We start from the raw sequence: 57,671 nt of genomic DNA on the forward strand, positions 1-57,671 counted from the left end.
GGCGACGATGCTGTCATCGTTGCCCGTATACAGCACGATTTCATCCTTTCGGCTCGACATGCATACGGCACGAACCACATCGAGGGTCTGATACCTGTTGAACGGAGCCATCTTGATGGCTTTAACGCCCGGGATCTCCGCAAACTCTTTCCAGAAGGAGTAACTGAGCTGCTTGCCTCCTACAGCGGGCTGAAGATAGAATCCGAATACCGGAATAATCTCCGTAATCGCCTCAGCACGCTTTAACAGCTGGGACTCCGTCCAGTCACCCAGACCTCCAGCACTTACCAATCCGAGATCATAGCCGTATTTGACAGCGAGCTCAGCCTCCCGAAGTGCCTGATCGGTTGGCCCGCATATGCCTGCTACCTTGATCAGCGGGCGGTCAAGTCCCGCGGCCTCCACCTCTTCCGCCGCAAGACGCAGGACTGGTTCCAGCAGGCCGATATCCGGGTCACGAATTTCAAACTGCGTGCTGTGCACAGCAGCTGCGATCCCGCCTGCACCGGAAGCGATATAATAGCGTGTCAACGCCCGCTGCCTGCGCTCATCCAGCTTGCGGTCTTGGTTCAGCGCCAAGGGATGCGCGGGAATCACCGTACCTCTCTCCAGCAGGCTTTGGACTGAAGGGCTTAGCTCACGAGATTCCCCCATTTAGAACGCACCTGTCCTTTCTTGGAAATGTGTAGGTTTGCCCAGAGTCTCCCCGCCTCTCGCCACCCACTGCAGTGTCCAGTCGATCATTTCCCGTAGCGATACGCGTGGATAGCCGAACAGCTGGTGCGATTTGGAGGCATTGCTCAGAAGAGCTGTATCCCGCTCTTCGCCTGTAAAGATCGGCTGCTTGCCAAGACCATCCCCGAATCGTTCTGCCAGCCACCGAATGGAAACGGTTTCAGGTCCAGTTACATTAAGCGTCACAGCTGGGGAATCACTGATCAATAGAGAACGGATTGCCATCTCATTGGCATCCCCCTGCCAGATGACGTTCACTTGGCCCATCCCCAGATCAATGGGACGTCCCTCGTTCACGGCGCTGGCTACCTCAAGCAGGATTCCATATCGTAAATCTATGGCATAATTCAGGCGAAAATTCACAACCGGGGTACCATTCTCACGGGAGAAATATTCAAATACACGCTCCCGGCCCAGACATGACTGGGCATATTCGCCGATCGGACCAGCCGGATGCTCCTCTGAAGCTCCTCCAAGGGAAATGGGAGTCAGCGGATAAATATTGCCGGAGGAGAAGGATACGATCCGGGAATTGCGGTACTTCTCGGCAACACGTCCGGGAAGATAGGCATTCATGGCCCAGGTGAAATACTCCCTTCCGGTTGTGCCGAACTTGTGCCCGGCCATATAGATGACATTGGGAACATCCGGCAGTGCACGCAGCGCCTGATCACTCAGCAGATCTGCACTAATAGTCTCAATCCCGAATTCCTCAAGCTCCTTCTGCAGAGTACCTGAAGAGAACCTGGATACTCCGATGATCTTCTTCTTCACCCCGGCAGCCTCGGCTCCCCGCTTTGCCAATTTGGCCAGACTCGGCCCCATCTTTCCGCCGACGCCAAGAATCAGGATATCGCCATCCAGCTGAGCCAGATCAGCGGCCAACGCAGCAGACGGCTCACTTAGACACTGCTCCAATTCGGATACTGTTTTCACTACCCATCACCTCATCTGTTCATTTAATCGCCTGCTCTGGTCTTTCTACCCCCATAGTAGGACCCCCTATATTAAAAGACAACGACTTTAAATAGACCCTTAATTCCCAATAAAAAAAACGCCTCCAAACTGGGAGTTTGGCAGACGTTCATCTTCAATCTAAATGCACAGGGTCAGAAAGAGATCATTGCCCCGCTCTCATCAAATAAGGCGGAAGGGTTCCAGACCACTTCCCAGACATGATTCTCCGGGTCGGCGAAGTATGCAGTGTGACCGCCCCAAAATGCTTCGTGAGGCTCACGGAGAATGGTTCCCCCTGCTGATCTGACCTGCACTATAATGTCATCCACTTCCTCTGGTTCCTCGACATGAATAGCAAGAGTAATTCCTCTAAATGCAGGGTCTACAGGCGGACCAGCCAACTGCTGGAGTCCGGCATCCTTTAGCAGCTCTTCATAGGGAAATAGGGACAACAACACGCCTGCAGTGGTGAACACACTGTATTGATCATTGCTGGCAGGTGTTTCTTCCCAGCCAATTCCCCGGTAAAAGGCTCTCATCTTCGGCATAGAGAATGTTCCAAGCGTTACAAGGGTGACGCGCTGCGGTACCATTTACATCCCTCCATAATATGACTTAAGCCGATTGGTTCTCGATTTGCTCCACCCAAATTTGCTTAACCCAAAGGCTGTAACTTCTATTTTATCTCGCCTATCTTAAAAATAATATAAATCTGGTGTCTAATTTTGACATGCAGACTAGTTATTTATTTACCTCTGGTAAATATTTGAGCAGACGATCCCGGTTCTTCCTATCCTCCTCAAGAGTGCTTATGTACTAAAATACAGGCTGAGCATGAAACCTCACCCCTAGTCCGGTCTATAAGACTATCGAATGACTATTTGTTAAATCTGGAAGTCACCAGTTACTTTTGTATCTAAATTCCATTGATGATTTCATTCATCCTCTCTCTTTCGACTGCATCTGAGCAAAGCCGCAGACCTGCAACCGATTCTACTTCCACAGATAACATAGTTAAACAGTAGGATATGTTTTCTGTCAAAAATATGTAAACTCTTAGTAGCTTCACTCTATCCTATGTAACTAGTAGCCAAGGATCTAAATCGAGAAGGAGGAAACCATTTGAAGTCTATTTCACGTCAGCAATGGTTGGTCGGAGTTCTTAGTGTCTCCCTAGTTCTTGCCGCAGCTTCTCCAGGTATTGCATCCGCTGCTTCTACGGTAGATGCACAGACTGCATCCAAATTAAAGGTCCAATCCAGATTGAGTTCCAATCTGAATATTCCCCGCAGCGGTGAGCTGACTCCAAGTGTAGCACCTCTTCTGAAACCTTCATCTTCACCGGACTCACCTCAGAATTTTGTTCCAGAAAGCGATAGCAGCAATCTGACTACCGTCATCATCCAATTGAAGAATGATCCTATTAAAGTGTTCGAAAAACAGTCGGCTGGTGCCAGTCTTACAGATCATACGAGCAAAGTCCGTATTGAGCATAATACCTTTAAATCCGCTGCACAGGCGCTGCGCGGTCTGACTTTTAAGAGAGAATACTCCAAAGTGTTCAACGGCTTCTCCGCCCAGCTTCCCGCGAACCAGGTTAAAGACCTGCTCAAGCTGCCTGGCGTGAAGGCTGTCTTTCCTAACCTCACCTACCATGCTACCCCGATTGTATCCAAGAGCGAAGTCGGTCCGTCCCAGGATAACAGCATTCCGTACATTGGAGCTCCGAAGTGGTGGAATCAAGGCTATAAAGGTAAAGGTGTTAAAGTCGCTGTAATTGATACCGGAGTCGATTATAACCATCCAAGTCTCAAAGGCGCTTATAAAGGCGGCTACGATTTCGTAGATAATGACAAGGATCCGTTCGAGACGAAGCCGGATCCAACTAAGCCTCCTGTTGACGGCCGACCTTACGATACCGAGCATGGTACACATGTATCCGGAACTATTGTGGGACGTGGTAATCCGGACGATCCACAGGGCAAGGAAGGCTGGGCGCGGGGCGTTGCACCGGAAGCTGATCTGTACGTCTACCGGGTCCTTGGTCCCTACGGTAATGGCTCTACAGAGAATGTCGTGGCCGGCATTGAAGAAGCCGTTGCCGATGGGAATGACGTGATCAATCTGTCACTCGGCTCTGACTTCAACAATCAATACACAGCGGACAGTGTAGCCGTGGATAACGCAGTGAAGGCCGGAGTTGAAGTGGCCGTATCCGCCGGGAATGAAGGTCCTGGAGATGAGACACTTGGCAGCCCGGGCGGCTCCCAGCTCGCGATCTCTGTAGGTGCTTCCACCCCTCCGGGTGAGACCCCTATTTTCAAATCGGCTGAGCTTGGTGACCTGTATGCCTATCTGACCACCTACTCCCCTGAGCTCAAGGATAACAAGGATGGCTGGGAAGTGGCTGCTGCAGGTCTTGGCAAGCCTGGCGACTTTGCGGGGGTCGATGTTAAAGGCAAAATCGCCCTGATCTCACGCGGCGAAATCTCCTTCCATGACAAGGCTATCAATGCCAAAGCGGCCGGCGCGGCCGGCGTCATCATTTACAACAATGTGCCGGGTGAAATTCAAGCGACCCTCGGCAGTGAAGGCGATTACGTGCCAACGTATACCATCACTCAGGAAGATGGGCTCAAGCTGAAAGCTAAAGCTTCAGCATCGAGCTATAAGATTCATATTGGAGCTGTTCAGGAACAGGACCTCCTGGCGGACTTCAGTTCCCGCGGTCCGGCTCTTCCGGACTACTCCATCAAGCCGGATATTACAGCTCCAGGCGTAGCCATTACTTCTTCAATACCTTCCTGGACTGGGGATTACAGCAGCGCTTATGAATCCTTGCAAGGGACAAGCATGGCGGCCCCTCATGTGGCAGGTGCAGCGGCCCTTCTGATTGAGCGTTCCAAGTCTGAACGCAAGGAGAATCACCTGAATCCTGAACAGATCAAGGCTCTGCTTACCAACAATGCAGTCGAGATTCACGATCGTTCCGGAACGCCTTATTCCGTTCAGCTTCAAGGTGCGGGACGGATTGATCTGGGCAATGCTTTGACAGCGGAAGCGGTCGCTTCGGTCAAAGAGAATCTTCCAATTCAGCTTCAGGGCTCTTCGAACAGCGAGTACCAGACAGGAAGCCTGTCCTTTGGGCAGCAGGCTGGCGGTACCACGATTACGAAGGAGATTACTCTGAAGAACATTGCAAATACCAAGCAAACTTATGATGTACAGGTGAACTGGAGCGCAGAAGGCAAGAAGGTTCCTTCACTCATCTCTTCCACTCAGCAGGTCACTTTGGAGCCTGGACAGAAGCAGAACACCTTTACGGTGAAGCTTACTGTCCCTAAAGGAACGCCGGAAGGCAAATTTGAGGGACAGGTTCTCCTGGTCAAACAGGGAGACGGTCATACGCTTCGTCTGCCGGCAAGTGTATATGTTGGGGAAGCATACAAGATCGGCGAGATTAACAATATTGCCTTCTCCAATGATATTTTCTCACCTAACCAGGATTACCTGGCTGACACGACTGACGTATCCTTCAATGTGAATTATCCGGTCAAGGACTTCGATCTGGTCGTTAACAGCGACACTGAAGGGGACCAAGGAATTCTGTACAATGGACTTAGCCATTCCCCGGTTCATAATCCTGACACTTATACGATTCCAGACTGGAATGCCACCGTCTCCGATCATGGCCAAGCCAAGTCGTTAAAGGATGGACTTTACTGGCTGACACCCGTTATCCATGATACCAACTCGCGTCTGGATCAGGAACGGGCACCTTTTGTTGTCGATCGCGAAGCTCCAAAAGCTGAGATCGACCCACCAGGGCTTGTCATTAATGAAGCCGATGGAACTAAAGGAACCATCTCCGGACAGGTACTGGGAGACACACTCCTTAATGTGCTTCCAAATGTAAAATACTCCGATGTTATCGGGGTTGCTGTATTGACCACGGACCCTAGCGGTACTTATACGCAAGCGGATGGTGTGGTCGATGACAAGGGACACTTCAGCGTAAATGTTCCTGTCTATCCGGATATCGACAACAGCTATGAAGTCTATGTATACGATGCTGCCTCCAATGGTCTCCTGACTCCTCTTGCTACCCTGAAGAAGAACCAGGAACAGGCTAAGATCTTCGCGGATCCTGCCACACAGGAAGCCAAGACGAACACGGACTTTCAAGTTGGAATTAAATTTGCTACTACGGCAAAAGCGAGCTCAGCCTCCTTCAGCCTACTTTATCCTAAGAACTTCAAGCTGAATGCCGTGAAGCTGGACCCTACTGTTGTTCCCGACGTTCAGAATGCGGTGGTTACGCAGGATATCGTGGATGCACCTAACGGAGACAAGCAGCTGAACTATTCGGTAAGCTTGAAGAGCGGTACCTTCACAGGTTCAGGTCAGCTTGCCAGTGTAAGCTTCCAATCCGCTGCTGCGGGCGAATATGCCCTTACGCTCACATCCGCTGGTGTGAAAGCTGGCGCAGTTCAGGTACCGGTAACGGGTCTTAACACCGTTCAAGTGGTTGTTAAATCCGGCGGAACAGATCCGGGTACGCCTGAACCGGGCGTGTTCAACCTCGATTCTGATGATTATTCCCTGCTCGTGGGAGAACAATTTGAGACCGTAGCTCTGTTCACGGATCAGAATGGCAAGGTCACGAATGTCTCTTCCGATGCCGTGTATACTTCCAAGAATCCTAAAGTGGTTACAATTGACAAGTACGGCGTCCTTACAGGCGTGAGCAAAGGCGTTACACAAATTACGGCGACTTATAAAGGACATACCGTTACAGCTGGTGTTCTGGTTGTTGTTCCATATGTGAAACCGTCCAGCAATTAATTGACTCTCCCGTAAATGATTGAGGGGGCTGCCCGGCAAAGTCCAATGTGACTTGCCGGGCAGCCCCCTTTTATAGCTAAAGACTATGGATGTACTTACAAGTGCACCACACTAGATTACATCCGAGTACAGTCTGTTCATTGTCTGTTCATCATGCTGCTGACTGCGCAGCTTCTGTCTTGCCCGGTACAGCAGGATCTTGAACCTTGACAGCCCAATCCCCATCCGGTCAGCGGATTCTTGATAGGAGAAGCCCTTGAAATCATACAAAAGTACGGTCTGCCTCTGGACCTCGTTCAACGTATCCAGCATTTCGGAGACTGCCTGCTGCTTCTCCTTAATCATGAAGAGAGACTCCGGCGTATCCGTCTCTGGAAGCTCATTGAAGTAATCGGTATCATAGGTCTGCATCCGGTTTTCTTTGCGCATTTTATCAATGAATACACGATAAGCCACTCTCAGCAGCCATGGTCTCACCCGGTCTAGATGTTCAGGCTTCAGATGAACCAATGCGCGTGAGAAGGTCTCCTGCATCAAGTCCTCTGCCAGATGGTGATTCTTCCCCAGATACAGCAAATATCGATATACATCTTTTTTGTAGTCTCTATATATTTTCTCTAGTTGAGCACAGTCCATTTGACTCTCCCCCTGATTCATTGTTCTTCATATCATCACAGTTACTTCTTCTGCTCGAACCCATATTCCAGCAGCCTGCTTGAATCCGTCCACACACCCTCTGCCGTGGAGTGGAGAACCACGCTAATCAGATTTCTGCCCGACCTGCTTGCGGAAGCAACCAGGCAGTATCCTGCCTCATCGGTGAAACCGGTCTTAATCCCGTCAGCTCCTTGAAAATAATACTGGCTCCCACTCTGGATCAGCTTATTTCGATTGGAGAAGGTAACCTCGGACAGCGCAGCTGTGTGCTTCTGCTCAGCAGCAATCGTTCGAAAATCCTTATTTCTCATGGCAGCCCGCGCGATGATCGCCATATCTTTTGCCGTGGAATAATGATTCGGGTCATGCAGACCGTGTGGATTAACAAAATTAGAAGATTTCGCTCCCAGCTGCTTAGCCCTTATATTCATCAGACTGGCAAAATAGACTTCCGACGCTTCCGGGGACATGCTGTGTCCCGAATCCAGTCTTGCGATATACCTGGCTGCGGTTCGTGCCGCATCATTTCCTGAAGGCAGCAGCATCGCTGCGGCAAGATCCTTAAGCCGTAACTTCTGGCCCTGCTTAAGCCCGGCAGAACTCTCGCCCGGTGTTCGAAGACTTACTTCCTGCCCTACGGTAATCAGGTCATTCGGATCTCCCTTTTCCAGCGTGATCAGTGCGGTCAGAATCTTGGTTGTGCTTGCCGGATACAGCCGCTCAGTATCATTAATGGAGAACAGGATATCGCCTGTATCTTCATCCATAAGCAGGATTCCCTCCCCCTTCAGGCCAGGCAGGGAAGGGTAGTTCAGATGCCTCCACTGCATCTTGATCTCTTGACTCAGGGCAGACGCATGCCTCTTCACATTCCCGGAGCTTACTTCAACGAGCAAGAGTATTATGATAAGGAACCCCGCTATAAATACCATCTTTCGCTTAATCACCTTGCAATTCTCCTCTTCTTCCCTCAATGATTCCATTATCCCGTGCATAACTTTCGCTGCGCCTAAGAAAACATTAAGAATATATTAAGATTTCCTATAAGTTGGTAGATTAGGGAACTAGACTAGAGAATCTTATGAACAAATAGCGACAAAAAAAGCATGTTCCTTCCTGTGTAGGAAGAAACATGCGTAGTCGATCTTAATGGTTCGTTCCCGGTGCATTCTGACTGATCCGCACGGTGAATACCGTCCGTTCCTCATCACTCGTAACCCGAATCGAGCCATGGTGTAGGTCTACAATATGTTTTGCTATGGCAAGTCCGATACCCGAGCCGCCCGTATTCTTATCCCTTGACTTCTCCACTCTATAGAAACGTTCGAACAAGCGCGGAATATCCGAGTCGGGGATCGGTTCGCCATAATTGATCACATCAATTACCGCTTCATTTCCTTCCATCCTTCCCTGGATATCCAGGAACCGTCCCTCATTGCCGTAACGGATCGCGTTGGAAATGAGATTCTCATACACTCTTCTAAGCTTGTCGCCATCCGCAATTACGATCATTTGGTTCTGCTCAAAAAACAGCCTCGACTCCATCCCACTTTCGCCTAGCTGCCACTGGAACTGGGCTGTAATCTGATGGAGCATCTCCACCAGGTTAATTCTCGACTTATTCAGCGTCATTTCGCGGTTCCGAAGCCGAGTGTACTCGAATAAATCCTCCAGGAGCTGCTTCAGTCTAAGCGATTCCTCATAAGCCATATTGTTATAATATCTGAGCTCCACTTCATCCCGGTACCGGTCCTGGTCAATAAGACCAAGATATCCGGTAATCGTGGTTAGCGGTGTCCTAAGGTCATGGGATACATTCGTAATGAGCTCATTCTTGGTCTGCTCTGCCCGCCGCTCTTCCTCCAGCGAGATTCTAAGCCTCTCCATCATCCGGTTAATATCGGCAGCGAGCTGACCCAGCTTGCCTACCGAACGAACCGTAACTTTGCGGTCAAGCTGTCCCTCTTCGAGATTGTGCACCTCTTCAATAAGCAGGGCCAGGTAATTCTGCTCTTGTCTTCGGCTCTCTCTTCGGTACAGATAGATCCCTGTCAACACGATTACCGGAATGGAGGCGACGTAATAAACCTCTGGACGACCTATCCCAAAATAAAAGAATTGGACAACACGGATGATATTCATGTTACCGTAATTGTAATACAGGTAATTAATCAGAATATAGAGCAAGGAGCACAGAATAGCCGAGACCACCACGGTCCAGAAGAACCATTTGAAGAATCTTAAACTAGATCTCAATTTTGTAGCCAACCCCCCATACGGTGCGAATCAGCTTCTCCCCGTGCATTTCCTTCTCCAGCTTGTCTCGCAGGCGGCTGATATGAACCGTAACGGAGTTGTTGTTCTCAAAGTACTTATCCTTCCAGATCAGCTCAAAAATATCCTCCGAGCTGAACACCCGCCCAGGCTGGCTGGCCAGCAGGAAGAGGATGCTGAATTCGATCGGGGTAAGCTTAACCGGACGATCGTCCACTTTGACCGAGTGGGTCTCCTTGTCGATCTGTAGAGAGCCGAGCTCAATCAGATGGTCTCTGGCCGTCAGCGCTGGCTGCGCACTGTAGAAGGCGCGTCTCAATAATGACTTAACCCGGGCTACAAGCTCCAGCGGATTGAATGGCTTGACCATATAGTCGTCCGCCCCGGTCATCAGGCCCGTTATTTTATCCATATCGCCGTCCTTGGCGCTCAGCATCAGAATGGGGGTCATATTCGTCTCCCTGATCTTGAGACATACCGTAATCCCGTCCATGCCCGGCATCATGATATCGAGAACCACCAGATGGATCACTTCATTCTGCATAATCTCCAGTGCTTTGAAGCCGTTCTCGGCTTTGAACACGACATAACCTTCATTGAGAAGATAAATTTCGATCAGCTTCGCAATTTTGTCATCGTCATCCACGATCAGTATGTGTCTTTCCATACTCTTCATCCTTTGTCATTGATTTGTGCTTGAATCATCATATCATGATTCGGAATTTTGTTTTCAAACAAAAGGTTAAGAAAGAGTTAAGAAGTTCTTAATATTTTGAAGAGGTCGGCAATGGGTTAATACGTTACAATGGGAATCAGTCAGGAGGAGTGGAACCTTGATTCTATTTATTCATCGAAAAGATTTGCGCACGCATGACCTTGCTGCGCTTGAGCATATCGCCCGCAGACAGCAGCGGAGCCTGCATCTATTCATTGCCGATCCCGCCCTGCTTACCTCTGTACGTAGAAAAGAGCATAGCGGGGTTCACTTTCTCAGTCAGGTTAGGAGATTACAGGAATTATATATACAGGCAGGACGGAACCTTCATATTCTGTATGGGGACCCCGGAGAGATTGTAGATTCCATCCTTGGTCAGTATCCGGTTAGCGAAATGGTGGTTGGACGTGATTATACGCCCTACTCGCTCGCACGGGATCATAAGCTTGAGGAGACGGCCGAACAGCATGGCGTTCCATTCACCTCGCTTCCGGATCAGACCTTGATCGATCTCGAGGATTTCCATGCTTTTGCCGGGCGTAAGGAGCCTTATAAGGTATTTACGCCCTTCTACCGCAAATGGAAAGAATATGTGGAGCTGTTCTTTCGGCCGCCAGGATCTGTCTCGGTGTCTGACCTGCATACCGCAGAGCTGGAACCGAAGCTCCTGGAACGCTTCCGGCTTCCATTTCTTCTGGAGGACTACCCCATTGCTGAGGAGCCGAGTATTCGGCTCGCTGACTTTATTGAGGACGATCTGTATAATTACGAGCATGGACGCGATCAATACGGATTGGACGGGACAAGCCGAATCAGTGGGGCACTGAATATCGGCGCGCTGTCGATACGAACCGTCTACCAGCAGGTGATGGGTATTCCGGAAGGAGAATCCTGGCGCAGACAGCTCGCCTGGCGGGACTTCTATCTCTATCAATCCGTCTTTGATCCAGACTTCTATCACTATGAGCAGCGCTATGATCTATCCCTGCTGGACGACAAGCTGTTCAGCGCCTGGGCCCAGGCCGAGACCGGAATTCCGGTCATCGACGCCGCCATGACCCAGCTGAACGAGACCGGACAGCTGCCTAACCGGCTGCGGATGGTGACAGCCATGTTCCTGACTAAGAACCTGCTCTGTCCCTTCCCTCTGGGAGAAGCCTACTTCCGGCTGAAGCTGGCTGACTACGATAACGCCCCGAACCGCGGAGGCTGGCTGTGGAGCTCCTCCCTCGGCTTCGATGCAGCCCCTTACTTCCGGATCATGAATCCGGTGAATCAGTCAGAGAAGTTTGAACCTCTGGGCAGCTATATCCGCAGGTGGCTTCCGCAGCTTGCGGATATAGAGGGACGGGAGATCCACCGTCCACGGCCCCATGCCATAGTGGACCTGAAGGCTTCCCGGGAACGAGCGATCGGGGTCTATAAGGAGATACTGAGGAGTCGGACGGCGGGTGGACCGCAAGAGGAGAGCTAACATACGCGATAAAACTTGTGGGTTTTACGAAGATCAACCTAATAAAAAAGAACCGGCCTATGCCGGTTCTAGTCACATATCGGCTTAAAATCAAAATAAGCCATGCTTATAAGCAAGATTAAAAAGCTCAACCCAGGTAATTATTGTACCAAAGGTAAAAATAACTATAAGAAACAAGAAAGTTCTAGTCTTTCTTTTAGTGAAATAAACTAAGATTGTCATAATTAGCGCTACGACAGCTAAAATATTAGAAATGAAAGTTTCTAACAAGACATCAACCCTTACTCTACTGAATTATGATAACAATAATCAGGTATATCAAGTGCATAGACCACAGTTACACCATAGCCATCATTTAACCTCCTATAATTTGTTTAATATATAACTAATTACCATTATAAATTGTTAAAGATCAATAATCTACTCAATGAAAAGGATTCATATAAACCGTACTTCCTTACGAGGCCGAAGAGATTTTGCTTAGTTACTTCTTTCAGAAGTTATAATATCCAATTCCTCAGAATAAGCCTGGCTGTTCATCAGCCAGGCTTCATTTTACTATTTGATTTGCTTGATTCTTGTCCAGTTCATTTCCCAATACTGTGACGCTATTATAAATCGAACCAACATGACCGTATCCTCTCTAATGGAATACAGGTAATAACTGCTTATATCCCAGCAGCAAGTTTCTTGAACATACTGAGATATGGCTTGATTTCTTTGCTTATACTCTGAACGAACTTACCAAACTCTGCCGAATCATATTCGTCTCCTACACCGACCATCCGGTGAACCTTACCTTTCTGGTATTCGAATGAAAAGAAATATCCATCCTTCAATGGTTCAATGTAATCTTTATCTCCAAGTATACGGAGCAAAAACTTACTGTCCTTATACTCAAATGAATAAGGTGGATCGGCGGCATATGCGTGTCTTACCGTGAACCCGGACACTAATACCTCGCCTTTAAACTTACCCTGCTGAATGGAATTCTCAGGAAACCGGGCATCTGCAATGCTCTTCGTCACCAGTTTTCCTTCCCCATACTTTTTATCCATATACCAGTTACCTATGTACTCTTCCTTCCTTGGGTTATCCCCGTCTTGAATCACTGTTGTAAACTTGCCGTAACCGGATCTCAGCCCATTCGCCCAGCTCCCTGCATACACTTTATTCTTGCTCCAAGTCATTGTACCGAACCCGTTCGGCTTGCCGTTCTTCACTTCTCCGTAATAGATAGCGCCATTTTGGTACTTCAGGGTAACCTTCTTAGATGCCGTTGCGGCAATTGCACCTGAGTTCACTAAGGCTAAATTCAGCAGCGTCATTGCTCCGATCAGGAGGATGAGGATAGGTCTCCATCTTCTAGTCATGTCTGGGTACACTCCTTTATTGTTCTATTGTACTTCACTAATATCGGCTATCGGCCAGTTTTATTTCAAAATCAAGAGTGTTAATCTCCTATTGGGATAGTGATCAAAATATCTAATTTGACATCAAACATGTTATCCTTGAACTACGACAGCCTACGAACTAGGAGATTTGACAATTATGATACAGAAGCTAACAAGATGGGCCAAACAGTTGAAAAGAAAAGTTTTTGTACTGTATTTCGCATATAAAGATGAACGGACACCTTGGACTGCAAAACTACTTGCTCTTTGTGTGGTTGCCTATGCGTTTAGTCCGATTGATCTGATTCCAGATTTCATCCCTGTGCTTGGTTATTTGGATGATGTAATTCTGGTTCCTCTCGGTGTTGCAATTACTCTAAAAATGATCCCCAAGCCAGTAATTGAAGACTGCACGGTCCGAGCGGAGCAGCAGATGAAAGAGAAGAAACCCGCAAATTGGATTGCGGGCAGTTTGATCATTTTGGTGTGGATCGCGGCGTTAATATGGATAACTACACTTGCTTTACGTTATTTCGGGTAATTTAATTCTTAACATGGTTAAAAGAAGCCTTGCTCACAACTAGTTGAGCAAGGCTTCTTCAATAGCGAGGTGACTCCTCGTTCACGTTCAAACCGCTATCCTAATACAAAAGCCTGGCTGATCACCAGCCAGGCTCCCGCCCACTCTATTTACTTTGCTTGATTCCATCCCTCACCGGAACTCCGAAATTCGGGGTTCCATCCTCGTTCCAGCCAAATACCTGTGCCCGGGTATGCCGGTTCGGATCATACAGCGGATCTCCGGTGATCTCCTTATAATTGCGGGCATGATAGATAAGGACATCCTGTCCATCCTCAGACACGGTGAAGCTGTTATGCCCGGGACCGTACTGGCCTGTCTCTTCATTCGTCTGGAACACCGGTTCAGGCGATTTGGTCCAGGACTGTGGATCAAGCAGATCGGATGATTCGTCAGCACTTAGCAGCCCCATACAGTAATTATGATCTGTTGCACTTGCCGAGTAACTGATAAAGATCCGGCCATTGCGCCTCAGCACCGCCGCTCCTTCATTGACCTTAAATCCGATCACTTCCCACGGATACTCCGGTGTGGAGATCATGACCTGCTCTCCGCTCAGCGTCCAGGGATTGCTCATGGCCGAGATATACAGGTTGGAATTTCCTTCAATCTCGGGATCCTTCTGTGCCCACACATAATAGAGACTGCCTTGATGTTCAAAGGTCGTCGCGTCCAGCGCGAAGGTCTCCCAAGCTGTCCGCATCTGTCCCTTCTCCACCCATTCCCCTTCCAGCGGATTGGCAGATTCATTCTCCAGCACATACATCCGATGATCGAACAGACCTTCCTTAGTCTCTGTTGTTCTGGCTGCTGCGAAATAGATATACCATTTCCCTTGAATGAAATGAATCTCCGGCGCCCAGATGTTCGCACTGAGCATGCCTGTCTCGTATTTGCGCCATGCCACAATAGGCTGGGCATCACGTAATCCCTCCAATGTGGCCGAACGCCGTATTTCAATCCGGTCGTATTCGGGAACCGAGGCGGTGAAGTAATAGTATCCATCAATATGCTTATACACCCAGGGATCAGCTCGCTGCTCCACTAATGGATTGTTATATTCTCTGGTTGCGTCCATTGTTCTCGTCTCCTTTAAATTAAGCGAATGCCGCTCTATATCTCTATGATTCATTAGCTTCAGCCCACCTGGACTGTCCCGGATAAGGACATTCGGAATCCAGCAGCTTGGCTCTTACCGCCACAAGACAGCCGCAGTGCCTGCATGTGGTTCCATATTGAAGAGACGGACAGCCCAGGCAGCGGTCAAGACGCCGCTCATACTCTTCGCCATCTACCACCGACCGGTTCTGTGTCGCCATTTCAATCAGCCTCGTTAGCTTCTCCGTGGATATCCGGACACTTTCCGAACAGCCCTTGCAGCCTTGGACACCCTGCATAACCCGGCTCATCTCTAGTTAAGGGACAGCACGAGAACAGAAGCCGGCGGCAGTTCAAATTCAAGAACTCCGTCCTTTAGAACCGCTTCCTCAAAAGCAACTGGAGCTACCCGATCCGGCTGCTCGAACGTATTGTGTGCGTTCAGGGAAGTGTGGGTCAGAATGCGGCCTGACACTTGTCTGCTATCCGCGCCTTCCATATGGCAGCTGAACTTGGCACTTTGCTCGTGGTGCAGATTACAAGCCGTCAAGTAGATCGCTCCCTCGGAATCCTGGGATGCCGAGACACTGATCTGAGGAATCGATACATCCCCATAGGTGTATTCCGGGCTGTCGAACTGAAGCTCGAGCAGCTGATTATCCATATGAACCTGATACATATCGAACACATGGTAAGTCGGCGTCAGCAGCATTTTGTCACCTTCGGTAAGAATCAATGCCTGAAGTACATTCACCAGCTGGGCGATGTTGGCCATCTTCACCCGGTCACAGTACTTGTGGAAAATATTCAAGTTGATCCCCGCAACCAGCGCATCCCGCAGCGTGTTCTGCTGGTACAGGAAGCCAGGGTTCGTTCCCGGCTCTACATCGCACCAAGTTCCCCATTCGTCGATGATCAGACCGACTCTCTTCTCGGGATCATACTTATCCATGATTGCGGAATGCTTCACAATCAGCTCTTCCATGTAGAGCGTATTCTTCAATGTGGCGAACCACTCGTCTGTGCCAAATTCTGTAGCCGAACCTTTGCTTCCGAACCAGTTGCCGGAGGGAATCGTGTAATAATGAAGACTGAGTCCGTCCATCAGCCTGGCCGCTTCGCGCATCAACACCTCGGTCCAGTGGAAATCGTCTGTATTTGCGCCGCATGCGATTTTATATACCTTATTCCCGCCGTAGTTCCGAACATAAGTGGAATAATGCCGGTACAGATCCGCATAATATTCCGGCCGCATATTGCCCCCACATCCCCAGTTCTCATTCCCCACGCCAAAAAATTGCAGGGACCATGGCTCATCACGGCCGTTCTCACGGCGCAGATTCCCCATTGGGGATTCCCCGTCAAAGGTCATATATTCCACCCACTGCTGCATTTCGCGAACTGTACCACTGCCTACATTTCCACTGATATAAGGTTCCGTATTCAGAAGCTCGCACAGGCGCAGGAATTCATGGGTGCCAAAATGATTGTTCTCTTCCACCCCGCCCCAGTTGTTGTTGATCATCCGGGCCCGCTCGGAATTGGGTCCAATTCCATCCATCCAATGGTATTCATCAGCGAAGCACCCGCCCGGCCAGCGCAGAACCGGAATATTCAGACGCTTCAGAGCGCCCAGTACATCATTACGGATACCCTCCGTATTGGGAACAGGCGAATCTTCTCCTACCCAAAGCCCTTCATATACACATCTGCCCAGATGCTCCGCGAAATGTCCGTACAAGTGACGGCTAATTTGGCCTTTCTTCTCCCCTGCGTTCAGCTTCATGTTTATCATTATGACTCGTCCTCTCCACTCCAGATTTATTGTCCCGATGCGGCTTGCTTGCCCCAGACCGAGATCCCTTTCTCATCCATTCCGGTAAAAACGAGCGTCTGCCGATTCTGCTCCCAGTCCCAGGAAGGCAGCAGCTGTACTTGGTCCACCTTCCCCTTGCCAGCTTCAGGGTTATCCCACGTCAGAGATAGCGTATATTTACCGTCAAAGGACCATGTTCCTTGAACCGAAGGGCCATTAATGGACCCATCGTTCTTAAGCTGCACACGGTTTGACTCCACTTGACCATCGACAGACGGGTCCATAATCAGGTAATCCCATTCCCCCGCTATTAGAGATTTAGGAATATCCTGCTGGGTCTCTCCCGCATAACGCTCCGGTGACACGACAGGCCAGCCGTCCTTGGTCCAGAGGATCTTGCGGACATGAAGATATGACCAGTTCTTATCCTCTTCACCTCTAGCATGATGGACAATGAAGTAATTTTCTCCATCCTTCAGTACGGAATTATGCCCGGGAGCAATCCATCCCGGATCCTCACCAAGCCGGTAACCGCCCAGAACTTTATTTCCCACCTCATATTGGGGCTCGTAGGACGTATCCGTCATCTCACGGCCGTTATAATCCACATACGGACCCGTAATCGAATCCGAACGGGCAACTCTTACGTTATAATCTTCAAATAAAGAGTCATAAGAGACGAACAAATAATACTTCTTGAATTTCTCGTTATATACAATATAGGGTCCTTCAACCGCCCCGTCCTCGGTGACCCGATCACGTGCGGCAATCAAGGTGCCGAAACCGGATTCTGCAGGCTTGCCCGTCTCGGGACTCAGCTGAATAATATGAATTCCTCCGAAGAAGGAGCCATATACCATCCACATCCTGCCTTCAGCATCCGTAATTACGTTCGGATCAATGGCGTTAAGTGGGTCCTCATTTCTTGTCTTGATGACTGCGCCCTCATCGGTCCAAGGCCCCTCGATAGATTGGGATGTAGCCATTCCGATCATGGATTGTCTGCTTCCAAAGGTCGAAGCTGAATAATACAGACGATAGGAATCTTTGTATTTCACAACATCAGGCGCCCACAATCCGAGCGCTCCAGACCAGGCTTTGGCTTCAGCAGGTACACCCGGCAGGGCGTACTGCACCCATTTCCAATGAATGAGATCGTCCGATCTGCGGACCATGACACCCGGCTTTGGTTCCCCGCCAACCTTAACATCGGTCGAGAACACATAGTATCCCTGATCCGTCTTGATGATGCCCGGGTCATGGGCATTGTTGATAGTCCAGGAAGCCTCATTGTCAATCACAGAAGTATCATACATGGTGAATTCGCCGGGAGAGGATGGAAAGACGGGCTTTGCCGTATTGTCACCTGTACATCCGCCTGCCCCGAATAACAGAAGCATTGGAATAACCATAATCGCCCTCCATTTTGTCCGTGGGATCATCCCTTAACTCCGGAAATGGCCACCGACTCAATAATTTGTTTTTGGAATACCAAGAATGTAATCAGGACCGGCAGCAGGGCAATGATGGAAGCTGCCATGATTAACGGGTAGTCCGTCTGAATCGCATAAGTTGCATTATAGTTGGCAATAACGAGCTGCAGCGTCTGATTCTCCGGGGAGTTCAGGTAGATAATGGGTGCCAGATAGTCGTTCCAGATGCCCATGAACCAGAGGATGAGCTGCGCGGCAACCGCAGGCTTGATGAGCGGGAACGTGATGGTCGAGAACAGCCTGAAGTAAGAGCTCCCGTCAATCTTGGCTGCCTCAATAATCTCGTTCGGCACGCTGACGAGATACTGCCGGATGAAGAAGATCATCACGATATTTCCGAATAGACCCGGCACAATCAAGGGCAGCAGCGTATCAACCCAACCCAGCTCCGAGAACATGATGAACTGCGGGATCATGACTGCCGGATAAGGAATCATAATGGCGGACAGCAGCAGCAGGAAGATCTTGTTCTTATGCGGGAACTTCAGCTTGGCGAACGAGAACGCGGCAAGGCTTGAAGTAAATGTACCGACAATGGTTACACTCACAGCTACAATCAAGCTGTTCATAATCCCCGTAAGCAGCGGACCTTTCTCCCATATTTCCGCGTATTTATCCCAGTGGAATACATCCGGAATCCACTTCGGCGGGAGTGCAAATACATCCTGCTGGTCCTTGACGGATGTGGTAAGCATCCATAACAGTGGAGCAATCATGAAGATCGCGCCTATGGCCAGCAGGATAAAAATAAAGAAGTTGGCCGTACGTCTTTTTTGTGAATGGGACATGTTCATATTCGCTCCTTTCTCCTTGTGCTCAGTCGGCCTCGTAGGATGATTTCTCGTTCATTTTGAATTGGATTAGAGTAATTACAAAGATGAACAGTCCGAGTACGACGGCCATGGCTGAGGCGTATCCCATTTGCAGGTTGCCGAAGGCCTTCTGCCAGATGTAGAACACCACGGATGCGGAGGAGTACTCTGTGCCACCGGTCGAGGTCATGATGTTAATTTCAGTGAAAATTTGTGATCCCCCAATAATGCTGGTCACGACGATGAAGAACGTTACCGGCTTTACCATCGGCCAAGTAATATGTCTGAAGGACTTGAAGCCGGTGGCTCCATCGAGCTCTGCCGCTTCATAGTAAGTTCTTGGGATGCTCTGAAGTGCAGCCAGGTAGAGAAGCATCGTATATCCAAGACCTTTCCATACCGTCATAATAATGATTGCCGGCTTCACGGTATATTTGTTGGCAAGCCAGTTCGGTCCTTTGATGCCTAATAGCTCAAGGAATTGATTGACAAGTCCATAATCCCCGTTGTAAGCCCAGTTCCAGAGAATGGAGATAGCAGCCAGGGACGAGATCACCGGGACGTAATAGATAACTCGGAACGCAGTTGTTCCTGGGATTCTTCGGTTAAGCCCAAGGGCCAGCAGCAGAGCCAGGAACAGCCCGATCGGAATACCAATCATCAAGTAGATCGTGTTAAAAGCAGCCTTATAGAACAAATCATCCGAGAATAGATCCTTAAAGTTGCTTAGGCCGACAAAGCTCATCTGTCCAAGTCCATCCCAGTCTGTCAGAGACCCGTAGAAGGAATAGATGACAGGGAACAATGTGAAAATCAGCAGTCCCAGCACGGGCGGAAGTATGAACAAGTACCCGTAAATTCTCTCTTTTCGATAGAGATTTGATTTGGTTTCCATCGGTTTCACCTCAGCTTCAGATACCGGAATGGCAAATGATGTTAGCCATCAGGCAGCTAACATCATATGTTCCGGTTCGTGGTTACTTCTTGGATTTATTCTCCTGCTCAATAGCCTTGTCGAGAAGCTTCTGCATTTTTGGCTGCTCCTGCTTCACGTAATCTGCCGCAGACATCTTGCCGTCAAGAACCGGCTGGATATCTGTGAAGAACAAGTCGTACCATTCTGAATTGTAAGTGAAGTTAGCTGGAAGCGGTCTTCCATAATCCTGTACGATTTGAATAAATTCTTCTTTGTTAGCAGGCTTTGTGGTAGTATCCGCAGCCCATGTTTTTGCCATATCAACCATGTTCGGAATTTGCACTTTCGCTTTAACCAGCGCGTCCATACCTTCCTTGGAGGAAGTCAAATAGTTCACCAGCTCTACGGCTTCATCCGGATATTTTGTTTTCTTCGATACCCCGATACCAAGGGAGCCCGTCCAGGTTGCTGATTTGCCTGTAGATCCCGCTGGGTAAGGAATCAGATCATAATCGAACGGCAGCTTCTCATAGGTTGACATATCCCATGGCCCGACCGGGAAGAAGGCGAGCTGTCCTTTCATCCAGCGCTGATACGTATCAAGCGTCTGGGAGTCTGCAATGGATGGGGTTACTTTTGCCACATTCTGCAGATCGGCCAGGTATTGAAGGGCTTCAGCGAACTTAGGGTCATCCACAGTGACCTTGGTCTTGGTGGAATCGATGAAATCCGCACCGTTACTCCAGGCGAAGGCCTGAAGTGCCCAAGTAATATTGAACCCTGATCCGAACTGATCGAGCTTTCCGTCCCCATCGGTATCCTTGGTCAGCTTCTTCTGTACATCCAGGAATTCAGCCCATGTCATGGGCTTATCCTTATCCGGCACTGGGATGCCCGCCTTCTCGAACATGGTCTTGTTATATCCAAGAGCGAACGGCCCCACGTCCTTCGGCATACCGTAAATATCACCTTGACCTGCCATATTGCCGTCATAACGATACAGATCCACACCGTATTTCCAGATGTTATTCAAATCTATATTCTTGTTCTTCTCGATATAAGGAGATAGATTCATGAGCACGCCGCCGTTCACATACGCCTTCAGATCACCGGAGCCAAAATAGAACACATCTGGAAGCTTATTCCCGGTAATGGCTGCCTTTAACTTGGTGGCGTATTGATCCCCTGTAGTGATAACCGTCTTCACTTTAATATTCGGATGATCCTTCTCAAATTGCTTGACCACATTCTTGTAAGCCGTCTGCTCATCCGGTCCCCCGCGGAACATGAAGGTAAGCTCCTTGGTTCCTCCTTCCGCACTGCTTGACCCGCTTTTGCCACAGCCTGCCAATACAGCCGAGCATACGAGAATCAAAGATAACAATGTCAACCAACCTTTTTTCTTTGCCACAATAACCCCTCCTATAATCTAATAAAAATATAAGAACTGAGGATGGTTAGCCAGATATGCGGTCGTTCTAGGATGGGCTGGCTGAGAACAATCCAAATCAGCTAATTCAGTTAACTCAAGTTCGCTTTACTTAAGCGGATCACGTTCCATGAGGCTTTAGCCAGTCTGGCTCTTACATAACCGTCACGGTACTCGGCAGTTCCTCCCGAATGTGGTCTTACCTTCTCCTCAGCTGCCGTATTCACGGCTTTCAAATCGTCATGTTCAAGCACGATATGCTCCACTAGGCGATATCCCTCGAACCCTCGCACATCACACTCAAGCTCAAGCGCTTCTTCCAGGTGACGGTTAACTGCAAAGATAGTTACTTCCTCACTTGCTTCATTGAAGACTACAGCACTGTCCAAATAAGGAACATCCGTGTAATCCTGCGCGTCATACTTCGGAGAATTCACAATCGGCATAAGGGAGACGCCCCGGCCATACTGGGAAGCGTGCAGATAAGGATAGAATATCGTCTGCTTCCACACCCTTCCGCCGTTCTCTGTCATAATCGGAGCGATCACATTGACAAGCTGTGCAAGACAAGCCATCTTCACACGGTCCGCATGTCTGAGGAAAGTAATCAGCATGCTTCCGACAAGCAGCGCATCCTCGAAATTATATATATCCTCAAGCTGCGGAGGACCGATACTCCAGGGATCAAGCTTCGTGTCAGAATCATTGGAGTGATACCACACATTCCATTCATCGAAGCTGAGCATCATTGTCTTCTTGCTGCGCTTCTTCGCTTTGATGTAATCACAGGTTGAAGCAACCGTATGAATAAAATGCTCCATATCCATCGTACGGGCCAGGAAATTGGCTGAATCATTATCCCGGTTCCCATAATACTGGTGCAGAGAGACATAGTCCGCTACCTCATAGGTATGATCCAGAGTAACCGCTTCCCATTCCGGAAAGGATGCCATCCCGGTACTCGAGCTGCCGCAGGATACCAGCTCTATCGTGGGATCGATCAGACGCATAGCTTTGGCTGTCTCATAAGCGAGTCTGCCATACTCCTGCGGAGTCTTCTGTCCAATCTGCCACGGCCCATCCATCTCGTTCCCAAGACACCAGGTCTTAATGTTGTGCGGCTGTTCGTAACCGTGCTGGCGACGCAGGTCACTCCAATAACTACCGCCTGGATGATTGCAGTACTCCAGCAGATTCCTTGCAGCGTCCACTCCGCGGGTTCCGAGGTTCACAGCCATCATGACCTCCGAGCCAACTTCCTTGGCCCACTTCATGAACTCGTTCGTTCCAACCTCGTTGGGCTCAACCGTTCTCCATGCCAGCTCCAAGCGCTTTGGACGCTGCTGTACAGGCCCTACTCCGTCTTCCCAGTTGTAACCGGAGACAAAGTTCCCTCCTGGATATCTGATAATAGGTACATTTAATTCTCTTACCAGCTGCTTGACGTCCTCCCGAAACCCTGATGGGTCTGCTGCCGAGTGTGCAGGCTCATAGATACCCCCGTATACGGCTCGCCCTAGATGCTCTATGAAGGAGCCGTAGATACGATTGTCAATTTCAGCGATGCGGAATGCTGGGTCCACGACCATTCTTGCTTTCAGGCTTGATAAAGACATGTGCTCACCATCCATTTTAAAAATAAGTAAAATAGTTTATAATTTCATTAATGAATCCGTTTACATCTATAAATTAACACATATATTTCAGGTTGTAAATGCATTTATTTAAACCTTTTAACACTTTTATAAATTAAATGCACTAAATGGGGCTATTTTGATCGATATCCTTGTTAAATCCATGCTTTTGTTCATGTTTATATAAATACCCTATGTAATTTATTCCAAAAAACAACCGTAGTATTTAACAAAATGACAATAATGGATTCAGATCTTTATTTAATCGAATGATTAGTTTATAATTATTTAAAATAAACTTTTATTAATAATTCACGTGGAAGAAGGTTCATGACCTATGATATACATCAAGGATTTAATGAGCGGGATTGAGATATTCAAAGCTTTAAGTTCAGAAATAAGAATACAAATTCTTGAGCTGCTCGCGAATAACCAGGCTTTGAATTTAAATGAGCTTGCTACGAAGCTGGGTCTGAGCAACGGGGCTATTACCATGCATATTAAAAAGCTGGAAGAGAGCGGACTCATCGAGATCAACTCATCTGTAGGGAAGCACGGAATCCAAAAAATCTGCTATTTGAACAAAGACAAATTAATCGTAGATTTGCGAAGCAAGGACATGGAGAATTTGTATGAAGTAGATATTCAGGTTGGGCATTACAGCGATTATCAGGCCTCTCCCACATGTGGACTTGCCACCAAAGACAGCATTATCGGAGATTTCGACGATCCGAGATATTTTGCCGACCCGCAGCGTATTGATTCCGAGATTATCTGGCTGTCTGAAGGCTACCTGGAATACCGGATACCAAATTACCTCAAGCCTAATCAGACCTTCCGGGAGATCCAATTCTGTATGGAGCTTGGATCAGAAGCACCTGGTTACTGTGACAACTATCCCTCGGACATCTATTTCTACTTAAATGGTGTTGAACTCGGGTTCTGGACAAGTCCAGGCGACTTTGGAGATACCCGCGGAACGTTCAACCCGGAGTGGTGGCCGCCCCACCTCAACCAATATGGAATGCTCAAATTGATTCGGATCAACAATGAGGGCAGCTTTATTGATGGCTGCCGGATTTCGGATGTCACTTTGGATCAAATTCAGCTGAACTATAAGAGCGAGCTGACTTTCCGCATTGCTGTGACAGATAAGCCGGTTAATAAACGCGGCCTGACCATCTATGGCAAACATTTCGGCAACTACGGCCAAGACTTATCCGCACGGGTGCTGTATAACGTGGAAGAACAATAACCATCTGCTGTTATATAATCAACCGTCAGCAGGTAGAAATATTGAAGGATCACGTCTGGCTTAATGGACGTGATCCTTCTATTTGTTATGCTTCGTTCAGGGCACGAAGCAGAGTATGCCGATTACGCAGATGATGAGCCTTGCTGAGGCTTCGTTCAAGCAGCTCGTCATCAATCCCGAGCTCGGTCCTGTCCGTGGGTCCGCCTGCAATCCGCAGGAGATTGCGGATCTCGGATTCTGCTGGAATCTCCGCTATCCATTCCCGTACCACTGCACCATGTGTCCTTAGAGCGTCTGGCTCTGCCCCGGGATATCTCCCCTCATCTACAGCCTCATGATAGACGCGCGAGATCTCCGCGCAGGCTGCCCCAACCTTCGCTCCATGAAGGAGCGCCCTGCGGCCTATACGCAGGTACTCCATCTCCCAATAATGGGAGAGGTGGTGCTCCGCGCCGGAAGCCGGATGCGACTGTCCGAACAGGAGCATGGCCAGGCCTGACTCTATGAGTGCCGTCATCAGGATCCGGATACCTTTCTCCGTGCGGTTCCCAATCGCCTGGGCCTCTTCTACACAGGACAGGAGCGCCCGCTGCGTAATTACAGCAGCCTGTTCGTCGTAAGGCTCCCCTGCAGTAAGATTTGAGAACTTCCAATCGAACAATGAGGTGTATTTGGCGAGCATGTCTCCGAATCCGGCTGCCACTAATGGCTGAGGGGCTTGGGTGAGAATATTAAGATCAGCAAATATGGCAATGGGCGGAACGGCTGCAACCGTCGTCTTCACACCCCGAATAATCAGCGGGGCCCCAGCGGAAGTGAAGCCATCAACAGATGGAGCGGTGGGAACGGAGATAAAGGGCACCTTAGTCTTATGACTCACAAAACGGACGATATCATGAATCGTGCCGGAACCTACGGCAATCAGACAGTCAGTGTGATCGGGATCCATGCTTAGAAGCACCTCAACAATCGATTGTTCATCAGAAACACAATCGCCTTGAGGATTGGGGCTGATCTGCATCTGATTCACCTGGATTCCTTCATGTTCAAGCAGATTCAAGAGCTGCTCCCCTGCAGCCTTATACGTATTCTCGTCAGCAACCAGCAGCACTCTCAGATCATTGCGCTTCTGCAAGAATGAAGCAATCTCCTGAATGGCGCCAGCGCTGAGCACCACTTGCTGGATCGCCTTAATATCATTCATGATACTCATAACAGCAGACAGCCTCCTAACCCGATTTGTCTTTTATTCGGCAGACTTCTTAATGGCCTTCAGACGCTTCATCACGTCATTCTCGCCCCGTCCAAAATAGTCATGGAGCTTACTGTATTCCTGGTACAAGAGTTCATAGATTTCCACATGGGCGGGAATCGGCTTGAAGGTCTCTTCCTTAACTCTGGCCATACGGGCAGCCGCGTCGATTATGGAATCATAACCCCCTGCTTCCGCTCCCGCGGCAACAGCGGCGAACATCGCTGCTCCAAGAGCCGGTGTCTGCTTGGAATCGGCCACATAAATTTCGCGGTTCGTCACATCGGCATAGATCTGCATCAGCAGACGATTCTTCTGCGGCAGGCCGCCACAGGCATACAGTGCGTCCACAGGAACTCCACTGGAATGAAAAGCATCTACAATCTTCCGGGTTCCAAAAGCCGTAGCTTCCAGAAGCGTACGATATACTTCCTGCGGCTTGGTGAGCAGAGTGAGGCCAAGTATCATACCAGTCAGATCGGTATCTACCAGAACAGAGCGATTGCCGTTCCACCAATCGAGCGCGAGTAATCCCGTCTCGCCAGGCTGATATTTGGCTGCTTCTCTCTCCAGCCATTGATGAACCCCCAGGCCTTCTTTGTCGGCCTGATCTTTCACATAGGCTGGGAGCGATTCCTCTACGAACCACTCAAAAATATCACCAACAGCCGACTGCCCCGCTTCATAACCGTATAATCCAGGAATAATTCCATCTTCAACCACACCGCACATTCCTTCTACCTGTTTCTCTTCGTTACCCAGCAGCATATGGCAGATGGAGGTTCCCATAGCCATAACTAGCTTTCCCGGGGTTACCACGCCAACAGCCGGAACCGCAGCATGGGCATCCACATTTCCTACAGCCACCGCAATACCTGGCTTAAGGCCTGTGAGCTCAGCCATCTCGTCAGTTAGAGCGCCAGCAGACGAACCCAGAGCAATAACCTCACCCCGCAGCTTTGTATCCGTAAGGTTCTCGAGTCTAGGGTCAAGTGCCTTGAAGTACTCCCGGCTCGGGAAGCCCTCCTGCTTGTGCCAGATCGCTTTGTATCCGGCTGTACAGCTGTTCCGTACAACCTTTCCCGTCATTTGCGAGATAACCCAGTCCGTAGCTTCCAGAAATAGATCCGCACGGTCATATATCTCCGGAGCTTCATCCAGGATCTGCCAGATCTTTGCGATCATCCATTCTGAGGAGATCTTTCCGCCATAGCGGGGCAGGAAGGCCTCCCCGCGTTCAGCCGCGATCTGGTTAATCTTATCGGCTTCCGGCTGGGCAGCATGGTGCTTCCACAGCTTCACCCAGCTGTGAGGCTCATCTACGTAGTCTTTATGGAAGCATAGAGGCTCTCCGGCTTCATCTACAGGGAGCATCGTACATGCCGTGAAGTCAATGCCGACCCCAATAATATCTTCAGGGTCAACTCCCGATTCCTGGAGGACTGCGGGTATGGATGTTCTAAGCACCTCCAAATAGTCGTCCGGATGCTGCAGAGCCCAGTCATGAGCAAGCTTAATCCCTGAATCTGGCAGATATTCATCTATAACATGATGAGGATACGGCGTTACATGGTCGGCCACCTCATGGCCGCTAGATAAATCTACTAGAACCGCTCGCCCGGACTGGGTACCATAGTCGACCCCAATCGTATACTTTTTTCCCATATTGGCTTCCTCCCGATTCGATTTGAATGATATAAGTGACTATTTCTGTCCGTAATATGCGTTCACACCATGCTTTCGCAGATAATGACGATCAAGCAGAACTTGATCCATAGGTGCGGCTTCTGGATTAAGCGCCAGCATACGCCCTGCGATCTTTGCCACTTCCTCCAGCACGACTGCATTGTGTACGGCATTATGAGCATCCTTGCCCCAGACGAACGGAGCATGGGCGTAGACAAGAACACCTGGAATCTGATTAGGGTCCAGATCCTTGAATCTTTCCACGATGACATTCCCGGTCTCCCATTCATAGTCTCCTTCGATCTCCGCCTTCGTCATTGGCCGGGTTACCGGTATCTCTCCATAGAAATAGTCTGAATGGGTAGTTCCATAAGCCGGAAGCGCACGCCCTGCCTGTGCCCAGCTTGTTCCCCAAGGAGAATGGGTATGCACAATGCCTCCGATATCAGGAAATGAACGATACAAATTGACATGCGTCGGCGTATCCGATGAAGGGCGCAGATCTCCCTCCACTACCCGACCCTCCAGATCAACCACAACCATATGCTCAGCTTTAAGATCCTCATAAGGGACTCCGCTCGGCTTGATGACGATGAGCCCCTTTTCCCGGTCAATCCCGCTGACATTCCCCCATGTGAAGGTGACTAGATTATGTCTGGGCAGATCCAGATTGGCCTCCAGCACCTGTTGTTTGAGTGCTTCAAGCATGTACAGACACTTCCTCTCCAATAGAATGTTGTACGTACAAGTTAGTGCATTAAAGTCCATGAAAGGACTTTATCTATGTTTTATTTCCGTTTAAATACAGATTGACGCTCAATCAATTCCGGCTCGTACACGGTATCCGGGAAAGTGCTTCCTTGTTCAATCATGCTGATTAACTGCCTTGCAGCCATTTCACCCATCGTGGTCTTCGGATGAGTTAATGTAGTTAGACGTGTACCCAGCGACAGACTGGAATCATCGAACCCGATGAAGGAGATATCTTCCGGAATCTGCAGGCCGCAGACCACTGCCGCCTCCATCAGACCCACCGCCAATTCATCGTTATAACATACAAAGGCAGTAGGCCGGTTCTGCTCATTACTTTGCAGCAGCTCCAGCGCCTGTTTGTAAGGAAGATCCTGCTTTTGCTCTGTGGTATAGGTTACTACCCGCTGAGGGGATACTGTGATTCCTCGCTCCCGATGAGCATGCAGGAATCCTTTCAGCCGGTTCACACCCTGCAGGTCATCCCGCTTGAAGAAGCCGGCAATTTGTGTATGGCCTTTCTCCAGCAGATGAGCAGCGGCCTTATATCCGCCCGCTTCGTCGTCCACTCGAAGACTTGGACACTCCAGCTCACGATACTTCTCGTTAATCATAAGATAAGGAATATTCTTCTCTTGCAGTTCCAGGAAATAACCCAGATTAGGGTTGCCTTCCGCACTTTTGGTCGGTTCAATAATGAGGCCGCTGAGGGGCTGGCTCGTCATCAATTGAAGACTCTCCATTTCCTTCTCTTTCTTATTATCCGTGCTGGACAGCAGAAGCCGGTATCCTTGACTGCGTAGCTCAGCTTCTGCTCCCCTGACAATATGCGGAAAGATATAATCGGAAATATAAGTGGTAATAACGCCGATGGTCTTGACCTGCTCCCCTTCTCGTCTACCCGGGTTTCTGGCAAAAGTCCCTTTACCCTGAATCCGCTCCAGCCAGCCTTCCTTCTCCAGCTCGCCAAAAGTCTGGCGTACCGTCTGACGGCTAAGCTTGAACTGCTCGGAAATCTCGTTCTCGGACGGGAACTGCTTCCCGGTCTGCAGTCTGCCTGATTCCAGCCAGGACAGAAGCTCTTCTTTTAACTGTAGATATTTAGGTATTCTTCTATTACTCATACGTCACCTCAGCCACCGCTCTTGTTATATACGGGTTATTGTAACACAGACTGGGTGAATGAAGCAGATCTCATCGCTGCAGGCGGTATGCTGCGTCACTCCATAACAGTTCATTCTTGAATCTTGGGATCGTGGTGTTCTTATCAATAACGACAGCTTCGATTCCGGCCATTTCAGCGAAATCCGTCAAGTTCTCTGCGCTGATCGCGTAGGAGAGAACGGTATGGTGAGCACCACCGGCCAGGATCCAGGCCTCAGCGGATTCACGAAGGGATGGCTGCGGCTTCCAGAGCACACGCGCAACCGGCAGCTTCGGCATCGACTTCTCTACCTGAACACCATCCACTACATTAACAAGCAGACGGAACCGGTGACCCAGGTCGATAAGAGAAGCATTTACCGCCGCTCCGCCCTGTCCGTCGAAGACGATCCGCGCCGGGTCGTCCTTGCCCCCAATGCCAAGCGGGTGAACCTGTATCGACGGCTTGGTAGCTGCGATCGTCGGACATACTTCCAGCATGTGAGCGCCAAGAATCATATGATTACCCGGCTCGAAATGATAGGTGTAATCCTCCATAAAGGAAGTACTCTTGTTATCCGCCAGCACTTTGAGCACACGCGTCAGCGCAGCTGTCTTCCAGTCCCCTTCCCCACCGAACCCGTATCCGGCTTCCATCAGCCGCTGAACAGCAAGCCCCGGTAGCTGCTTAAGACCGTGCAGATCTTCAAAAGTCGTGGTGAAGGCGCCAAATCCGCCATCCTTCATGAAGCGTTTGAGGGCAATCTCCAGCTTAGCCTGATAGGCTATGGAGTCTCTAACCGGGCCAGCACTTAGGCCTTCTTGAGTGATGGTGTATTGCTCCGCATATTCCTCCAGCAGCGTGTTCACTTCGGCATCGCTAACCTCCTGAAGCACAGCAGCGAGGTCCCCAACTCCGTATCCATTCACCGACCAGCCAAGCTTGATCTGCGCTTCCACCTTGTCTCCGTCAGTAACCGCTACTTCGCGCATGTTGTCACCGAAGCGCGCCACCTTTAATCGGCGGCTCTCGGCAAAAGCCGCTGCAGTGCGCATCCAGCCGGCGATTCCATCACGGACTTCGTTATCCTCCCAGTGTCCAACCACAATTTTGCGGGCGATACCAAGCCGTGCGCCGATATGGCCGTATTCGCGGTCACCGTGGGCCGATTGATTCAGATTCATGAAATCCATATCAATCGTCTCCCAAGGAATGTCCCTGTTGAACTGGGTATGGAAATGAAGCAGCGGCTTTTGCAGCTGGGACAGCCCGGCAATCCACATTTTTGCAGGAGAGAAGGTATGCATCCAGGTTACAATCCCGGCACAGGACTCATCGCTGTTGGCCTCAAGTATCAGCTTGTATATTTCATCCGGTGTAGTTACGATCGGCTTGAATATGAGGGGATACGTGAATTTTGGGTCCTTATCCAGCTGCTCTGCAATAATGCGCGAATGCTCTGCCACTTCTTGAAGAGTCTCGGGTCCATACAAGTGCTGACTGCCAGTTACAAAATAAAATGAATGCGGTTTCAAACTCATTTACTAACGCCTCCTAAATGATGGATAAGATGAATTAAGCTTTATAACTGACTGATATTATGGTAACTCTACTCATACGTACAAGTTATGATAATTAGTATAATAAGATATATTGTACGTACAAGTTGATGATGGATTTATTGTAGCTCCTTGCTAAGAAAAAAACAACCCTCTTTTTCATCAACCCATCGTATTGGCTCCATCAAAATAGCGATGTGAATAGATCTCTCCCGTCCTGATTGGTACCATCATGCTGAATACAGCCAACAAAAAAAGCACCTGATCGGTGCTAATGTATACAATCTGCCCTGCTACTTATTAAGGAGTACTCTAAATGTTGTCCCGACACCGGGCTCGCTGACTACCGAGATTTCTCCCTCGTGTATCTCTATAATCTTCTTCACCAAGGAAAGCCCGAGTCCGCTCCCCCCGGCTTCGCGATTTCTCGACTTATCCGCTTTATAGAATCGCTCGAAGATATGCGTGATGTCTCCGGCTGAAATGCCAACCCCGTTGTCCGCTACCTGAACTTCAACCTGACTTCCCAGCTGCCTCATACTGATCTTGATCCAGCCACCTGGATTTGTGAACTTAATACTGTTATGAAGCAGGTTGATCCATACTTGACTCATCAGGTCTTCCTCAGCTTTAATCATCGTTTCTCCAAGCTCAAGTTCAATGTTGAGATCTTTGTCGCTCCACTGGGTTTCTGCCGACAGGATTACCCGCTGTATTTGCTTATCGAGCCTGTAATGCTTCCTCTCGAATAGCGGTATTACGGATTCCAGCGTGGTCAGCTTCAGCAGATTGTCACTCAGCTTGGAAAGCCTCTGGCTTTCTGATTCAATAATGCCGAGATAATGCCTTCTCGTCTCTGAGCTAACCTCATCTTCCTGCAGCAAAGCCCGCGCGAATCCTCCTATAGAGGTGAGCGGAGATTGGATCTCGTGGGACACGTTAGAAATAAAGTCCTGACGCATGGTCTCCATTGTCCCGAGCTCACTGACCATTTCATTGATAGTCGCCACGACTTTCTCGAACCCCTCATCATACTGTTCTACGTCCAGCCGAACTGAGAAATCACCCTTGGATACCCTTCTCATAGCCTCGATAATATTATTAACCTTCCGAATTTCTCTTTTCCTAAGAAGCAAGCTGATTAATACAATGGTTAAGAGAAAGAGGAATATTCCATTACCAAAATAGAGCAGATACTCAGTATACTCCCGAAAGGAGCCTGGCCGATTCTGGTAGAGCGACTTCGTCCAATACGCTCCGGATGCGGAACCAAAAGCCACCAGGATGAGCATGAGAATCCCAAGTATTTGCTTCATAACACTTTTAAACTTCTTCATTCAATCTCAGACCTCCAGCCGGTAGCCCAGTCCCCGGATTGTACGAATTCTGAATTCACATTTCTCTTCCGGGAAGCGCTCCCTCAGCCGGTTGATATGGACATCCAGCGTTCTCTCGTTGCCTTCAAAATCATACCCCCAGATTTCTTCGATCAGCTGATCGCGCGTTAACGTGACACCCGGATAGCTTGCCAGCTTGAAAAGCAGCTCGAATTCCTTCAATGGCAGGGTTAGCGCTTCGGAGTCCAGGCTGATTTCATAGGTTCTGCGGTTCATTTGAACTAGCCCGGCTGTAACCGTCTGTGAAGATGAGATCTGGTACCTGCTCAGCAGCGCCCTCACTCTGGCTACGAGAATCGGCGGATCGAAAGGCTTCACAAGATAATCGTCTGTACCAAGGTCAAAACCTTTGAGTACCTGGCCAGTCTCGCCCTTCGCAGTAAGCATGAGAAGAGGGAAATTATAATGGGCCCGAAGCTGCTTGCAGAGCTGCCAACCGTCCATATTCGGCATCATAATGTCCAAAATAACCATATCTACCCTTTCCCTCTCCAGCAGATCCAGCGCCTGAATTCCATCCGAAGCTTCAAGGGTCGCCATGCCTGCACCCGTCAGGAACACGCTTACCAGTTCACGAATATGTGGATCATCATCCACCACCATAATTTTGGCCATCAATGATCACCCGACTTCTCTGACCAATGTTCTTCTTCCTGGGCGGAATGCTGAAATTGTTGGGCCGCAAATTCTCGATACATGGAATGGGAATCCAGCAGTTCAGCATGAGTGCCCTTTCCCGTAAGCTTCCCTTTATCAATAAAGAGAATCTGATCAGCTCTTACGACCGTAGATAGCCGGTGTGCAATAACAATGGTCGTTCTTCCATCCATCAAGTTCTGCAATGCCTGCTGGACTACCCCCTCAGACTGGCTGTCCAGGCTGGAGGTTGCCTCATCCAGCATAAGAATCTTCGGATCTCTCAGGAGCGCTCTGGCTATGGCCAGACGCTGACGCTGTCCGCCTGACAGCTTAATTCCGCGTTCTCCGACATCCGTGTCAAGTCCGCCAGGCAGCTCCCGAATGAACTGGTCGGCGTACGCCATCTCGGCGGCCTTCCAAATCTCCTGATCCTGAACCTCCCGGTCTACTCCATAGATCAGGTTCTCGCGAATGTTCCCCGCAATCATTGGACTATCCTGAGAGACGTATCCGATCTGCCTGCGCCAAGACTTGAGCGAGAACTGCTCAATAGGCTGGCCGCCCAGCAGGATTCGGCCCTCACTCGGGATATAGAATCTTTCCAGTAAGGAGAAAAGGGTTGTCTTGCCGCTTCCGCTTGGCCCTACAATAGCTGTGACTTTACCGGGCTCCATTTCAAAGGAAATCTGGTGGAGTACCTTCTCGCCATTGTTATAACCGAAGGATACATTCTCGGCCTTTATCATCTGAATTGCCGCTGGCGACTCGATCCCCCCGCTGTAATCTTCCTCTTCCGTATTCAGCGTCTCAATTATCCGCTCAGTGGCTCCTTTGGCCTTCTGGAATTGTGTGAAAAAGGTAGTTAGCTGCGTCATCGGCATGACAATCTGAATAAGGTACAGGATAAAAGCAACCAGTTCCCCGGCTGTAAATACCCCACTGGATACCTGCATTCCCCCATAACCGATGATGACAACCAGGAGCATCATTAAGACAAGCGAGATTACGGGTCCAATCCAGGCGCTAACCTTCCCTTCGCGGACGCCGAACCGGAAGAGATTGGTTATGCCTTCTTTCCCGTTCGTATATTCTCTGCTTTCGGCATTAGAAGCCTTGACCAATCGGACTTCAGAGAGCACCTGATTAATCGTATTGGTGAAAGCTGCCGTCTCATCCTGCATCCCTTTGGAGATCTTATACATCTGCCGGCCCAGCGGGATAAGAATTAAAGCCGCGATAGGAATCACGGTGAACATAATCAGCGTCATCTGCCAATTCAGATACAGCAGAACTGCCACAGAGCCAATTATGGAGATTGTCCCGCTAAAAAAAGACGTGGCATGCTCAGAAATCAGCGTTTTCAGAATTAAAGTATCATTCGTCATCCGGCTGCTGGTCTCCCCGGTCCGGTTCTGATCGTAATAAGATACCGGCAGGACAAGCAGCTTTTTCCACAGACGATCCCGAAGGGAGGCCACCACCTTCTGACCGGCATAATTAAGCAGATAGATGGATACTCCCCCTGCGAGGGTCTGGGCGATGAAAGCCGCAGCTATAAGCACAATCTGAGTTGAGCTTATTGAAGACAGGGAGAAGCCATCAACCAAATTCTTCGTGAACATAGGAATCACAAGGCCCACCAACGTAGATATGATGCTGAGGAGGATCGCGAAGGCTAGTGCAGGAATGGAAGGCCGGGTCTCCCGGATCAGGCTGAACAGCGAGCCATTCTTGGTATTTAACCGTGTATCATTCATAAGCTCTTCCTTTCTAAATGCATCTGCGGTAGTACCGACTAACCGCAAGAGAAGAATAACTTATTAATATGAACTGAACTTAAACCCTGGGCGACTCAGGCGGTCTACAAATGCTCAATCTCTACACTAAGCACATGATCTATCTTTTTGATAAAATAATAAATTTCCGTCGTGTACTCCTTCTCAGGTGCAGCAATTACCATATCAATCCGCTGCTTGCCATTATCGAGGTCTTTGATTCTCAGGCGCCGGATTTTGTGAACAGGCCCGGCAATAGGCTGGCCCGGTACTCTCTTACGTTCAATATGCCGAATCAAGTCGGTCATATAATCGTTGGTCTCCATCACAATTTTCACCGAGACATCACGCTGATTAAGCTTCTCCGGTCCGATTGATTTAATCAGATACGGTACGAAATTAACCGCAATGATTAACAGCACGACAGCCACTACAGCCTCAATGTAAAATCCGGCTCCGATAGCGATCCCAAGTCCGGAAGCCGCCCAGATCATCGCCGCAGAGGTAAGGCCCGATATCGCATCATTACTTCTTCTTAGAATAACACCTGCTCCCAGGAAACCGATGCCGCTGACAATCTGGGCAGCAAGCCTCATAGGGTCCATGTTCGGATGATTCGGTCCTGCAAAGCGGTCAAAGGACTCAATTGAGACAAGTGTAACCAGACAGCTTGCGACGCAGATCACCATACTTGTCTTAATTCCAAGCGGCTTCTGCTTCAACTGCCTGTCGATCCCGATGAACAATCCAAATAACAGAGCGAGACACATTTTAATAACCATTTCAAGTTCCATTGTGCGCATTCCCTTCGTATGTATAGTGTGAGTATAAGTGTAATCCTTCGCTTTTGGCAAATTAACACAACTATCTCAAGCTTGAAACACAAAAAAGAGCCGTAATCGGCTCTTTTGCTAATTCATTATATGAAGCTGGATTTGAATTTATTAGAATTTGGCTGCTAGTTCAGCGGCTCTTTTCACGCCATCTTCAATGATGGAAGCTGCACGATCCGGGAATTGGTTGTGACCTTCAACAACTACTACCTCAGGATCCTGGATTCCCCAGAAAGCAAGAGTGGTCTTCACATAGTTAAGGGACATTTCCATAGCATCCATTGGAGCTACAGAATACACGCCGCCGCGAGCCTGAAGCAGAGCGACTTTCTTATTAGTAACCAGACCCACAGGGCCTTCAGCCGTATATTTGAAAGTCTTGCCTGCTTGGTTCAGATAGAACAGGTAAGTAAGCAGTTGAGCCGGAATTGTGAAGTTCCAGAGCGGGAACGCGAATACGACTTTATCCGCACCGAGGAATTGATCAAGATAAGTATTAGCCAGGTCAGCCAGACGCTGTTCTTCAGGAGTAGTCTCGATGCCGTTACCAAGCTTGTACAAGCCGGTCATCATATCGTTGTCGAAGTAAGGAAGATCTGCTTCGAACAAGTTAAGCTCTGTAACCAGATCGTCCGGGTGAGTTTCTTTATAAGACTTAACAAAACTTTCATACAATTTCACTGTTACGGCTTGCTCAGCCGGTCTGTTGTTTGCTTTCACAAATAATACATGTGCCATTAGGTTAAACCTCCTGAATATGTTTTAAAGTTATTGAAAGAACTTATATAATGTAACTTTCATAAGTATAGTATCTATTACTTTTATTTTTTTGTCAACTTTTATTTAAGCTGCCCGTCCTTATTCGTTGTAAGGGTCTTGCTCATACGTTCTACCGTAATTTACCCTAAACCTCAGCCGTTATTCATCCGGCCCCCGTCAATCGCTCCATCTATATACAAAAGGCACAGCTCTAACAGAGCTGTGCCTTCATATTAACTTCTCACGTTACACATTAACCTTCGCGTGGGCCTCCCGAAATTTCTCTGCCGCGGCAACCATATTCCGAAGGGAATCCACAGTCTCCTGAACACCTCTTGTCTTGAGTCCGCAGTCCGGATTAATCCAGAACAGCTTCGGATCCAGTACCTGAAGTGCCCGCTCAATCATGGATACCATTTCGTCGACCGAAGGGACACGTGGGCTGTGAATATCATATACCCCTAGACCAATCCCAAGCGGGTAGGTATGTTCCTCAAAGCTGTGAACCAATTCTCCGTGGCTGCGGGAGGTCTCAATAGAGATAACATCGGCATCCAGGGCCGTAATGGAATCAATAATATCGTGGAATTCACAGTAGCACATATGGGTATGGATTTGAGTAGTATCGCTGACGGTAGAGGTACTGAGACGGAATGCCAATACCGCCCACGCCAGATAATCATCCCAATCTGCTCTCTTCAGGGGCAGACCTTCACGCAGGGCCGGCTCATCCACTTGAATCATCTCAATCCCCGCACGCTCAAGTGCTTCCACTTCCTGACGCAGGGCAAGCGCAATTTGATAAGAGACGTTCTCACGGCTGAGATCACTGCGGACAAAGGACCAATTGAGGATGGTGATTGGGCCTGTCAGCATACCTTTTACAGGCTTCTTCGTTAGAGATTGAGCATATACTGTCTCTTCAACCGTCATGGGTTCGATAAAGTCAACATCCCCATAAATAATCGGCGGCTTCACGCAGCGGGATCCATAAGATTGAACCCAGCCTCCGCCAGTAAACGCAAATCCGGCAAGCTTCTCGCCAAAGAACTCAACCATGTCTGTTCGTTCGAATTCCCCGTGTACCAGTACGTCAATACCAATCTCTTCTTGCTTGCTGATCCAGTCACGGATCTGCTCTTTAACGAAATCTCCATACTGGCTGCTGGACCATTCCCCTTTACGCCACTTTTGACGCGCCGCCCGAATCTCTGCCGTCTGTGGGAAGCTTCCGATCGTTGTCGTAGGCAGGAAAGGCAGCTTCCACTTCTGCTCTTGTGCCGCTTGTCGAATCGAGAACTTATGTTCACGCTTAGATGGCTGTTCAGCAATATGCTCAACCAGATTTCTTACGTTCTGACGATTCCGGGCCGGAGAATCGGATAACGCCGATAATGCTTCACGGCTCTCCTGGAATTCGCTGGCTACCTGCTCTCCACTCGCCTGCTTGGCCAGGAGAACCAGTTCATTTAATTTCTCCTCCGCAAAAGCAAGTGCGCTCTTCAAGACCGGCTCAAGCTTTGTCTCTGTACGCACCGTGACCGGTACATGTAGAAGACTGCTTGAAGGCTGCACGATCACTTCAGCGCCTTCGGCCAGCTTCACTATGTCACTGAACAGAGCTGACTGGGCATCCAGATCGGCGCGCCATATATTACGCCCGTCAATGATCCCGGCTCCCAAGACTTTATCCAGCGGAAAACCATGCTGCCGCAGAGCTTCCAGATTACGGCCTTCGTCATGAACAAAGTCCAGGCCGATACCCTGAACTGGCAGAGCAGCCACCTCCGGGTAATATTCCACGGAACCAAAGTAAGTTTGAAGCTGAACCGAGAGCGAAGTTAACTCCTGGTGAATAGCATTATAGATGTACTGGATATATTTCAGATCCTGCTCATCCACTGAGGTTACAAGGATAGGTTCATCCATCTGAACCCACTTCACGCCCTCCTGCTCCAGTTCCTTAAGCACACGAATATATAGCGGAAGGAAAGCATCTATCACTTCCTGGAGCTTTGCTGAGTCATAGCCTTTAGATAGCTTGAGGAAGGTATAAAGCCCAACGAGAACAGGACGCCCCTCAATCCCCAGCTTGTCCTTGGCTTCACGATATGCAGCTAGCGGGCGATTCACCGTTAATTGGGGGGTTACACCTGATAATTCCGGAACGATATAATGATAGTTCGTGTTGAACCATTTCGTCATCTCACTGGCTGCTGCTTCATGATTGCCTCGTGCTACTCCATAATAGATGGATAATGGAACTTCCCCGCCCTGATAGCCAAAGCGACTCGGAATGACTCCAAACATAGAAGCCGTATCCAAAATATGATCATAGTAGGTGAAGTCATTTACAGGAATGATCTCAATCCCTTTGTCCTTCTGCAGTTTCAGATTACCAAGGCGAATCACTTCGAGCTGCTGATGAAGCTCATCCTCTTGTATTTTACCTGCCCAGAATGCTTCAATTGCTTTCTTCCATTCCCGGTTCTCTCCAATACGCGGGAAACCCAGGTTACCGCTTCTAATGTTACTCATTTCCTACCCCCATCACTAATTTGTAGTTAAACATAATTAAAAAAGGCCTTCTCTAACCCGGATAGGTTAAAGAAGGCCCTGTAAGTGCACATAAGGGTGGCAATCTCTAACACCTCCCTATCTCCCGTAGGTACATCAGTGCTGTCAGAACAGGCAGGTCTCCTGGCTTCAGAATCAACGTTAACTACGGCCTTCCCAGCTTAATAGCTAAGCCAGTGGCATAGATCGTAATGAACTCCTCTGATACAGTGGCGGGACCGCGCCGGCTTCACACCGGACTTCCCTATTAAGTCTCAGCCCTTCCGGGCTGAGACACCTGTTCCCACGTTATACAATTATGTTTATAGGAATAATTATAAATCAAAAGTTATAAAAATACAATCGAATTTTTATAGAATTACTTCTTTTTCAAAGAGGCAAGCGTCTCTCCTTCTGTAACCCTGAACAATTTCGACTTGGACGCTCCCAGCTGCTGGGATGTATAAATGCCCGTATGGCCCGAGAATAAATACCCGATCACACATGCCATCAGCATATAAATGGCTGCCTGTGATCCGAACAATTCAATCCCCATAATAAAGCAGGCAATCGGCGTATTCGCCGCTCCACTAAATACAGCAATGAAGCCAAGCGCCGCGAAGAAGCCAACCGGCTCATGGAGCCATAGGCCGAGTGAACTGCCCAGTGTGGCACCGATCACGAACAGCGGGGTAACCTCACCGCCCAGGAAACCTGCACCCAGGGTAAGGGCGGTAAATAGTATTTTGCCTAGAAAAGCAAAGTCTGGCACATCCCCCGAGAAGGCTCGCTCGATCAGAGGAATCCCCAGTCCCAAGTAGTCTCTTGTCCCAAAGATGAACACAAGGAGGATGATAACTACTCCACCAAAAAAACTGCGCAAGGCAGGATGAGATATAAGTCTGGTATAGGTACCCTTAAAGTAATGTGTCAATGAACTGAACAGAAGAGCTGTCAGGCCGAAGGCAATCGAAGCAGCCAGCACTTTGAGAGTGATTAGGAATGAGAGTTCTGGAACATCGCCAATAGGAAAATGCACATGATGGATTCCCCACGCTGTTGTGACCACGTTCCCCACCACACTTGCAATAAAACAAGGAAATAGCGCCTCATACCGTAGCATACCAATAACCAGCACTTCCAGTGCAAACACCGTTCCGGCAAGCGGCGTACCAAATACGGAGCCAAATCCGCCACTTATGCCGCACATCAGGATAATTCGAGTGTCTGCTGCATCGAGCCTGAGCAGCTTGCCCAGTCGGGCGGCAAGACTTCCTCCCATCTGAATGGCGGTTCCTTCTCTCCCTGCCGAACCGCCGAATAAGTGGGTAATAATCGTTCCCCCAAGGACCAAGGGAGCCATCCGCAGTGGAATGCTTTCCTTACCTTGGTGAATCGTCTCGAGGATGAGGTTATTGCCTTTGCCGGAGTTCTTCCCAAATTTCAGATAGAGGTAACTCATCAAAGCTCCGCCCACCGGAAGTAAATACAGCAGCCAGGCATGATTCGTTCTGCTGTCTGTGGCCCATTCCAAACCAGCCAGGAAGAGTGCCGAAGCACTTCCCGCCAAAATTCCCACTGCACCCGCGATCCCTATCCATTTCACTAGAAAAATAACCAACGCCGCCTGCAAATAACGGCTTGAAAATCCGTGTATCCGGTCGCGGATACCGATTAGTTTGTTCACGATAAAATCTCCTTAGCTTTAGCCGAAATTGTCATGCTCCGCTTTATGCAGAATGCCCAGGCACCTGTCTAGATCTGTCTTCACCTGTTTGCGATAAAGCTCGGCTTTCTCATGTCCATCATTCGTAAAGTGGTAGAGCACGATTTCCTGAAAATCAACGCTCGGGTCGTTGCCCTTCAGCTTCTTCGTCCGATACAGCACCCCTTCCTGGACTAATTCATGAAGCGCCCGGTAGATCTCGCTTTGCGGGGGCAAATAGCCATGGGGTTTGAATTCAGCTTTAAGATCCTCAAGCATCTGATAACCGTATCCTCTTCGTTCCTCTACCATTTTGATCAAGTATAATTTCAAAAATGCCCGTTGTGCAATCATAAATGCCATATTCTTAACCTCCCAGACTAGGATCAATATTAATATTTGATTCTATTATATGAAATTTTCATAATAGTGGTCAATTCGCCATTTTTAACCTGAGAATATGGGATAGATATATGCGTATGTTGGGGGAGTGATAGGTAGCAAAGTGTGGGGTTGGGGTATCTGTTGTGAATTTTTCATATGTTGAAAATATTATCGTTTGTGTTGTTTACAGTTATTGAGGACGCGGTTTTTGCGGTTTTTGTAGGTTTTAACTTGCTATGTCGCTAAAGTTCTCAACTGCTTAGTTGCTTAACTACTCAACTGCTTGTTTGCTAAGTTTCTCGGTTGCTAAGCTGCTGCGCTCGTTACTGCGTATTTGGGTCGGTTGGTGGATTTAAGGGGGTTGTCCCTCTGGTGAGATGAGGATTTGGTCAAGAAGATAGCTCGAAGAAGAGGTCGCAAGGTTGGAGATGAAAACAAAGAAAAACGTAAACGCGGCATTTCTAAAGAGCAAGTTAGTGTCGTTGTTGCCTACGACCTTAGTGGCAATATCATTTGTCACACGGACGGTAGCGGACGTATCAAAGCCGAAGTGATTGATAAAATCATCGGCGGTTATGTTGAAGCATCGTCTTTGCTTTGGATGCTTGCAAGTTGGCGAACTTTACGACGGTTCAGGAATTTAGAGCAAGCTGAAGATGAAGAAAACCGCCCCATAAGGGACGGTTTCATAAACTCGAATTCGAAAGAATCAGATTACCGATAAAATTTGATTCTTATGGTGAATGTCATGCTCAATAAATTCGTAGATGATATAGAGCAATGAGTAGGGAGTGCCTGTATGTGGGCAATTTTCTACACCGTTTGCCGTCACATTTTTAGTAGCGACATCTGGCTCTGTTAGCATTATCTCAATCAACTGAATACGGATTTGCTTGAATTCGTCGAGCAAACCTTTTTTGGAAATGCCTGAACGAGCATATTCATAAGCTTTTTGATTGAACGAATCGAACTCGGGAAAGACTATTCCTTCGCCCTTTTTAATTGCTGGGATAATGGTATTGATAAGGTAATTATCCCAATTTTTAAGATGCGAAATAATTTCCGCCACTGTTGGTTTTCCCTCAGCTATTGGAGTTAACCATATGTTATCGTCCAAATCACTTAATGTGTCCGTCCATTCTATAAATTCTTTATACCGATGAATCGTTTCCTTGCCTAAACTTATCATATTGGGACCTCCAGGTTATTAAGCCGTTACAGGAACCTATGTTCCCATTTTATTCTACAATTTCCCAGAAATCAAGGGTGATGATAACACTTTTAGTTAAAAGCAACAGTATTTACGAAAACAGCGATACTTTAAGTGAATCAGTGCGTTACGCTGGATATGAAATCGTCTCGGCTGGATATGTCGGTATGGTAGAATACCACGTCACCATCTTGTAAATTATAGACGTGCCCATAAGGATCCATAATGTTATTGTTGAATCCTTCAAGCTTCCACTGATTCATCAAAGGAGCATGGATATACTGCAGGTGTGGCTCTTGTACATTCCCTTGATCAACAGTCTCCAAATTGAAGTTAACAATAAAATACCCCTTTTGCAGAAACACAGCACTCCGGTCCGTTAAACCTTGATGGGTTCTCCCATACTCGGCCAGATCCGTCCCCGCCACTACTCCATAGATATCAGCTGGCAAGCTATACTCTCCGTACCATTTCTGTACCGAGGCATTTGCTCTTTGCACATCTACACCGTAAGGAATGGCTTCCTTGGGTCCAATCAAGGTCCGAACAGCTTCAGGCAGCTGTAACAGCTTTAATCCGCCAACCGGAGTTTTTTTCATGGAAGTCTTACCGATATAGCTCTGTACAAAGGTGTCTCGGCTGACTTCCCCAACTTGGCCAAAATTGTAATAATGATCATATTTGTACAAGGCGGTATCCGATAACTCCTCCTTAGGAACATTTCGAAGTCTGTCGTTCAGAATCACATACCTTTGACTAGTATCTTCATCGGATCCGATCCGAACAAAGCTTATGCCCTCCGTCTTATAGTAGATATCAATCGGGGTCCTCATCTTCCCGTCTTCGCTCATGTAATAGAACTTTGGAGTAATACGAATGGAATCTTGTGCATCAAACATATTACCTTTGGTTTTGAGGTCAAACTTGAAGTGATATCCTGTCTTGACGGCAGCATTCTTGTATCCCGGCTCTGGATGACTTCCCGGGCGAACCGGGAGCGTGTACGGATGAAGGTTCCCCCTCTGCTTCCCATCAATTCCTTGTAATCCAACCCAATAAGAACGGCCGGAAGCTACAGAACTCAGGTGATAAGTCCGAAATACGGTCTCCCATAAGTAATCTGCTATATCAGTCACGTGGAAATCATACATTCGGCCAATGACCTCAACTGGAACTGAATCTACGGCTGCATGGTTATCCAGATTTGTATTTGCTTTAGTCTGTTCTTGAAATGGTACGGGCGCATTCTCAGCTATACTGCGAAACTCCACATCATAGTTCCCCTCGTCTACCCATACGGGCATGTAAAAAGTGGTGTAATCCTGCGTTATGGGAATATCCACCCAAGTACCTTGATCTATGTATTGTGTCCGGTCCTCATTGTACACATCGAACGGAAACCTTACCTGCTTATTCCGTGTGTACTTTGCATAGTCACGATCCCCGTAACCCGGATTGTTCGTGTGCTGACCCGTGGTAGGAATATGAATTACAAAAGGTCTGTCCAAAATTAATGCCGACCGGCTCTGATCTGGCTTAGTTTTCTGATTATGCTCGGTATCATCTGACACAGAGGAGTAATTCACCACAGGCGTATGTACGGTAACGTTATTGATATTGCTTATAGGAAACTCTTTATCGCCGCTTCCGTTCAAATTATCGGGAAGAAGATCATAATAAAGGGTGCCTGTACTTGGGGTATCGGCTTTATTAGCTAAGGAACTGCTGATCAATTGCTGATCTTCATAAAGTATTTTATCCGGGATCCGTGTCGGGGGCGGGATTGTACCGGGAGTAGGACCTGAACTAGTTACCCTGCTGTCATCCATAACCGTTGTTTCATTAAAGCTCAGCCTATCGTTCTTCACATCTGGAGGCATTGTTCGCGCTTCCGCTAGTCCCTTCAATGTCCCTGTATCATCCGGAATGTCCTTCGGAGCGTAGCCAGTTGAAGCCACAACCGGGGGAGTATAGCTAATCGTTCCTGTATCTTTCGGAAATATATGATCATTCACATCACTGCTGTTATCCATCTCTAATTCGGGTGCTATGTAGTTGTGAGGTTCCATAGTGACGCTGCCATCCGGAAGAGCATAATTCTGCATTTCAGCATGGTTGATGCCGTATACTTCTAACTGCTTGATTTCCCAATAGGAATAGTTACGTGGTGCCAAATTAAAGCTATACGTCTTGGTCACCGTATCTGACTTCTCAGTATCCGGCTGCGGAACCGGCTTTCCATCAGGACCCGTGATGTCCGGCTGCTTCTCTTTCCACGTGCGTATATACGTTACGTCTACCGTACAGCGGTAGTCAATCGTGCCTTTCATATTGGCAAAAGTGTGCTGGAACAGATAGTTCATTCCCCACGCCTGACTGTACAAGTCCTCGCTGGTCGGAATCGCCTTCACGGCATCAAAATGCCGGCCATTTGCTGCATCATCTCCTAGAATCTCGCCCGCTCCATTCGGATTCATGAACGTAGTAACCGGGCTTGCTGCAGCATAGGGTGGATTGATCGTTGGAACGCAAGAGCCAGAAGGAGGTGGAGTTGTAGTTTTTATATCAACGGTTACAACCTTCTCTGTATGCAGCCAATACTTGTCTTTCTTCCAATCTACACTGATGATAGAAGTCCCCTTAGCCAACCCAGTAACAACTCCAGCAGAACTCACGGTGGCTACGCCCGGATTGCTGGACTTCCATACCACGTCACTTCGAGTCGTTACATCGGCTGGAGGGCCGTAAGCTTTCTTCGCTTCCGAGGTAGCCACTGCAGCTGAAAAGTTGGTGACTTCCTGGACAGCAATCTTGCTCTTGCCAGTCATGGCGATCTTCTTCTTCTCTACAAAATTGGCTCGCCAGGTTACGTGAACTTGTGTGGTGTATCCTGCGTTCCACTTGTTGCCTGAGAATTTAGCGTGCTTGTTGGTAAAATAGGCATCGGGTGGTCTTTGGCTTTCGATATCTCCACCGATAACTGAGGTAATAATCAGGTTCGCGCTATCTGGGATTCGTAGAGCACGTGTTGTACTGGTATTATCTTCTAGAGGTGTTGAATTATTTGCCCCGATGATTTTAGAATCGGTCATTAATGAAGCATCTTTATTTACTCCATCTAATAATTGATAATCCTCTTTTGGCAAATACTCAGGCTTAGTCATATTGATTTTGTTCTCAAATTCTGGGCCTTTTTCCGGATAGGGGGAATTTGGTGATCCAACAGAGTTATAAATCACCGGGCCCCGATTCGTTTCAGCCACCCACCTTTTATCGTCTCGCTGATAAAGATACACCCCGGGGTTTGCATCAGAATCCACTTGTCCTTCCCGTATCCAGGTTTGTTCAGTCTTCCCACCATCGGTAATGGTTTGAGTCATAGCTCCTATACCAGGAAGTGAAGCACTAATGCTGCCGCCAGCATTAACGATCAGAGAGCCTATCCACAAAAAATTTGAAATTATCAATGCACAACTCAAGCTAATCAAGAGTTTTCTTCTTAAGCGTTCCATCTCTTAGCTCCTTTGGCGAAATACTAATCAAGCTTATAAATATCAAACGATTTACCCTCGCTAACTTTTATGGATGCACCATTACGCGTATCCGCAATAGGTAGATTAGATAGGACAAACCCATTTCCCCAGAACTTAACTTCCATGCCTTTTTTGAAAAAATTCTCTTTGCCGACAAGATCCATTCGAGGCATGGTTCGAATTCCATACCTGTCGATAGTACCACTTTCGAAACCGACCAAATGCAAGAATGGGGAACTCGAAGAATTCAAATAAGTCATAACGTCCATATTGTCAATATTTGAAGTAAATGCATATTCAACAAATACCTCGTAACGGTCTTTTTTCATCTTAAAAGCTAAAACATAATCCTTATCGACAAACATCTTCCCGTAAAGGTTTTTGATATCTGTAGCTTTTGATCCATTTACCAAAATAAAACGATTCACCTTGATTTTCGCAATGTTATTTCTGAGAGTAACAGGAACGTTCCGAATGCTTGTAAAACTAGTTTCCCGTCCATCATCATATTTGCTGTACTTAAACCCCAAACTAATCGCATTCGTCCCCGTCAGCCCCACTTCCCGCATCTCCTTCAAATCCTGGAACGTATCAGCCTTCTTGTCCTGAATAGACTCGAAACGGTGCAGGATCACTGCAGCCTCCGCCCGCGTAGTCGTCTGGGCTGGGCCGAATCGGCCGTCCGGGTATCCACCCATAAGTCCGGTTCCTAGCGCAACCGACACATAAGGATAATCGGCCTTATTCAGACCGCCCTTATAGTACTCTGCGACTGGCACGAGTGTATCTGCCGTATCCGACAGTGCTTTCTTGAAGTCGGCATCCTTGGCCGCCAAGCCTGAAGCCACCCACTTGGCCAGTTCTCTGCGTGTCAGCGGTGTGTTTGGATTGAATCCATTTGGATAGTCGCCCGGCGAGATAAAGCCCTTGCTCACCGCCGCATTCACCTCGTCCTGGCTCCAGCCGGGAATGCTGCTAAACCCTGCCTTGCTTGAACCTGCTTCATTAGTGGATGCTCTCGCAAGGATCGCTGCGAACTCTGCGCGGCTTATCGTGGCATTCGGGTTGAACCTTCCACTTTCATCCCCCTTCATGTACCCTTTCGCTGCTGCATACTCAATATCCGACTTCGCCCAAGCAGGCAGCTTATCTTTGAAGTGAGCTGTTCCCTCTGCTGACACTGAAGACCCTGAAGCTCCGAACAAACAGCCTGCGGCGAGCACGCCTGCCACTCCTGCCATCATGGTGTTCATCATAAACTTACTTTTCATAAACCTTCACTCTCCCAATCTGAATGTATTGCTTTCTTCCCATAACTCGGATGGTAAAATTTAGAATATAGTCCTATATTAACTTCTATGGAATAGGATTACAGTCCTTCTTGCCTTTGTAAAAACACAAAAAAAGCCGCCACCTTATACCTAAGGCAACGACTTGATGCTTTCAAGTCTCTACTAAATTTACTTATCCATGATGAGGACGCTTGGTATCGATCCATCCCTGCTCTATCGCATATCTGGTGAGCTGCACCCGATTCTCCAATTGTAACTTATGTAAAATATTTTTCAAGTGATTTTTGACAGTCTGATCTGAAATCTGCAGTTCTCCTGCAATTTCCCTATTCGTCATTCCTTTAGCTACCCAATTCAGAATCTCCCTCTCACGGCCAGTGAGCGGATGATCTAGCGAGTCCTGTTTCGGGGCCGTAGGGAACTCTTTGAGAATCTCATGCGCGAGTTCACTGGAAAGCGGGGCCTCGTCATTCATGATGGATCTTAGATACTCCACCCAGGTTGAAGGTGACAGGTTCTTCAGCAGAAAACCCTGGGCTCCCTGCTTCAGGGCTTCAAATAAATGGGCAGCGTCGTCGGACACTGTAATCAGAACAATTTTGACATAGGGAAAACGCAGCTTGATTATACGGGTAGCTTCCAATCCATCCATCCCCGGCATATGAATATCCATCAGAATCAAATCCGGCATGAATTTCTCAGTCAAATCGATGGCTTCCGCCCCGCTTGAAGCAACTCCAATAATCTCAAATGACGAATCCTCCGCCAAAATATCACATATTCCCTCTCTTGCATAAGCATGATCGTCAACGACCAATACGCGGGCTTTCAATGCTGAGTCCCTCCTTACTCTCAATCATGACAGTCGTTATTCCGTCTTCAGAGCCGGCCGATAACGTCCAGCCCATCTCATTGGCACGTTCTCTCATAATCTTCAGCCCATATTTATCCCGGACTTCAGATTGCGGTGGTCCACCGAAGCCCGGTCCATTATCGGTAACACGAACCGTCCAACCTTGGCCATTTCCCTCGCCTCGTACAGTAATCTGACTGGCAGGTGCATGCTTCTTGGCATTAACCAAGGCTTCCCGGATACATGCAAGCAGTTCGATCTGCTCTTTCGGTGTAAATTCTACACCGTCTAGGTCCCAGTCCATATGCACGGGGAGCTGAAGCTCGTCCATCAAATGTGTAATCCGATGACGAAAGGCCATCTGCCCATCATGACTTGGCGCAGACTGGTATTTCAGATTGGAGATGGATTGCCTCACATACCGATTAACTTCGTGAACCGTCTTCCGCAGCTCATCCAAATTCAGATCAGCCCCTGACGTGCTCTGTCTGCGCTCGGCTTTATCGATTTTGACAGATAATAGAAATAAGGACTGGGCAATTCCATCATGCAGCTCTCTGGCCAGCTGCTCGCGGGCAACGAGTTCCGACTTCTGAGCCCGCTCCTCATTCAATTCATTCTGCACCCGTTCCAGCATGGCGAACAATCTATACAGCAGTGTAATGCTTACAACAAACAATATCACCGGAGTTATAAAATTCCCTAGCCCCATGGAGATGTAGGAGACGAGAAATTGATGCCTGACAAACTCCCACAGTCCCACTATGATTGAGGGCACGATTAGAATCATCCATTTGATCTGCCGATATGACACTTTATCCTCCGCCTCTTTCTTCCAAGAAGTATATCCTCGTCCGAATATACGCCAAGAGCTGGACCGAAGCAAGGTTTAATTAATGAAACTTGTTAGGCATAACCCTTTTTATAGGCAGGATAGAATTGCGGGCATAAATGCGAACAGGACGGATAAATATCCGCCCTGAGCTTGCAGCTTCAAACGTCTAATTCGATTTACATTAACTTCTTAATGTCATCTTTGATGGCTTCCGATTGAGGACCAAATACGATCTGAACAACCCCCTTACCCAGGCGTATAATTCCTGACGCTCCCAGGTTTTTGAGAGCAGGATCATTCACCGCCTTATCGTCCTTCACAACCAGGCGCAGACGTGTGATACACGCGTCAATGGACTGAACGTTATCCGAACCGCCGATGTTAGCCAGAATCTTGGCAGCCTTACTGTCACCTGTCACAACAGCACTGCTGCCGCTGCCGGCTGATGCATGATCTTCGGTGGACACATCATCTTCACGTCCCGGTGTCTTCAAATTCAGCTTCACAATCAGAATGCGGAAGAGCAGATAGTACACCAAGGCAAACACAAGACCAACAGGAATGAGCAGCAGCGGCTTGGTTGCCAGTTGGTAGTTGATGGCATAGTCGAGGAAACCGGCGGAGAAGCCGAATCCCAGCTTAATCCCTAGCGCATACATGACATAGCCTGCTACCCCTGACAATATGGCATGAATTCCATATAGAACCGGTGCTACGAACATGAACGCGAACTCAAGCGGTTCAGTAATCCCTGTCAGAAAAGAGGCAAGGGCTGCCCCAATGAAGATTGAAGCTACGGCCTTCTTACGCTCAGGCTTGGCGGTGTGAATAATCGCAAAGGCCGCTGCCGGAAGAGCGAACATCATGATCGGGAAGAATCCGGTCATGAACATGCCCGCTGTTTTATCACCGGCGAAGAAGCGGTGAAGGTCACCATGAATAACTTTGCCCGCCGCATCCGTGAAGTCGCCAATCTGAAACCATACAATCGAGTTGATGATGTGATGAAGCCCGAAAGGAACAAGCAGGCGGTTGGCTATCATGTAAATAGCACTGCCGATTCCTCCTAGGCTGACAATCCAGTTGCCGAAGGTATCCAGCGCAGTCTGCACAGGTCCCCAGATAAGACCAAAGACGAGACCTGCAATTACCATGGTGAAGGCAGTCACCATCGGCACGAACCGTTTGCCTCCAAAGAAACCAAGCCAATCCGGCAGTTTGATATTATGGTATTTCTTATAAAGGAAGGCCGCAATGCACCCCACTATAATACCGCCTAGTACCCCCATGTCCAGCTTGGCATCCTTACTCATCAACGTATCGAACACAAGAGGCACTTTCAGCAGCACACGCTGCAGAATCAGATACCCAATCGCGGCGGACAAGGCTGCAACCGCATCTCCTGCAAGACCAATAGCCACCCCTATGGCAAAGATCAGCGGCAGATTATCAAATATGGTCGTTCCCCCTGCATCCAGGAAGGGGGCAATATACTTGTTAATGAACTCACCTGCACTGCCCATGTGGAAATCCTTCACATAGTCAATGTTACCGAACCGCATCAGAATCGCGGCAGCAGGCAGAGTTGCGACAGGGAGCATTAGGGATTTCCCGATTTTTTGAAGAAAAGATAACATCACACTTCACCCTTTCTAATCTATTGGCCTATGCCTTGAATATCGCTTTAAGAATGACATCTCTGCCGGATTGGACCGGACCGAGGTACGTCTCGATGTCCTCTGTCAATTCATCAGCGTTTGTTGCTATCACGGAAGTAATCACCGGGTAACCCGCTCCCTTGATCTTATCGATGTCAAATTCAATCAGAGTCTGCCCTGCCTTCACAGTATCGCCTGTCTGTACGTGGGTTATAAAACCTTCGCCTTTTAGGGATACAGTGTTGATTCCTATATGAAAAAGCATCTGCAATCCGGATGGATGCTCCAGGATAACGGCATGCTTGGATTTAATCACATGTACCGCCGTACCCCCGAACGGAGCTATAAGCTTTCCCTCGCTAGGCTCAATCGCCATTCCCTTGCCCATATATCCACCTGCAAAAGCTTCATCCGGCACAGCCGCAAGGGCTACCGCTTCCCCAGTCACAGGGGCATAAAATTCAGCTTCCTTCAACCCCGTTGAATTCGTCTTCCATTTAGACAACATATTCAATCCCCGCCCTTCATTACTTTTCCCAATCACCCGGGTAATGAATACTAAATTCCAGTCCTCAATGAAAGCGGTTCCAAGTTTCTTGGAATTGATGCTCCGCCTCCCCCCAGAGAACTCCATATTACCCGAAATCAAAAAGAGCCAAGGAAAAGAAAACTTATACAATAAGTTCAACTTTCCTTGGCTCATGCACGTTACAATAACACGCCTACCCTGTTTTTCATTTATGAGCTAATCATAAAACAATCAATTCTCGCCGTCAACGGAAATTCCAGGAATTTCTGTTGCTCTTGTATTACTTCAGAGTGTCCGGTATAGGTACCACTATTAATGTATGATCCGCCTGAATGATTGCCATTCCCTCCTCGAACTCGGTCGGCCCGTAGCTGCGTGCTCCTGTCTTAACGGCCACCACTTCCTTGCCTGAAGCGAGGTCAAAGACACGGAATATCCCATCCGTCTGGCCGATATACACTCCATTGCCATAGACATCAACCTGGGCAGCCGAATTATCATTTCCGTATTCTACCGTGAGCCCATCGGATAAGCGGATAGATTTCAGGGTAGAGTAGGGCCGCTCGGAATGCCCTTCATAGAAAATCCGGTCTTTATAAATTTTCATCAGGGGATTGTCCATCTCTTCTTTCGTATCCTTAATCTCCTGTACAGGCTGATCGGAATTACCCGTATAATGGGTCAAATCAAATTTCACCAATGTATGATTGCTGAATGCATACAGATCGTTCCCTTCGATCAGGGCATTGTTCGTATAACTGTATATAGAACGAGTTGGATTGTCAGGCCATGTGTAGAGATAGTTCACTTGCTCTCTTCCGGTCTTCAGGTCAAGCATCCTAACTGACAATTCAGCCTGCGGCTTTTCAAAAAGGTTCGGTTCATAGACAGAATACACCGTTCCATTCCTGACCTGAATAGGCATGTGCTGTTGATTTTTCTCCCATAGCTTCGTCCCTGTCTTTGCATCGAAGGCCTTGAGGGTCACCATGAAATTAGCGATTCCGGTATAAGTCCGGAATACAACGCCATCCTGTTCAGCAAGCTCTGGAGATCCGGATAACGCAAAAGTATCATGATTCTCCCACTTTAAGGCTCCGCTGCCGGCATCAAATGCAAAAATATCTATCCCTCTCAGGATGTAAAGCGTATTCCCCAGGAGAACCAGCTTCTCTGCCTTAGCAACAGTGCGGATGGAGACCCATTTGAGCTTACCGCTGGAACTTACTGCAAAGATTCTTCCATCTTCATAAGTCCCATACAGTGTGCCTTTATCATATTCAATATTCGGGCTGAGCTTATCCCCAAAATGCCAGGTCTGTCGGCCGTTAGTGACGTCCCATGCAGTCAATTCTCCTTTATTCACCGCAAAGACTTGCCCATCTCCTGAGGCAACAGCAGACTCGGATGGACGGCCCTCATCCGGAGCTGAGGCTGTCAGATCAACCTTCCAAGCTGGACGACTGAACTCGGTGGTAGAAGGTTTTGTCCAATGGGACGATGATAAGAGTGCTTTCTCTGCTGACACGGATGCAGGTGTTATTCCTGCAGTTAAAGTTCCCGCGGCGAGCAAGATTAAGGCGGCTGAGCTTATAAAGCGGGCATATTTGTTCATCAGTTAATCTCCTTTATTCGTGGAATGAGCTGTCCATGGGCCGGCCCCGAATGATCTGCTGCCAAACCTGTCATACTAAGTCAAAATCGGTTAGGCGGTAATTAACCATGAGGAAGCTGGGTTCCATTTATATTCAAGATATTCGAAATATTGCAGCCAACTGGGCGGCAGCCGTGGTAATCCTCGGTCTTATCCTGCTGCCCTCTCTTTATGCCTGGTTCAATATTGAGGCATCGTGGGATCCTTATTCTTCGACCCAGGGCATCCAGATTGCAGTAACGAACCTGGACAAAGGGGCCTTAATCCAACGGAAGCCCATAAATCTCGGTCAGGAAATCAAAAAGACTTTGGAGACAAACTCTAAAATGGGCTGGGTCTTCGTCCCCCATGAAGCCGCTCAAAGCGGACTTAAGCACGGTAAATACTACGCGGCAGTTGAAATCCCGCCCGACTTCTCACAGCATATTGCCAGCGTACTCACCCCGAATCCGGTACAAGCCCAAATTCGCTATACAGTGAACGAGAAGATCAATGCGGTTGCCCCGAAGATCACATCCAAAGGGGCAAGCTCAATTACCCAGGAGGTCAATCGTAATTTTGTCAAAACGGCAAACGGCGCTATTTTCAAAATATTTAATGAAATCGGGGTTGAACTTCAGCAGCAGCTTCCCTTAATCAGCAAATTGAAAGGCCAGCTCTACAAGCTTGAGACGCTCTTCCCGGAGATCAATAAAGCCGCGGATATTGCAGTACAAGACCTCAAGATGAGTCAATCCCTTGTCGGGGAGGTGCAGTCCCGGGTACCTGCAGCTGTGGAGCTTGCCCGCAAAGGTACTCAGTTCAGTACCGATCTGATTCAATTCCTGGATCAAAGCACCTTGGCGATGAACAGTGCAGCTCCACACATCAAACAGACTTTGACTCAGATAAGGGAGTCTCTCGAGACTGCTGAACTTGGTATAGCCGCCGCGGAGCACTTGGATGACCCCATGGCCCCAGGCGCCATGCAGCGACCAGGTATAGACCAGGCCCAGCAGGGTATGGCTCAAGCCTTGGCCGCAGCCCGCTCCTTGGACTCTCTGCTTGAACGAGTTAATGCGGCAGCTCCGTCCAGTTCACTTACCGGGATATCCCATCATATAAAGGAAATTACAGCAAGCATGGAATCTATTCAGGACACGCTGGGGCTGGCATCCAAGCAAGGTAACGAGCCGAATAATGAACTGCTGGACAACTCTAGAAAAATGGTCAGCGCCCTTCATGCCGAACTTGATCGGATGATTGAAAGCTATGATCATGAAATTCTCCCGAGCCTGCAAGGTGCTGTAGCTCAAGCCCGGAATGCTGCCGTTCAGACTCGTAATGCCCTGACTGAGGCCCAGCAAGCACTTCCTAAAGTGCAGCAGATCCTATTGGATGCTTCCAAGGGACTGACCATAGGCTTGGAAGAAGCCGTGAATGTAAGAGATCAGCTGCCTGCTGCAGAAGCCAAAGTTAAGTCCATCGGTGACCGTCTGCGCGCTTTTGAGAAGGAAGGCCGCCTTGAAGATCTGATTAAGCTGCTTCAGCTGAACTATGAGAAGGAGAGTGAGTTCTTCGCCGAGCCCGTTATTCTGGTAGAAAACAAGCTGTTTCCGATTCCTAACTACGGATCCGCGATGTCTCCCTTCTTCACCACTCTATCCCTGTGGGTAGGAGGCCTGCTGCTCGTATCCATGCTGACAATTGAGGTTCACTCCCAAGTTGAATATTCAAGCTTCCAGGTGTATTTGGGAAGATTTCTTACATTTGGCACACTGGCTTTGCTCCAAGCGCTCTTAGTATCCGCAGGGGACCTCTACATCCTTGGAACTTATGCCAAGGAAAAGCTGCTGTTCATCCTGTTCAGCTTGCTGATCAGCCTGATATTTATGCTCATGATCTACACGCTGGTCTCCGTATTCGGCAACGTGGGAAAAGCCATGGCCATCGTGCTGCTGGTGCTGCAATTGGCCGGCTCCGGAGGAACCTTTCCCATCCAGGTCACGCCGCCCTTCTTCCAGATGATCTATCCTTTCCTGCCTTTCACGTATGGAATCGGCCTGCTGCGGGAAGCGGTGGGCGGAGTGGTTCCTGAGCTCGCATTCCGGGATATTCTCGTGCTTATCGGTTATGGAATTCTCGCCCTAATGCTCGGCCTTGCCCTCAAGCCCGGCATCAATCGCCTTGCTGCTCCCTTGGTTCAGAAAGCTCGCAAGAGTGGTCTTATTCATTAACAAGCAAAAAAGAGCCCGCCGAAACTCAGCTGGACTCTTTTTTGCTTGTTATGAGTACCGGTTATTCAACCGGATTATTCGTGTAGTCAGATTAGAGTCGTGGATTCGTATCTGAATAACGGGATGCATTCAAAGAGCGGTTAGTCCGGAAAGTATCGTACACTGTAGAAGTACGGTCATCTTCATCTACCAGGACTAGAATCTTACCCTTATCCACATAATCTCCATATTCATGTGCCTCGTCCTCAGGAATTCCAAGGCCGATCAATCCGCCAACCAGACCGCCTGCGCCAGCGCCTACAGCGGCTCCTGTTAGAGTGGCTGCAATTGGACCTGCTGCCAGAATCGGGCCAACCCCTGGAATGGCAAGCAGTCCTAGTCCTGCAAGCAATCCAGTTACACCACCGACAACACCGCCCGTTGCGGCGCCTGTAGCCACACCCTCCGGTGCTTTGGAACCCGTCTCATCCGAGATAGCAGCCTGATCATCGCGATTCTTGGTAATGACTGAAATTTCATCAGCCCGGAATCCTTGGTTCTGAAGAGACTCAATTGCTGCGGTTGCTTCCCGGTCTGTATCAAATACACCCACTATTTTTTTAGCCATGATAATTGCCTCCTTTGATTTAACTGTTCCCTCCATCATTACCCCGATCAGGAAGCAATTAACCATAGGACCTATTCTTATTTGCGATCTGCGCTAGGACGAACCCTTTTCGTTGCCGTGGCTTCAAGCGGATGATCAGGCCAGTAGTGCTTCGGATAACGGCCTTTCAGATCTTTTTTTACCTCAAAATAAGTAGTCTCCCAAAAGCTCCGCAAATCCGAAGTAACCTGAACCGGACGGGAAGCCGGGGATAAGATGTGCATCGTAACCGCAGCGCGGCCATAGGCTAGACGCGGAGTATCCAGGAGACCGAATAGCTCCTGAAGCCGGACAGAGACATAGGGTGCCCCGGGACCCTCATAGTTCACTGCAATCCTTGAGCCGCTCGGAACGATGATATGCGTCGGCGCCTGCTGCTCCAGCTCCTGCTTCTGACTCCAATTCAGGAGATTCCCCAGGATTTGATTCAGCTGTAGGGATCTGAAGTCGGACTTTCTCTTAAATCCTCCAAGATAAGGGGGCAGCCACTGACCTGCACTCTGCATCAGGGCATCATCCGATACATCTGGCCATTCCTCGCCGCAGTGCTGCCGCATGAACAGGATTCTCGCCTGCAGCTGCCTTGATTTCGTATCCCAGGGAAGCAGGTGAATTCCACCGTCCTGAATGGTCTTCAAGAGAGCCGCTTGGATTTGTTCTGCCGTGGGCTTGATATTGGCAGTCTCTTTTATCACCATGGCTCCCAGCTTGAGCATGCTCCTAACCCGGACCGTGCCTGTACTCTCATCCCATTTAATCTCGGTCTCTTCATTCATTTCGTTCCTGAAATAACGCTCAAGCTGACTCTCCATGAGCGGGGCAGTAAGTATAATTCGTGCCTCTGTCCCTTCATCATCTACTTCCGCGGCGACAATATATTTCTCCTGAGACAGAAGTTCTCCATGGATCATCTCTGCTCCGCGTCCACTGCGAAGCAGGTAACGCCCATCCGGTCTGCGCTGGCCAATCCGGTCTGGAAAAGCGAAGGAGAGCAGTAAGCCGCACAGTTGGCCTGCTGCTTCGAGGGTAGGCTCCTTCTGTTCACATCCGGCATCAGGAAGTCTTGAGATCCACTGTCTGCTCTGTACCAAAAGACGTTCTACATCAGATTCAAGCGCTCCGCGCAGGTCTGTCCGTCCAGTCCCTGCCAAGCAGGCTCGGGTCAAGACCTCCAGCCTTGCCCGCAGGTCATGACTCATGCTGCCCGGGGACCTTCTTGGGAAGATGTCTCTTTCTTCGAGAAGTGCGGCCAGTAAGCAGGCAAGCTTCCCCTGTCCGGTTCTCGAAGCCTCGAGTATCATATGAGAGAGTCTCGGGTGCAGACCCAGTCCAGCCATCTGCTGTCCATGCGGGGTAATACCTCCACTTGGATCTAAGGCATGCAGCTGGATAAGGAGCCGCTGTGCCTGAAGGAAAGAAGATTCCCGCGGCAGATCGAGCCACTGCAGATCAGCAGGGTCCTTCACTCCCCATACAGCCAGCTCCAAGGCAAGCCCCGAGAGATCTGCCTCCAGGATCTCCGGAGCGGTCCTTTCAGACAGCTGGCGATCCTCTTGTTCAGTCCACAGACGGTAACATAGACCCGGAGCGGTTCGTCCTGCCCGGCCTCTACGCTGGTCAGCCGAGTCCCTTGCTGCCCGCAGAGTAACCAGCCTGCCCATACCCGTTCGGGATGAGAACTGCTGCGTGCGTCTAAGTCCACCATCAATAACAACCCGAATTCCCTCAACAGTCAAGCTGGATTCAGCTATTGAGGTAGCCAGCACGACCTTGCGATGCCCCGGTCTCGGCATCCGGATGGCGTTAAGCTGTTCCTGCTGCGGCATACTGCCGTAGAGGGGAACCAATTCGACATTCGGCGGTAGCTCCTTCAACAGGCTCATTTGAACCCGGCGAATCTCCCGGATCCCCGGAAGGAATGCCAATATTCCCCCTTCATGTCTCGACAAGGCTGTACGTATGGCTCCAGCCATAAGCGGCTCAAGCGGCTGACGGCTCGGTTCCGGCAAATAGATCGTCTCCACCGGATACGTCCTTCCCTGGCTTTGCAACACCGGGGCATGATTCATCATGCGGGAGACCGGTTCTGCCGCCAGTGTGGCCGACATGACCAATATACGCAGGTCCTCTCTCAGAACAGCCTGACTTTGCAGAGAGAGGGCCAGCCCCAGATCCGCCTGCAGGCTTCGTTCGTGGTACTCATCGAATATGACCAGACCGGTTCCCTCAAGTGCAGGGTCTGTCTGCAGCATACGTGTAAGGATACCTTCGGTAACCACCGTTATTCGCGTTCGCGGGCTTGTTCTGCTGTCCATCCGAATGACATACCCGACGGTAGCCCCTACCTCTTCACCAAGCTGGGCGGCCATGAAGGCCGCTGCAGATCTGGCTGCCAAGCGGCGGGGTTCCAGCATGATAATACCCTGACCTTTCAGCCAGGGCTCCTCCAATAAGGCCAGAGGCGTGCGGGTGGTCTTCCCCGCTCCAGGCTCAGCCAGCAGTACTGCATTCTGGTTCATCTTCAGTGTTTCTTTTAAATCTGGAATAATCTCATCTATGGGCAAATTCATGCATTACACTTCTCCTTGCGATTGTACTGTTCCAATGTCTTCTACCTGCGACTAATCATAAATGGAGGCCGTTTCCCTGTCAAAAATGGAACAGCAAAGAGGCCGCTAATCGTGCCTAAGCAAGGCATGACTAGTGACCTCTTCGGGTAAGT

General features: G+C 48.8%; 45 protein-coding genes and 1 riboswitch (1 of these 46 only partly in view). Of the genes, 6 read left to right on the plus strand and 39 right to left on the minus strand.

Translation table 11 applies throughout. The features are described from left to right. From ACEN86_RS12730 to ACEN86_RS12740, 3 genes are all read right to left on the minus strand, one after another. On the minus strand, positions 1 to 654 hold the 5' portion of the coding sequence (locus ACEN86_RS12730; RefSeq protein WP_495631000.1) for a dihydrodipicolinate synthase family protein. Its footprint begins 420 nt before the window's first position; the window shows 654 of its 1,074 coding nt (coding positions 1–654); its start codon is at positions 652 to 654; its stop codon lies off the left edge, out of view. Beyond that, positions 655 to 1,671, minus strand: coding sequence for an NAD-dependent epimerase/dehydratase family protein (locus tag ACEN86_RS12735; protein ID WP_495631001.1), 1,017 nt, complete (start codon positions 1,669 to 1,671; stop codon positions 655 to 657). Positions 1,672 to 1,844: 173 nt separating this feature from the next. Beyond that, positions 1,845 to 2,285, minus strand: a complete 441-nt coding sequence (locus ACEN86_RS12740; RefSeq protein WP_495631002.1) for a VOC family protein — start codon at positions 2,283 to 2,285, stop codon at positions 1,845 to 1,847. Between the two features lie 529 nt (positions 2,286 to 2,814). On the opposite strand from ACEN86_RS12740, the gene ACEN86_RS12745 reads away from it, so the two are divergent. Next, the gene (locus ACEN86_RS12745) at positions 2,815 to 6,537 is read left to right on the plus strand and encodes a S8 family serine peptidase (protein WP_495631003.1); all 3,723 of its coding nucleotides are present in this window, start codon (positions 2,815 to 2,817) and stop codon (positions 6,535 to 6,537) included. Between the two features lie 111 nt (positions 6,538 to 6,648). Here the strand turns inward: ACEN86_RS12745 and ACEN86_RS12750 are convergent, their stop codons facing one another. The 4 genes from ACEN86_RS12750 to ACEN86_RS12765 form a co-directional block, all read right to left on the minus strand. Then, positions 6,649 to 7,173 (minus strand): sigma-70 family RNA polymerase sigma factor, encoded by a 525-nt coding sequence (locus tag ACEN86_RS12750; protein ID WP_495631004.1) that lies wholly within the window; start codon positions 7,171 to 7,173, stop codon positions 6,649 to 6,651. Between the two features lie 41 nt (positions 7,174 to 7,214). Further along, positions 7,215 to 8,141 carry a D-alanyl-D-alanine carboxypeptidase family protein gene (locus ACEN86_RS12755; RefSeq protein WP_495631005.1) on the minus strand — a complete coding sequence of 309 codons (927 nt, stop codon included), beginning with the start codon at positions 8,139 to 8,141 and terminating at the stop codon, positions 7,215 to 7,217. A 199-nt stretch (positions 8,142 to 8,340) separates the two neighbouring features. Next, entirely contained in the window at positions 8,341 to 9,450 is a 1,110-nt protein-coding gene (locus ACEN86_RS12760; protein WP_495631006.1) for a sensor histidine kinase, read from the minus strand. Next, positions 9,440 to 10,135, minus strand: a complete 696-nt coding sequence (locus ACEN86_RS12765; RefSeq protein ID WP_127199811.1) for a response regulator transcription factor — start codon at positions 10,133 to 10,135, stop codon at positions 9,440 to 9,442. Before ACEN86_RS12765 ends, ACEN86_RS12760 begins: the two co-directional genes overlap by 11 nt. Positions 10,136 to 10,301: 166 nt before the next feature. Between ACEN86_RS12765 and ACEN86_RS12770 the strand changes: the two genes are divergently transcribed. Next, a complete protein-coding gene (locus tag ACEN86_RS12770) occupies positions 10,302 to 11,657 on the plus strand; it encodes a cryptochrome/photolyase family protein (protein WP_495631007.1) in 1,356 nt (451 codons plus the stop codon). Positions 11,658 to 12,325: 668 nt separating this feature from the next. Here ACEN86_RS12770 and ACEN86_RS12775 read toward each other — a convergent pair. Then, complete coding sequence (locus tag ACEN86_RS12775; protein ID WP_495631008.1) at positions 12,326 to 13,030, minus strand: hypothetical protein; 705 nt, start codon at positions 13,028 to 13,030, stop codon at positions 12,326 to 12,328. Between the two features lie 178 nt (positions 13,031 to 13,208). Here ACEN86_RS12775 and ACEN86_RS12780 point away from each other — a divergent pair, with 178 nt between their 5' ends. After that, positions 13,209 to 13,592, plus strand: a complete 384-nt coding sequence (locus ACEN86_RS12780) for a YkvA family protein (protein ID WP_495631009.1) — start codon at positions 13,209 to 13,211, stop codon at positions 13,590 to 13,592. Positions 13,593 to 13,737: 145 nt separating this feature from the next. Here ACEN86_RS12780 and ACEN86_RS12785 read toward each other — a convergent pair whose 3' ends face one another. From ACEN86_RS12785 to arfA, 8 genes are all read right to left on the minus strand, one after another. Then, complete coding sequence (locus tag ACEN86_RS12785) at positions 13,738 to 14,709, minus strand: glycoside hydrolase family 43 protein (RefSeq protein ID WP_495631010.1); 972 nt, start codon at positions 14,707 to 14,709, stop codon at positions 13,738 to 13,740. 43 nt (positions 14,710 to 14,752) lie between these two features. Further along, positions 14,753 to 15,028: a DUF6171 family protein gene (locus tag ACEN86_RS12790; RefSeq protein WP_495631011.1), complete on the minus strand. Its 276-nt coding sequence runs from the start codon at positions 15,026 to 15,028 to the stop codon at positions 14,753 to 14,755. 14 nt (positions 15,029 to 15,042) lie between these two features. Beyond that, complete coding sequence (locus ACEN86_RS12795; protein WP_495631012.1) at positions 15,043 to 16,524, minus strand: alpha-N-arabinofuranosidase; 1,482 nt, start codon at positions 16,522 to 16,524, stop codon at positions 15,043 to 15,045. Positions 16,525 to 16,550: 26 nt separating this feature from the next. Continuing rightward, positions 16,551 to 17,951, minus strand: coding sequence for an arabinan endo-1,5-alpha-L-arabinosidase (locus ACEN86_RS12800; RefSeq protein WP_495634299.1), 1,401 nt, complete (start codon positions 17,949 to 17,951; stop codon positions 16,551 to 16,553). 32 nt (positions 17,952 to 17,983) lie between these two features. Next, positions 17,984 to 18,826, minus strand: a complete 843-nt coding sequence (locus ACEN86_RS12805) for a carbohydrate ABC transporter permease (RefSeq protein ID WP_495631013.1) — start codon at positions 18,824 to 18,826, stop codon at positions 17,984 to 17,986. 28 nt (positions 18,827 to 18,854) lie between these two features. Then, a complete protein-coding gene (locus ACEN86_RS12810; RefSeq protein ID WP_495631014.1) occupies positions 18,855 to 19,745 on the minus strand; it encodes a carbohydrate ABC transporter permease in 891 nt (296 codons plus the stop codon). A gap of 82 nt (positions 19,746 to 19,827) precedes the next feature. Beyond that, positions 19,828 to 21,177, minus strand: a complete 1,350-nt coding sequence (locus tag ACEN86_RS12815; RefSeq protein WP_495631015.1) for an ABC transporter substrate-binding protein — start codon at positions 21,175 to 21,177, stop codon at positions 19,828 to 19,830. Positions 21,178 to 21,287: 110 nt separating this feature from the next. Next, entirely contained in the window at positions 21,288 to 22,811 is a 1,524-nt protein-coding gene (gene arfA / locus ACEN86_RS12820; protein WP_495631016.1) for an arabinosylfuranosidase ArfA, read from the minus strand. 355 nt (positions 22,812 to 23,166) lie between these two features. Here arfA and ACEN86_RS12825 point away from each other — a divergent pair, with 355 nt between their 5' ends. After that, on the plus strand, positions 23,167 to 24,084 hold the full coding sequence (locus ACEN86_RS12825; protein WP_495631017.1) for an ArsR/SmtB family transcription factor: 918 nt from the start codon (positions 23,167 to 23,169) through the stop codon (positions 24,082 to 24,084). 85 nt (positions 24,085 to 24,169) lie between these two features. Here ACEN86_RS12825 and ACEN86_RS12830 read toward each other — a convergent pair whose 3' ends face one another. From ACEN86_RS12830 to ACEN86_RS12890, 13 genes are all read right to left on the minus strand, one after another. Next, positions 24,170 to 25,297 carry a sn-glycerol-1-phosphate dehydrogenase gene (locus ACEN86_RS12830; RefSeq protein ID WP_495631018.1) on the minus strand — a complete coding sequence of 376 codons (1,128 nt, stop codon included), beginning with the start codon at positions 25,295 to 25,297 and terminating at the stop codon, positions 24,170 to 24,172. Between the two features lie 33 nt (positions 25,298 to 25,330). Then, entirely contained in the window at positions 25,331 to 27,001 is a 1,671-nt protein-coding gene (locus tag ACEN86_RS12835) for a ribulokinase (RefSeq protein ID WP_495631019.1), read from the minus strand. A gap of 39 nt (positions 27,002 to 27,040) precedes the next feature. Then, complete coding sequence (araD, locus tag ACEN86_RS12840; protein WP_495631020.1) at positions 27,041 to 27,730, minus strand: L-ribulose-5-phosphate 4-epimerase; 690 nt, start codon at positions 27,728 to 27,730, stop codon at positions 27,041 to 27,043. 80 nt (positions 27,731 to 27,810) lie between these two features. After that, complete coding sequence (locus tag ACEN86_RS12845) at positions 27,811 to 28,896, minus strand: GntR family transcriptional regulator (RefSeq protein ID WP_495631021.1); 1,086 nt, start codon at positions 28,894 to 28,896, stop codon at positions 27,811 to 27,813. Between the two features lie 70 nt (positions 28,897 to 28,966). After that, positions 28,967 to 30,457, minus strand: coding sequence for an L-arabinose isomerase (gene araA / locus ACEN86_RS12850; RefSeq protein WP_495631022.1), 1,491 nt, complete (start codon positions 30,455 to 30,457; stop codon positions 28,967 to 28,969). 311 nt (positions 30,458 to 30,768) lie between these two features. Then, entirely contained in the window at positions 30,769 to 31,812 is a 1,044-nt protein-coding gene (locus ACEN86_RS12855; protein ID WP_495631023.1) for a sensor histidine kinase, read from the minus strand. Between the two features lie 6 nt (positions 31,813 to 31,818). Then, positions 31,819 to 32,487 (minus strand): response regulator transcription factor, encoded by a 669-nt coding sequence (locus tag ACEN86_RS12860; RefSeq protein ID WP_495631024.1) that lies wholly within the window; start codon positions 32,485 to 32,487, stop codon positions 31,819 to 31,821. Beyond that, entirely contained in the window at positions 32,487 to 34,268 is a 1,782-nt protein-coding gene (locus tag ACEN86_RS12865) for an ABC transporter ATP-binding protein (RefSeq protein WP_495631025.1), read from the minus strand. The genes ACEN86_RS12860 and ACEN86_RS12865 overlap by 1 nt, the downstream gene beginning before the upstream one ends. A gap of 104 nt (positions 34,269 to 34,372) precedes the next feature. Next, entirely contained in the window at positions 34,373 to 35,089 is a 717-nt protein-coding gene (locus tag ACEN86_RS12870) for an MgtC/SapB family protein (protein WP_495631026.1), read from the minus strand. 141 nt (positions 35,090 to 35,230) lie between these two features. Beyond that, positions 35,231 to 35,857, minus strand: a complete 627-nt coding sequence (locus ACEN86_RS12875) for an FMN-dependent NADH-azoreductase (protein ID WP_495631027.1) — start codon at positions 35,855 to 35,857, stop codon at positions 35,231 to 35,233. Positions 35,858 to 36,124: 267 nt separating this feature from the next. Further along, positions 36,125 to 38,416 carry a 5-methyltetrahydropteroyltriglutamate--homocysteine S-methyltransferase gene (metE, locus tag ACEN86_RS12880; protein WP_495631028.1) on the minus strand — a complete coding sequence of 764 codons (2,292 nt, stop codon included), beginning with the start codon at positions 38,414 to 38,416 and terminating at the stop codon, positions 36,125 to 36,127. 135 nt (positions 38,417 to 38,551) lie between these two features. After that, positions 38,552 to 38,751: riboswitch (cobalamin riboswitch) on the minus strand. 62 nt (positions 38,752 to 38,813) lie between these two features. Continuing rightward, a complete protein-coding gene (locus ACEN86_RS12885) occupies positions 38,814 to 40,121 on the minus strand; it encodes a voltage-gated chloride channel family protein (protein ID WP_495631029.1) in 1,308 nt (435 codons plus the stop codon). 18 nt (positions 40,122 to 40,139) lie between these two features. Beyond that, complete coding sequence (locus ACEN86_RS12890) at positions 40,140 to 40,502, minus strand: replication termination protein (protein WP_495631030.1); 363 nt, start codon at positions 40,500 to 40,502, stop codon at positions 40,140 to 40,142. 406 nt (positions 40,503 to 40,908) lie between these two features. On the opposite strand from ACEN86_RS12890, the gene ACEN86_RS12895 reads away from it, so the two are divergent. Further along, complete coding sequence (locus tag ACEN86_RS12895) at positions 40,909 to 41,247, plus strand: hypothetical protein (protein ID WP_495631031.1); 339 nt, start codon at positions 40,909 to 40,911, stop codon at positions 41,245 to 41,247. On the opposite strand, the gene ACEN86_RS12900 is transcribed toward ACEN86_RS12895, so the two are convergent. From ACEN86_RS12900 to ACEN86_RS12935, 8 genes are all read right to left on the minus strand, one after another. Further along, on the minus strand, positions 41,233 to 41,712 hold the full coding sequence (locus ACEN86_RS12900; RefSeq protein ID WP_495631032.1) for a DinB family protein: 480 nt from the start codon (positions 41,710 to 41,712) through the stop codon (positions 41,233 to 41,235). The two genes, ACEN86_RS12895 and ACEN86_RS12900, sit on opposite strands and share 15 nt — an antisense overlap. A gap of 140 nt (positions 41,713 to 41,852) precedes the next feature. Next, positions 41,853 to 44,825 (minus strand): DUF5704 domain-containing protein, encoded by a 2,973-nt coding sequence (locus tag ACEN86_RS12905; protein ID WP_495631033.1) that lies wholly within the window; start codon positions 44,823 to 44,825, stop codon positions 41,853 to 41,855. A gap of 443 nt (positions 44,826 to 45,268) precedes the next feature. After that, complete coding sequence (locus tag ACEN86_RS12910; RefSeq protein WP_495631034.1) at positions 45,269 to 46,537, minus strand: S-layer homology domain-containing protein; 1,269 nt, start codon at positions 46,535 to 46,537, stop codon at positions 45,269 to 45,271. A gap of 193 nt (positions 46,538 to 46,730) precedes the next feature. Further along, on the minus strand, positions 46,731 to 47,390 hold the full coding sequence (locus ACEN86_RS12915; RefSeq protein ID WP_495631035.1) for a response regulator: 660 nt from the start codon (positions 47,388 to 47,390) through the stop codon (positions 46,731 to 46,733). Further along, positions 47,365 to 48,225, minus strand: a complete 861-nt coding sequence (locus ACEN86_RS12920; RefSeq protein WP_495631036.1) for a sensor histidine kinase — start codon at positions 48,223 to 48,225, stop codon at positions 47,365 to 47,367. The genes ACEN86_RS12915 and ACEN86_RS12920 overlap by 26 nt, the downstream gene beginning before the upstream one ends. A gap of 197 nt (positions 48,226 to 48,422) precedes the next feature. Continuing rightward, a complete protein-coding gene (gene nagE, locus ACEN86_RS12925; RefSeq protein ID WP_495631037.1) occupies positions 48,423 to 49,883 on the minus strand; it encodes an N-acetylglucosamine-specific PTS transporter subunit IIBC in 1,461 nt (486 codons plus the stop codon). Positions 49,884 to 49,911: 28 nt separating this feature from the next. After that, entirely contained in the window at positions 49,912 to 50,412 is a 501-nt protein-coding gene (locus tag ACEN86_RS12930; protein ID WP_495631038.1) for a PTS sugar transporter subunit IIA, read from the minus strand. A gap of 301 nt (positions 50,413 to 50,713) precedes the next feature. Further along, on the minus strand, positions 50,714 to 52,048 hold the full coding sequence (locus tag ACEN86_RS12935) for an outer membrane protein assembly factor BamB family protein (protein ID WP_495631039.1): 1,335 nt from the start codon (positions 52,046 to 52,048) through the stop codon (positions 50,714 to 50,716). Between the two features lie 107 nt (positions 52,049 to 52,155). Here ACEN86_RS12935 and ACEN86_RS12940 point away from each other — a divergent pair, with 107 nt between their 5' ends. Continuing rightward, positions 52,156 to 54,303 (plus strand): YhgE/Pip domain-containing protein, encoded by a 2,148-nt coding sequence (locus ACEN86_RS12940; protein ID WP_495631040.1) that lies wholly within the window; start codon positions 52,156 to 52,158, stop codon positions 54,301 to 54,303. A 91-nt stretch (positions 54,304 to 54,394) separates the two neighbouring features. Here the strand turns inward: ACEN86_RS12940 and ACEN86_RS12945 are convergent, their stop codons facing one another. Together ACEN86_RS12945 and hrpB are read right to left on the minus strand one after the other, a co-directional pair. After that, a complete protein-coding gene (locus ACEN86_RS12945) occupies positions 54,395 to 54,910 on the minus strand; it encodes a general stress protein (protein WP_495631041.1) in 516 nt (171 codons plus the stop codon). A 77-nt stretch (positions 54,911 to 54,987) separates the two neighbouring features. Next, positions 54,988 to 57,519 carry an ATP-dependent helicase HrpB gene (gene hrpB / locus ACEN86_RS12950; RefSeq protein WP_495631042.1) on the minus strand — a complete coding sequence of 844 codons (2,532 nt, stop codon included), beginning with the start codon at positions 57,517 to 57,519 and terminating at the stop codon, positions 54,988 to 54,990. Between the last annotated feature and the right edge of the window lie 152 nt (positions 57,520 to 57,671).

The sequence above is a fragment of the Paenibacillus sp. Paensp111 genome, assembly GCF_059492195.1.

What these genes read in the sequence shown, in the direction of transcription:
- ACEN86_RS12740 (WP_495631002.1), bottom strand. Translation starts at nt 2,285, where the DNA reads ATGGTACCGCAGCGCGTCACCCTTGTAACGCTTGGAACATTCTCTATG.
- ACEN86_RS12750 (WP_495631004.1), bottom strand. Translation starts at nt 7,173, where the DNA reads ATGGACTGTGCTCAACTAGAGAAAATATATAGAGACTACAAAAAAGAT.
- ACEN86_RS12765 (WP_127199811.1), bottom strand. Translation starts at nt 10,135, where the DNA reads ATGGAAAGACACATACTGATCGTGGATGACGATGACAAAATTGCGAAG.
- ACEN86_RS12775 (WP_495631008.1), bottom strand. Translation starts at nt 13,030, where the DNA reads ATGACTAGAAGATGGAGACCTATCCTCATCCTCCTGATCGGAGCAATG.
- ACEN86_RS12780 (WP_495631009.1), top strand. Translation starts at nt 13,209, where the DNA reads ATGATACAGAAGCTAACAAGATGGGCCAAACAGTTGAAAAGAAAAGTT.
- ACEN86_RS12785 (WP_495631010.1), bottom strand. Translation starts at nt 14,709, where the DNA reads ATGGACGCAACCAGAGAATATAACAATCCATTAGTGGAGCAGCGAGCT.
- ACEN86_RS12790 (WP_495631011.1), bottom strand. Translation starts at nt 15,028, where the DNA reads ATGCAGGGTGTCCAAGGCTGCAAGGGCTGTTCGGAAAGTGTCCGGATA.
- ACEN86_RS12795 (WP_495631012.1), bottom strand. Translation starts at nt 16,524, where the DNA reads ATGATAAACATGAAGCTGAACGCAGGGGAGAAGAAAGGCCAAATTAGC.
- ACEN86_RS12805 (WP_495631013.1), bottom strand. Translation starts at nt 18,826, where the DNA reads ATGTCCCATTCACAAAAAAGACGTACGGCCAACTTCTTTATTTTTATC.
- ACEN86_RS12810 (WP_495631014.1), bottom strand. Translation starts at nt 19,745, where the DNA reads ATGGAAACCAAATCAAATCTCTATCGAAAAGAGAGAATTTACGGGTAC.
- arfA (WP_495631016.1), bottom strand. Translation starts at nt 22,811, where the DNA reads ATGTCTTTATCAAGCCTGAAAGCAAGAATGGTCGTGGACCCAGCATTC.
- ACEN86_RS12825 (WP_495631017.1), top strand. Translation starts at nt 23,167, where the DNA reads ATGATATACATCAAGGATTTAATGAGCGGGATTGAGATATTCAAAGCT.
- ACEN86_RS12830 (WP_495631018.1), bottom strand. Translation starts at nt 25,297, where the DNA reads ATGAGTATCATGAATGATATTAAGGCGATCCAGCAAGTGGTGCTCAGC.
- ACEN86_RS12835 (WP_495631019.1), bottom strand. Translation starts at nt 27,001, where the DNA reads ATGGGAAAAAAGTATACGATTGGGGTCGACTATGGTACCCAGTCCGGG.
- araD (WP_495631020.1), bottom strand. Translation starts at nt 27,730, where the DNA reads ATGCTTGAAGCACTCAAACAACAGGTGCTGGAGGCCAATCTGGATCTG.
- ACEN86_RS12845 (WP_495631021.1), bottom strand. Translation starts at nt 28,896, where the DNA reads ATGAGTAATAGAAGAATACCTAAATATCTACAGTTAAAAGAAGAGCTT.
- araA (WP_495631022.1), bottom strand. Translation starts at nt 30,457, where the DNA reads ATGAGTTTGAAACCGCATTCATTTTATTTTGTAACTGGCAGTCAGCAC.
- ACEN86_RS12855 (WP_495631023.1), bottom strand. Translation starts at nt 31,812, where the DNA reads ATGAAGAAGTTTAAAAGTGTTATGAAGCAAATACTTGGGATTCTCATG.
- ACEN86_RS12860 (WP_495631024.1), bottom strand. Translation starts at nt 32,487, where the DNA reads ATGGCCAAAATTATGGTGGTGGATGATGATCCACATATTCGTGAACTG.
- ACEN86_RS12865 (WP_495631025.1), bottom strand. Translation starts at nt 34,268, where the DNA reads ATGAATGATACACGGTTAAATACCAAGAATGGCTCGCTGTTCAGCCTG.
- ACEN86_RS12870 (WP_495631026.1), bottom strand. Translation starts at nt 35,089, where the DNA reads ATGCGCACAATGGAACTTGAAATGGTTATTAAAATGTGTCTCGCTCTG.
- ACEN86_RS12875 (WP_495631027.1), bottom strand. Translation starts at nt 35,857, where the DNA reads ATGGCACATGTATTATTTGTGAAAGCAAACAACAGACCGGCTGAGCAA.
- metE (WP_495631028.1), bottom strand. Translation starts at nt 38,416, where the DNA reads ATGAGTAACATTAGAAGCGGTAACCTGGGTTTCCCGCGTATTGGAGAG.
- ACEN86_RS12890 (WP_495631030.1), bottom strand. Translation starts at nt 40,502, where the DNA reads ATGGCATTTATGATTGCACAACGGGCATTTTTGAAATTATACTTGATC.
- ACEN86_RS12900 (WP_495631032.1), bottom strand. Translation starts at nt 41,712, where the DNA reads ATGATAAGTTTAGGCAAGGAAACGATTCATCGGTATAAAGAATTTATA.
- ACEN86_RS12905 (WP_495631033.1), bottom strand. Translation starts at nt 44,825, where the DNA reads ATGACCGATTCTAAAATCATCGGGGCAAATAATTCAACACCTCTAGAA.
- ACEN86_RS12910 (WP_495631034.1), bottom strand. Translation starts at nt 46,537, where the DNA reads ATGAAAAGTAAGTTTATGATGAACACCATGATGGCAGGAGTGGCAGGC.
- nagE (WP_495631037.1), bottom strand. Translation starts at nt 49,883, where the DNA reads ATGTTATCTTTTCTTCAAAAAATCGGGAAATCCCTAATGCTCCCTGTC.
- ACEN86_RS12930 (WP_495631038.1), bottom strand. Translation starts at nt 50,412, where the DNA reads ATGTTGTCTAAATGGAAGACGAATTCAACGGGGTTGAAGGAAGCTGAA.
- ACEN86_RS12935 (WP_495631039.1), bottom strand. Translation starts at nt 52,048, where the DNA reads ATGAACAAATATGCCCGCTTTATAAGCTCAGCCGCCTTAATCTTGCTC.
- ACEN86_RS12940 (WP_495631040.1), top strand. Translation starts at nt 52,156, where the DNA reads ATGAGGAAGCTGGGTTCCATTTATATTCAAGATATTCGAAATATTGCA.
- ACEN86_RS12945 (WP_495631041.1), bottom strand. Translation starts at nt 54,910, where the DNA reads ATGGCTAAAAAAATAGTGGGTGTATTTGATACAGACCGGGAAGCAACC.
- hrpB (WP_495631042.1), bottom strand. Translation starts at nt 57,519, where the DNA reads ATGAATTTGCCCATAGATGAGATTATTCCAGATTTAAAAGAAACACTG.